The sequence below is a fragment of the Gilliamella sp. wkB108 genome, assembly GCF_001690195.1.
In the GTDB taxonomy this organism is placed as follows: Bacteria; Pseudomonadota; Gammaproteobacteria; order Enterobacterales; family Orbaceae; genus Gilliamella; species Gilliamella apicola_L.
Genome location: NZ_LZGM01000016.1, coordinates 57,672 through 115,342 on the forward strand (window position 1 = coordinate 57,672; position 57,671 = coordinate 115,342).

The 57,671-nt window shown below is 34.7% G+C and carries 58 protein-coding genes, 3 tRNA genes and 2 other RNA genes (2 of these 63 cut by a window edge); 28 read left to right on the forward strand and 35 right to left on the reverse strand.

Features of this window, described 5'->3' with window-relative positions; all coding sequences use genetic code 11:
- Together A9G11_RS02255 and A9G11_RS02260 are read right to left on the reverse strand one after the other, a co-directional pair.
- Positions 1–44 (reverse strand) — tRNA-Met (locus A9G11_RS02255); it reaches 33 nt to the left of the window's first position.
- A 118-nt stretch (positions 45–162) separates the two neighbouring features.
- On the reverse strand, positions 163–483 hold the full coding sequence (locus A9G11_RS02260) for a helix-turn-helix transcriptional regulator (protein WP_065617915.1): 321 nt from the start codon (positions 481–483) through the stop codon (positions 163–165).
- Between the two features lie 54 nt (positions 484–537).
- Between A9G11_RS02260 and A9G11_RS02265 the strand changes: the two genes are divergently transcribed.
- The 3 genes from A9G11_RS02265 to A9G11_RS02275 all read left to right on the forward strand — a co-directional run bounded on the left by A9G11_RS02265 (position 538) and on the right by A9G11_RS02275 (position 2,377).
- Positions 538–921: a hypothetical protein gene (locus A9G11_RS02265; protein WP_065617916.1), complete on the forward strand. Its 384-nt coding sequence runs from the start codon at positions 538–540 to the stop codon at positions 919–921.
- Between the two features lie 79 nt (positions 922–1,000).
- A complete protein-coding gene (locus A9G11_RS02270; protein ID WP_065617917.1) occupies positions 1,001–1,429 on the forward strand; it encodes a GFA family protein in 429 nt (142 codons plus the stop codon).
- A 255-nt stretch (positions 1,430–1,684) separates the two neighbouring features.
- Positions 1,685–2,377 carry a hypothetical protein gene (locus A9G11_RS02275; protein ID WP_065617918.1) on the forward strand — a complete coding sequence of 231 codons (693 nt, stop codon included), beginning with the start codon at positions 1,685–1,687 and terminating at the stop codon, positions 2,375–2,377.
- A gap of 64 nt (positions 2,378–2,441) precedes the next feature.
- Here A9G11_RS02275 and A9G11_RS02280 read toward each other — a convergent pair whose 3' ends face one another.
- On the reverse strand, positions 2,442–3,290 hold the full coding sequence (locus A9G11_RS02280; RefSeq protein ID WP_065617919.1) for a fumarylacetoacetate hydrolase family protein: 849 nt from the start codon (positions 3,288–3,290) through the stop codon (positions 2,442–2,444).
- 376 nt (positions 3,291–3,666) lie between these two features.
- Between A9G11_RS02280 and A9G11_RS02285 the strand changes: the two genes are divergently transcribed.
- The 8 genes from A9G11_RS02285 to A9G11_RS02320 all read left to right on the forward strand — a co-directional run bounded on the left by A9G11_RS02285 (position 3,667) and on the right by A9G11_RS02320 (position 9,529).
- Positions 3,667–4,467, forward strand: a complete 801-nt coding sequence (locus A9G11_RS02285; RefSeq protein WP_065617920.1) for an IclR family transcriptional regulator — start codon at positions 3,667–3,669, stop codon at positions 4,465–4,467.
- A gap of 103 nt (positions 4,468–4,570) precedes the next feature.
- The gene (locus A9G11_RS02290) at positions 4,571–5,311 is read left to right on the forward strand and encodes a PTS mannose/fructose/sorbose/N-acetylgalactosamine transporter subunit IIC (RefSeq protein WP_065617921.1); all 741 of its coding nucleotides are present in this window, start codon (positions 4,571–4,573) and stop codon (positions 5,309–5,311) included.
- A gap of 33 nt (positions 5,312–5,344) precedes the next feature.
- Positions 5,345–6,166 carry a PTS system mannose/fructose/sorbose family transporter subunit IID gene (locus A9G11_RS02295; RefSeq protein WP_065617922.1) on the forward strand — a complete coding sequence of 274 codons (822 nt, stop codon included), beginning with the start codon at positions 5,345–5,347 and terminating at the stop codon, positions 6,164–6,166.
- 36 nt (positions 6,167–6,202) lie between these two features.
- Positions 6,203–6,631, forward strand: a complete 429-nt coding sequence (locus A9G11_RS02300) for a PTS sugar transporter subunit IIA (protein ID WP_065617923.1) — start codon at positions 6,203–6,205, stop codon at positions 6,629–6,631.
- Positions 6,632–6,644: 13 nt separating this feature from the next.
- Positions 6,645–7,289, forward strand: coding sequence for a ketohydroxyglutarate aldolase (locus A9G11_RS02305; protein WP_065617977.1), 645 nt, complete (start codon positions 6,645–6,647; stop codon positions 7,287–7,289).
- Positions 7,290–7,343: 54 nt separating this feature from the next.
- Entirely contained in the window at positions 7,344–7,826 is a 483-nt protein-coding gene (locus A9G11_RS02310) for a PTS system mannose/fructose/N-acetylgalactosamine-transporter subunit IIB (protein ID WP_065617924.1), read from the forward strand.
- 23 nt (positions 7,827–7,849) lie between these two features.
- Complete coding sequence (locus A9G11_RS02315; RefSeq protein ID WP_065617925.1) at positions 7,850–8,806, forward strand: phosphoglycerate dehydrogenase; 957 nt, start codon at positions 7,850–7,852, stop codon at positions 8,804–8,806.
- Positions 8,807–8,860: 54 nt separating this feature from the next.
- Entirely contained in the window at positions 8,861–9,529 is a 669-nt protein-coding gene (locus tag A9G11_RS02320; protein ID WP_065617926.1) for a histidine phosphatase family protein, read from the forward strand.
- Positions 9,530–9,667: 138 nt separating this feature from the next.
- Here the strand turns inward: A9G11_RS02320 and carB are convergent, their stop codons facing one another.
- Positions 9,668–12,883: a carbamoyl-phosphate synthase large subunit gene (gene carB / locus A9G11_RS02325; RefSeq protein WP_065617927.1), complete on the reverse strand. Its 3,216-nt coding sequence runs from the start codon at positions 12,881–12,883 to the stop codon at positions 9,668–9,670.
- 2 nt (positions 12,884–12,885) lie between these two features.
- Positions 12,886–14,046: a glutamine-hydrolyzing carbamoyl-phosphate synthase small subunit gene (gene carA / locus A9G11_RS02330; RefSeq protein WP_065617928.1), complete on the reverse strand. Its 1,161-nt coding sequence runs from the start codon at positions 14,044–14,046 to the stop codon at positions 12,886–12,888.
- 270 nt (positions 14,047–14,316) lie between these two features.
- Here carA and argF point away from each other — a divergent pair, with 270 nt between their 5' ends.
- The gene (gene argF, locus A9G11_RS02335; RefSeq protein WP_065617929.1) at positions 14,317–15,327 is read left to right on the forward strand and encodes an ornithine carbamoyltransferase; all 1,011 of its coding nucleotides are present in this window, start codon (positions 14,317–14,319) and stop codon (positions 15,325–15,327) included.
- 106 nt (positions 15,328–15,433) lie between these two features.
- On the forward strand, positions 15,434–15,937 hold the full coding sequence (locus A9G11_RS02340) for a phosphatidylglycerophosphatase A family protein (RefSeq protein WP_065617930.1): 504 nt from the start codon (positions 15,434–15,436) through the stop codon (positions 15,935–15,937).
- Between the two features lie 118 nt (positions 15,938–16,055).
- On the opposite strand, the gene nadK is transcribed toward A9G11_RS02340, so the two are convergent.
- Entirely contained in the window at positions 16,056–16,934 is an 879-nt protein-coding gene (gene nadK / locus A9G11_RS02345) for an NAD(+) kinase (RefSeq protein ID WP_065617931.1), read from the reverse strand.
- A gap of 152 nt (positions 16,935–17,086) precedes the next feature.
- Here nadK and grpE point away from each other — a divergent pair, with 152 nt between their 5' ends.
- A complete protein-coding gene (grpE, locus tag A9G11_RS02350) occupies positions 17,087–17,671 on the forward strand; it encodes a nucleotide exchange factor GrpE (RefSeq protein ID WP_065617932.1) in 585 nt (194 codons plus the stop codon).
- Between the two features lie 43 nt (positions 17,672–17,714).
- Here grpE and def read toward each other — a convergent pair whose 3' ends face one another.
- Positions 17,715–18,227, reverse strand: a complete 513-nt coding sequence (gene def / locus A9G11_RS02355) for a peptide deformylase (RefSeq protein WP_065617933.1) — start codon at positions 18,225–18,227, stop codon at positions 17,715–17,717.
- A 155-nt stretch (positions 18,228–18,382) separates the two neighbouring features.
- On the opposite strand from def, the gene dprA reads away from it, so the two are divergent.
- Positions 18,383–19,486, forward strand: a complete 1,104-nt coding sequence (gene dprA / locus A9G11_RS02360; RefSeq protein WP_081298384.1) for a DNA-processing protein DprA — start codon at positions 18,383–18,385, stop codon at positions 19,484–19,486.
- Between the two features lie 95 nt (positions 19,487–19,581).
- Here the strand turns inward: dprA and rraA are convergent, their stop codons facing one another.
- The 4 genes from rraA to A9G11_RS02380 all read right to left on the reverse strand — a co-directional run bounded on the left by rraA (position 19,582) and on the right by A9G11_RS02380 (position 24,189).
- Positions 19,582–20,073: a ribonuclease E activity regulator RraA gene (gene rraA, locus A9G11_RS02365; RefSeq protein WP_065617935.1), complete on the reverse strand. Its 492-nt coding sequence runs from the start codon at positions 20,071–20,073 to the stop codon at positions 19,582–19,584.
- 89 nt (positions 20,074–20,162) lie between these two features.
- Positions 20,163–21,041 (reverse strand): 1,4-dihydroxy-2-naphthoate polyprenyltransferase, encoded by an 879-nt coding sequence (locus A9G11_RS02370; RefSeq protein WP_218056016.1) that lies wholly within the window; start codon positions 21,039–21,041, stop codon positions 20,163–20,165.
- A gap of 194 nt (positions 21,042–21,235) precedes the next feature.
- Complete coding sequence (locus A9G11_RS02375; RefSeq protein ID WP_065617937.1) at positions 21,236–22,558, reverse strand: 6-phospho-alpha-glucosidase; 1,323 nt, start codon at positions 22,556–22,558, stop codon at positions 21,236–21,238.
- 38 nt (positions 22,559–22,596) lie between these two features.
- The gene (locus tag A9G11_RS02380; protein ID WP_065617938.1) at positions 22,597–24,189 is read right to left on the reverse strand and encodes an alpha-glucoside-specific PTS transporter subunit IIBC; all 1,593 of its coding nucleotides are present in this window, start codon (positions 24,187–24,189) and stop codon (positions 22,597–22,599) included.
- Positions 24,190–24,424: 235 nt separating this feature from the next.
- On the opposite strand from A9G11_RS02380, the gene A9G11_RS02385 reads away from it, so the two are divergent.
- Positions 24,425–25,168 (forward strand): GntR family transcriptional regulator, encoded by a 744-nt coding sequence (locus A9G11_RS02385; protein WP_065617939.1) that lies wholly within the window; start codon positions 24,425–24,427, stop codon positions 25,166–25,168.
- Between the two features lie 82 nt (positions 25,169–25,250).
- On the opposite strand, the gene A9G11_RS02390 is transcribed toward A9G11_RS02385, so the two are convergent.
- From A9G11_RS02390 to A9G11_RS02400, 3 genes are read right to left on the reverse strand one after another with little or no spacing between them, the layout of a single operon-like run.
- The gene (locus tag A9G11_RS02390; RefSeq protein ID WP_065617940.1) at positions 25,251–26,417 is read right to left on the reverse strand and encodes an ABC transporter permease; all 1,167 of its coding nucleotides are present in this window, start codon (positions 26,415–26,417) and stop codon (positions 25,251–25,253) included.
- A 15-nt stretch (positions 26,418–26,432) separates the two neighbouring features.
- Positions 26,433–27,572, reverse strand: a complete 1,140-nt coding sequence (locus tag A9G11_RS02395; protein WP_065617941.1) for an ABC transporter permease — start codon at positions 27,570–27,572, stop codon at positions 26,433–26,435.
- A complete protein-coding gene (locus tag A9G11_RS02400) occupies positions 27,554–28,525 on the reverse strand; it encodes an HlyD family secretion protein (protein ID WP_065617942.1) in 972 nt (323 codons plus the stop codon). The genes A9G11_RS02395 and A9G11_RS02400 overlap by 19 nt, the downstream gene beginning before the upstream one ends.
- Positions 28,526–28,872: 347 nt before the next feature.
- Between A9G11_RS02400 and A9G11_RS02405 the strand changes: the two genes are divergently transcribed.
- Both A9G11_RS02405 and A9G11_RS02410 read left to right on the forward strand, forming a co-directional pair.
- The gene (locus A9G11_RS02405) at positions 28,873–30,162 is read left to right on the forward strand and encodes an NAD(P)/FAD-dependent oxidoreductase (RefSeq protein ID WP_065617943.1); all 1,290 of its coding nucleotides are present in this window, start codon (positions 28,873–28,875) and stop codon (positions 30,160–30,162) included.
- Between the two features lie 109 nt (positions 30,163–30,271).
- Positions 30,272–30,871, forward strand: coding sequence for a YiiX family permuted papain-like enzyme (locus tag A9G11_RS02410; RefSeq protein WP_065617944.1), 600 nt, complete (start codon positions 30,272–30,274; stop codon positions 30,869–30,871).
- A gap of 2 nt (positions 30,872–30,873) precedes the next feature.
- On the opposite strand, the gene rnhB is transcribed toward A9G11_RS02410, so the two are convergent.
- The 4 genes from rnhB to fabZ are packed head-to-tail and all read right to left on the reverse strand — an operon-like array spanning position 30,874 to position 33,884.
- On the reverse strand, positions 30,874–31,473 hold the full coding sequence (gene rnhB / locus A9G11_RS02415) for a ribonuclease HII (protein ID WP_081298385.1): 600 nt from the start codon (positions 31,471–31,473) through the stop codon (positions 30,874–30,876).
- Complete coding sequence (gene lpxB, locus A9G11_RS02420) at positions 31,458–32,615, reverse strand: lipid-A-disaccharide synthase (protein WP_065617946.1); 1,158 nt, start codon at positions 32,613–32,615, stop codon at positions 31,458–31,460. Before lpxB ends, rnhB begins: the two co-directional genes overlap by 16 nt.
- Positions 32,615–33,394 carry an acyl-ACP--UDP-N-acetylglucosamine O-acyltransferase gene (lpxA, locus tag A9G11_RS02425; RefSeq protein ID WP_065617947.1) on the reverse strand — a complete coding sequence of 260 codons (780 nt, stop codon included), beginning with the start codon at positions 33,392–33,394 and terminating at the stop codon, positions 32,615–32,617. The genes lpxB and lpxA overlap by 1 nt, the downstream gene beginning before the upstream one ends.
- A 43-nt stretch (positions 33,395–33,437) precedes the next feature.
- Positions 33,438–33,884 carry a 3-hydroxyacyl-ACP dehydratase FabZ gene (gene fabZ / locus A9G11_RS02430; RefSeq protein WP_065617948.1) on the reverse strand — a complete coding sequence of 149 codons (447 nt, stop codon included), beginning with the start codon at positions 33,882–33,884 and terminating at the stop codon, positions 33,438–33,440.
- Positions 33,885–34,114: 230 nt separating this feature from the next.
- On the opposite strand from fabZ, the gene fkpA reads away from it, so the two are divergent.
- The 3 genes from fkpA to tusC are packed head-to-tail and all read left to right on the forward strand — an operon-like array spanning position 34,115 to position 35,738.
- Positions 34,115–34,993, forward strand: a complete 879-nt coding sequence (gene fkpA, locus A9G11_RS02435) for an FKBP-type peptidyl-prolyl cis-trans isomerase (RefSeq protein ID WP_065617949.1) — start codon at positions 34,115–34,117, stop codon at positions 34,991–34,993.
- A 1-nt stretch (position 34,994) separates the two neighbouring features.
- Positions 34,995–35,369, forward strand: coding sequence for a sulfurtransferase complex subunit TusD (gene tusD / locus A9G11_RS02440; RefSeq protein WP_218056017.1), 375 nt, complete (start codon positions 34,995–34,997; stop codon positions 35,367–35,369).
- Positions 35,370–35,384: 15 nt separating this feature from the next.
- Positions 35,385–35,738, forward strand: a complete 354-nt coding sequence (gene tusC, locus A9G11_RS02445) for a sulfurtransferase complex subunit TusC (protein WP_065617950.1) — start codon at positions 35,385–35,387, stop codon at positions 35,736–35,738.
- A gap of 233 nt (positions 35,739–35,971) precedes the next feature.
- Here the strand turns inward: tusC and nagE are convergent, their stop codons facing one another.
- Positions 35,972–37,465, reverse strand: coding sequence for an N-acetylglucosamine-specific PTS transporter subunit IIBC (nagE, locus tag A9G11_RS02450; RefSeq protein ID WP_065617951.1), 1,494 nt, complete (start codon positions 37,463–37,465; stop codon positions 35,972–35,974).
- 249 nt (positions 37,466–37,714) lie between these two features.
- Here nagE and nagB point away from each other — a divergent pair, with 249 nt between their 5' ends.
- The 3 genes from nagB to A9G11_RS02465 are packed head-to-tail and all read left to right on the forward strand — an operon-like array spanning position 37,715 to position 40,940.
- On the forward strand, positions 37,715–38,521 hold the full coding sequence (gene nagB, locus A9G11_RS02455; RefSeq protein ID WP_065617952.1) for a glucosamine-6-phosphate deaminase: 807 nt from the start codon (positions 37,715–37,717) through the stop codon (positions 38,519–38,521).
- A gap of 11 nt (positions 38,522–38,532) precedes the next feature.
- The gene (gene nagA / locus A9G11_RS02460; RefSeq protein WP_065617953.1) at positions 38,533–39,675 is read left to right on the forward strand and encodes an N-acetylglucosamine-6-phosphate deacetylase; all 1,143 of its coding nucleotides are present in this window, start codon (positions 38,533–38,535) and stop codon (positions 39,673–39,675) included.
- A 35-nt stretch (positions 39,676–39,710) separates the two neighbouring features.
- Positions 39,711–40,940, forward strand: a complete 1,230-nt coding sequence (locus A9G11_RS02465; RefSeq protein ID WP_065617954.1) for an ROK family protein — start codon at positions 39,711–39,713, stop codon at positions 40,938–40,940.
- A 50-nt stretch (positions 40,941–40,990) separates the two neighbouring features.
- Here the strand turns inward: A9G11_RS02465 and asd are convergent, their stop codons facing one another.
- The 14 genes from asd to A9G11_RS02535 form a co-directional block, all read right to left on the reverse strand.
- Positions 40,991–42,094 (reverse strand): aspartate-semialdehyde dehydrogenase, encoded by a 1,104-nt coding sequence (asd, locus tag A9G11_RS02470; RefSeq protein ID WP_065617955.1) that lies wholly within the window; start codon positions 42,092–42,094, stop codon positions 40,991–40,993.
- 544 nt (positions 42,095–42,638) lie between these two features.
- Positions 42,639–43,070 carry a PTS sugar transporter subunit IIA gene (locus tag A9G11_RS02475; protein WP_065617956.1) on the reverse strand — a complete coding sequence of 144 codons (432 nt, stop codon included), beginning with the start codon at positions 43,068–43,070 and terminating at the stop codon, positions 42,639–42,641.
- Between the two features lie 17 nt (positions 43,071–43,087).
- The gene (locus tag A9G11_RS02480) at positions 43,088–44,086 is read right to left on the reverse strand and encodes an SIS domain-containing protein (protein ID WP_065617957.1); all 999 of its coding nucleotides are present in this window, start codon (positions 44,084–44,086) and stop codon (positions 43,088–43,090) included.
- An 11-nt stretch (positions 44,087–44,097) separates the two neighbouring features.
- Positions 44,098–45,168, reverse strand: a complete 1,071-nt coding sequence (locus A9G11_RS02485) for an SIS domain-containing protein (protein ID WP_065617958.1) — start codon at positions 45,166–45,168, stop codon at positions 44,098–44,100.
- A 14-nt stretch (positions 45,169–45,182) separates the two neighbouring features.
- The gene (locus A9G11_RS02490) at positions 45,183–46,004 is read right to left on the reverse strand and encodes a PTS system mannose/fructose/sorbose family transporter subunit IID (RefSeq protein ID WP_065617959.1); all 822 of its coding nucleotides are present in this window, start codon (positions 46,002–46,004) and stop codon (positions 45,183–45,185) included.
- Positions 45,985–46,821: a PTS mannose/fructose/sorbose/N-acetylgalactosamine transporter subunit IIC gene (locus A9G11_RS02495; protein ID WP_065617960.1), complete on the reverse strand. Its 837-nt coding sequence runs from the start codon at positions 46,819–46,821 to the stop codon at positions 45,985–45,987. The genes A9G11_RS02490 and A9G11_RS02495 overlap by 20 nt, the downstream gene beginning before the upstream one ends.
- A 17-nt stretch (positions 46,822–46,838) precedes the next feature.
- Positions 46,839–47,306: a PTS sugar transporter subunit IIB gene (locus tag A9G11_RS02500; RefSeq protein ID WP_065617961.1), complete on the reverse strand. Its 468-nt coding sequence runs from the start codon at positions 47,304–47,306 to the stop codon at positions 46,839–46,841.
- 12 nt (positions 47,307–47,318) lie between these two features.
- Complete coding sequence (locus A9G11_RS02505; RefSeq protein WP_065617962.1) at positions 47,319–48,002, reverse strand: GntR family transcriptional regulator; 684 nt, start codon at positions 48,000–48,002, stop codon at positions 47,319–47,321.
- Positions 47,999–48,721: a GntR family transcriptional regulator gene (locus tag A9G11_RS02510; RefSeq protein ID WP_065617963.1), complete on the reverse strand. Its 723-nt coding sequence runs from the start codon at positions 48,719–48,721 to the stop codon at positions 47,999–48,001. The genes A9G11_RS02505 and A9G11_RS02510 overlap by 4 nt, the downstream gene beginning before the upstream one ends.
- A gap of 1,117 nt (positions 48,722–49,838) precedes the next feature.
- Positions 49,839–49,964, reverse strand: a non-coding RNA gene (locus tag A9G11_RS02515) — RtT sRNA.
- 43 nt (positions 49,965–50,007) lie between these two features.
- Positions 50,008–50,133: non-coding RNA, RtT sRNA (locus tag A9G11_RS02520), on the reverse strand.
- A 40-nt stretch (positions 50,134–50,173) separates the two neighbouring features.
- Positions 50,174–50,250: transfer RNA gene (locus A9G11_RS02525), tRNA-Pro, on the reverse strand.
- Between the two features lie 29 nt (positions 50,251–50,279).
- A tRNA-His gene (locus A9G11_RS02530) sits at positions 50,280–50,355 on the reverse strand.
- 122 nt (positions 50,356–50,477) lie between these two features.
- On the reverse strand, positions 50,478–51,773 hold the full coding sequence (locus tag A9G11_RS02535; RefSeq protein ID WP_065617964.1) for an L-cysteine desulfidase family protein: 1,296 nt from the start codon (positions 51,771–51,773) through the stop codon (positions 50,478–50,480).
- Between the two features lie 436 nt (positions 51,774–52,209).
- Here A9G11_RS02535 and A9G11_RS02540 point away from each other — a divergent pair, with 436 nt between their 5' ends.
- Positions 52,210–52,890, forward strand: a complete 681-nt coding sequence (locus tag A9G11_RS02540; protein ID WP_065617979.1) for a response regulator transcription factor — start codon at positions 52,210–52,212, stop codon at positions 52,888–52,890.
- Positions 52,891–52,907: 17 nt separating this feature from the next.
- Positions 52,908–54,203, forward strand: coding sequence for an ATP-binding protein (locus A9G11_RS02545; RefSeq protein WP_065617965.1), 1,296 nt, complete (start codon positions 52,908–52,910; stop codon positions 54,201–54,203).
- On the opposite strand, the gene A9G11_RS02550 is transcribed toward A9G11_RS02545, so the two are convergent.
- Positions 54,200–54,949, reverse strand: a complete 750-nt coding sequence (locus tag A9G11_RS02550; RefSeq protein ID WP_065617966.1) for a M15 family metallopeptidase — start codon at positions 54,947–54,949, stop codon at positions 54,200–54,202. The two genes, A9G11_RS02545 and A9G11_RS02550, sit on opposite strands and share 4 nt — an antisense overlap.
- 103 nt (positions 54,950–55,052) lie before the next feature.
- On the opposite strand from A9G11_RS02550, the gene A9G11_RS02555 reads away from it, so the two are divergent.
- Both A9G11_RS02555 and A9G11_RS02560 read left to right on the forward strand, forming a co-directional pair.
- Complete coding sequence (locus A9G11_RS02555) at positions 55,053–56,243, forward strand: bifunctional tRNA (adenosine(37)-C2)-methyltransferase TrmG/ribosomal RNA large subunit methyltransferase RlmN (RefSeq protein ID WP_065617967.1); 1,191 nt, start codon at positions 55,053–55,055, stop codon at positions 56,241–56,243.
- Between the two features lie 22 nt (positions 56,244–56,265).
- Positions 56,266–56,886, forward strand: a complete 621-nt coding sequence (locus tag A9G11_RS02560; RefSeq protein ID WP_065617968.1) for a tetratricopeptide repeat protein — start codon at positions 56,266–56,268, stop codon at positions 56,884–56,886.
- Positions 56,887–57,028: 142 nt separating this feature from the next.
- Here A9G11_RS02560 and A9G11_RS02565 read toward each other — a convergent pair whose 3' ends face one another.
- A protein-coding gene (locus tag A9G11_RS02565; RefSeq protein WP_065617969.1) for an AAA family ATPase crosses the window boundary here: on the reverse strand, positions 57,029–57,671 show its 3' portion. The gene runs 1,487 nt beyond the window's last position; the window shows 643 of its 2,130 coding nt (coding positions 1,488–2,130); the start codon falls outside the window, past its right edge; its stop codon occupies positions 57,029–57,031.

Sequence of the window (57,671 nt, forward strand, 5' to 3'; positions counted from 1 at the left end):
TCGGGTTATGAGCCCGACGAGCTACCAAGCTGCTCCACCCCGCGTCAGAGAGGTCGCTATAATATAGTAATTAAATAATAAAGCAATACCTGTTTTGAATAAAATTGAAATATTTTTTAAAATATATAAAAATTTACCTTATATCGATTACCGATATCACGTTTATTTAAATACTGAATTAGGTGGATAGCCAAAATAACGAGAAAAAGCTACACTAAAATTGTTAGCATAAGGATAACCTACTAACCATGCCGTTTTAGTAACTTGCATACCTGATTCTAATAATAGATGAGCCTTATGCATACGAATAGCTAATAACATCTGCGATGGTGAGATATTGTAAAGCTTGGTAAATCCATTTTTTAGTTTAGTCTTATTTAAACCTACTTTTAGGCATAAATAGTTTTCAGTTAGCGGTTGCTGATATTGAGTTAATAAAATCATACGTACTTGTTCAAGTCTATTGACCTCATGAGAAGCCAATTTATCATTTAATTTAGCCGTCTTAGGTAAAAGCCAATCAAGATGATCAGCTAAATGAATTATTTATCAATAAATAAAATATTACCACTTTGCATTGGCTGGGCAATGATAACATTAACTACATTGTGGCTTTCGATAATTTTTTCATTATCAATAACTTTTTTAATAATAAGTCTATTTTTAATTGCTTCGTCAATGGGTATAGCTTCAACACTATTTATTGGTTTAATGTTTAATTTTACTCGACAAACTAAGCGAGCTTCAGATTATGGTCTACAAGCAAGCTTATTTGTGATTGCACGGATATTAATACCAATTATTGCTGGAGTCATGCTTGATTTAGGTGGGTATCAGTTAATGTTAGGTTGCCTGTCATTAATTATGTTGGGTTTGTTCATTTTTTCAGTTTTAACTTGCCAGCAACAGATTTCAAAATAATATTTCAATCAATATGGATTCTTTATAAAATATAATCTCGCTGTTTTAATTATTTTATTACTAAAATAAGGAAAATATGATGTCTACTCAATATCATGGTTCATGCTTATGTGGCAAAGTTAAGTTCATTGTGCCATTTCAAAATACCAACCTAAGTGCTTGTCATTGCCATATTTGTCGCAAATGGAGTGCAGGCCCATTAATGACCTTGACGTATAGTGGTGAAATTGTTACTCAAGGACAAGAATATATCAGCCATTACAATTCTTCTGAGTGGGCTGAAAGAGCATTTTGTAAAGAGTGTGGTTCTCATCTTTATTATCATTTAAAAGGTACTAATAATTATTATTTTGCTACGTGGATCTTTGATGATATTAAAGATTTAGAATTTACGACGGAAGTATTTATTGATAACAAGCCAAGCTGTTATGATTTTGCTAATCATACCCATAAACTAACCGAAGCCGATATTCTGGCAATGGTTGCAAAAAATTCATCTGATAATTAAAAATGTATAGCGTTATGATTCATCTTTTACTTCAGCTTTTATCACTTTTTATAGGAATGTTGATCTAACGTAGCGATATAAAATCTTGTTGATTAATTACAAACTATTAAGCTCATTTTTAGTTATAAGCCGAAAAATGAGTTTAAAAAGTAATTTTCTTAATGAATATGATGTTTTTTTAAACTAAAATAGATCTTTCAATACTGCTAAAACCAATATCTAACTAATAACATCTTTTAAATAAGGATATTAATGATGCGTAAGTTCTATTGTTTAATTATATTATTACTCAGTTCATTTTATCTCTATGCCGACCATTTCACTTATCCTGTAATATCTCAACAGGCTCCCACACTACAAAAATTTATTCCTGGGGATTGGAAAATCTTAGATGTTGATATGGGCGATCTCAATAAAGATGGTTATCCGGATATCGCTTTTGTTATCACTAATGAAAACCAGTGTGATACACCAGAGCCTGAAAATCCAGATTTTAAAGTCTGTCCTCGGCTATTAGGTATTGCTTTTTGGGATAATGAGAAACAGACATTTGTATTAAAAGAACAAACCAATAACTTTATTAAATCTGCCGATAGTTCAACGATGGATGAGCCTTTTGAAGGGATAACGATCCGTAAAGGTTCATTACAAATAGATTTTCATTATTGGTATAGTATGGGTACTTGGTATACCAATAATGATAGGTATATTTTTCGATATCAAAACGATCATTTTGAGTTGATTGGCTTTGCCGAAGATACCACTCATCGAGCCACGCTTGAAACAACACAAATCAGCGTAAATTATTCAACTAAACAGATAATATTAACCACTGGTGAAGGTGAAACGGGTAAAAGTGAATCTAAAACCATTCCATTTAATATTGATAAACTCTATACATTTGCCAACGTTAACGATCAAGATATATCCCGTTATATTTCTAAATAAACAAAATAGTTACATCATGACTTAATGGAGGTCATGATGTTATTTTGTGGTAATTTCTTATTCATTAACATTCATTAACAACTAATTGTTCTTGAATACCTAATTTTTCTATGCCTAAACGAACCTTTTGTCCTGCTTTTAAAAATACTGGTTCGGGTTTAATGCCAAGACCAACACCCGGAGGTGTGCCGGTTGAAATAATATCGCCGGGTTGTAAGCTCATAAATTGACTAACATAACTAATGATCTGCTTAACATTAAAAATCATATTACTGGTATTACTATGTTGATAACGTTTACCGTCTACTTCTAACCATAATTCAAGTTGTTGTGGATCGCTAATTTCATCAGCCGTTACTAGCCAAGGACCAATAGGCCCAAAACTATCACAGCCTTTACCTTTATCCCAAGTTCCACCGCGATTTTTTTGATAATCTCGTTCAGATACATCATTTACCACACAATATCCAGCCACATAAGATAATGAATCTTGTTCTTGAATATATTTGCCTTCTTTCCCTATGATAATACCCAGTTCAACTTCCCAATCGGTATGTGTCGAACCTCTTGGTAACACAATGTTATCATTGGGTCCGCTTATCGCACTGGTCCATTTATTGAAAATGACAGGTTCTTTAGGTATTTGCGCACCGGTCTCTTTGGCATGATCGCGGTAATTTAAACCGATACAGATAAATTTGCCCACTTTACCGACACAAGGGGCTATACGCTCAGCATGATTAATTACTGGTAAGGTATCAATATCGACTTGGCTAATTTTAGTTAGTGCATTGTTAGCTAGGGTTTGGGCATCAATATCTGCAATTATCGCGCTGAGATCGCGAAGTTGATCTTTATCATCTAAAATAGCTGGTTTTTCTTGTCCTTTTAAACCATAACGCAGTAGTCGCATAGTTTTCTCCCTTAATGAATAGAGCGTTGATAGCAATAAAATATCCTATCGGTTATTTGATATATCATCCTAATTTGCAATAGATCTGATTTGATTAAATCTTGCCTTATTTTAACTAAAAAAATCAACGCTAGTTATATTATTTTGATTGATACTTTTAAATTGAGATAGTGACTAATAATTTTTGGTTATTTATCGCTATTTTATTCAGCACAATTCGCATATATGAATCACTATTTACATATGCGAACTATTTTTACGAGCTTCGTCATATTTTTAATATTTAATAATGAGTTACATTGATTATGCGAAATTAGCAGATAAAATCGTAAATATAAAAGGATGACGATTTTGTGATAACTAAAGGTTCGTATATATGAACAATCATCTAGGGTTCAAATTAAATAAGTCTGCTGCACGAACAATAGATTTATTACTTTTGTTAGCCAATAGTAAAGATTATTTAACACTCAATGATATTGTTGAAGCGTTGAATTTACCAAAGAGTAGTGCATTTGAACTCATACAGACACTCTCTTATAAAGGGATCATAGAACAAAAAGATCCTCATTATAAAAAGTATGGTTTAAGTTTACTGACTTTTGAAATTAGCAGTGCAATTATTCGTGATATGGGAATAGCAGATGTAGCTAGACCTTTTATCCAAGAGTTAAATCGGCAAACAGGTAGTACCGTTTTTCTTGGAATTGAAGATAAAGGAAAAATTGTTTATATCGATAAAGCTGAAAACCATTCAATAATGAAACCTACAGCAAAATTAGGTTCTCGTCGCTACTTACATACAACAGGTTTAGGAAAAGGACTTTTGTGTGCTTTTCAGGATGAAAAAATAGTAAAAATTTTAGGTGAAGAACCTTATCCAAGTAAAACACCTTTATCAAAAACCAATGCGCAAGAAGTACTTGCTGATGCTAATGCAACCAGAAATAGAGGTTATGCCATTGATGATAGGGAAGATAATTTAGAAATGTACTGTATAAGTTCAGTTATTCGCAACCACGATAATGAACCCATAGCCTCTTTGAGTGTTGCCAGTTTATATAGTGGTATGACAGAAGATAAAGAAAAATTAATAGCTGGATTTGTTAAAAATACCGCCTTACAAATTTCTAAAAAAATGGGGTTTACCAAGAATAATTTATACAAACTGTTTTGATGTAAAAATTATATTTTTCAATTAATTAAATAATAAAAGATATATTTGTTATTGGTGACAATATGTTGTGATGGAAATTAATAACAATTTTGAGGAGTTATTTATGATTCAAGCACTTTTAATGTCTATAGTCGCTGTCTTTAATGGTGTTCAATGGCCTGTAGGATGGTACTTTTTCCGTGAGCCTGCCATGGCAGGATTATGGGTCGGATTAATTTATGGAAACCCAGAACAAGGGGTTTTGATTGGTGCAACCATTAGTATTTCGTATTTGGGGTGGATTTCAACTGGTGGCGCAAATGCCTCTGATATGTATTGGGCTGGATTGTTAGGAACGTTTGTGACCATGCAAGCGGGAATGGATATCTCAACGGCGGTCGCTTTTGCAATTCCAATAGGTCTCTTGGGTAACTATGTTCATATAGCTTATATGACGTTAGCTTCTTTTTGGCCAGGCAAAATGGACAACCTTGCCAAACAAGGTAAATGGCGGCAAATAAGATGGATTCAATTATTTGGTGGACCATTGATTGTTATTTTTGTAAGAGCAATTCCTGTTTTTCTAATAAGTTATTTTGGTGCTGATTATATCAAATTACTCATCTCGTTTATTCCTGATTGGGCTATGGATGGCTTATCGGCAGCCGGCAAAATTTTACCTGCACTTGGTATGTCAATGTTAATGAAGTTTATGCTCAAAAAAGAGTTACTACCATTTTTAATTTTGGGCTTCGCTTTTGCTGCTTATACCGGAATGAATGACCTTTTATTCTATGCCTTAATTGGTAGTTGTATTGCTTATATTATGACCCGATTAGGTTATACATTAGCAACAAATAGATAAAAAGATATTAACTAAAGTAATAAGGAATTTTGTATGACAAATTCAATTTTAACCAAAGGTGATGTGAAAAAAGCAGCAGTTACTTGGTTTTTTACTTCCCATTTAACCTACAACTATCAACGATTACAAGCAGGTGCATTAGCAACATTAATGGGGCCTGTATTAAACAAATTGTATAAAGGAGACAATGCCAAAATTAGTGAAGGTCTGGAAAGACATATGCTGTTTTTTAATTCAGAGCCACGTATAGGTTCTATTATTCCCGGAATATCGGTTGCTTTAGAAGAAGGAATGGCTACCGAAGAAGGGGAAAATGTTGATCATACTTTAGTAACTAATATTAAAACCGCTTTAATGGGACCTCTAGCTGGTATTGGCGATACATTATGGTCGGGCTTATTAAAGCAAATTGTATTAAGTATATTTCTCGGCTGGGCTTTATTAGGAAATATCTGGGCGCCAATTGCCTGTGCCATATTGTTATTTAGTTTAGATTTTACCATTACCTATAAATTGTTTCTGCGAGGTTATGAATTTGGTATGGAATCAGTTGAGAAGTTTCTCGATTCTAATTTTGTCAAAAATATCACCTCTGCCTTAGGAATCGTCGGCTTAATATGCTTAGGTGCTATGATTGTTAAATATGTATCCATTAATACAGTATTAAAAATCGAATTAGAAACAGGAACATTAAATCTTAGAAGCTTACTCGATAAATTAATTCCTTACATTATTCCACTCAGTGCCACTATTTTAGGTTTCTGGTTACAAGTTAAAGGTAAAAGTATCAACATGGTTTTGCTCGTGCTTTTTGTGCTTGGCTTTATTGGTGGGGCAACCGGTATATTAGGTTAATTAGTGATATTTCGATCATTATATTAAGGAATAAAGATGATTAATATTTTTATATTTACTCATGGCTCATTAAGTGTAGCTCTAAAGGAAAATGCCAGAGTGTTTTTTGGTGATGAAGTAGAAAGTATCGTTACTTTTCCATTTAATCCACAAGATAACTTGGATGATTTAAAAAACAGTATCAAGCAAGAAATGTTAAGTTTATCTGATAACGGTAATTCAAAAAAAGAAGCGCTTGTTTTTGTAGATATAAAAAGTGGTACGCCCTTCAATATTACAGCTCAACTATTTATCGAATTACAAGAGCAAGTCGCTATTTCCTGTTTTACTGGTGTTAATTTGCCTCTGTTGATGGAAGCATTATTAAATAAAAACATTTTTAACTTACAGCAAATGAAATCACATCTTTTGGAGGTGTCAAAAGACACGATTTCCAATATGGAAGATTTTTTATTTAATCAATAGGAGATTAATTATGATGAATAAAGCAGTAAATACGTTAAAAATACATGAAACAGGAATTATGGCGATAATTAGAGTTGATACCGTTGCAAAGGGGTTAGATATTGCAAAATCTTGTTTAGATGGTGGTGTTAATATCATGGAAATTAGTTATACCAATAACAACGCCGGTGAAGTGATTGAAAGACTAAAAAGTGAATTTAAACATGATATGGTTATTGGTGCAGGTACTGTTTTAGATCAAACAACCGCTCGACTTGCTATTTTAAGTGGTAGTGAATTTATTATTTCGCCTTCTTATGATCATAATGTACAAATGATATCAAACTTATATCAGATCCCTTATGCACCCGGTTGCACTTCTTATACTGAAGCGGTCAAAGCGCTTGAAGGTGGTGCATCATTTATTAAAGCATTTCCAATATCTTCTTATTATGGTCCTGATTTGATTTCAACCTTTAAAGTCCCGTTTCCTAAAATGCCAATACTCTCATCGGGAGGCGCAAATTTAGAAAATCTACATCGTTGGGTTGAAGTAGGAACCGATTGTATCGGTATTGGGGGATTGCTATCTAAGGGTTCTTGTCAGGAAATAACAAATAATGCTAAACAATTAAGAAAAATTTTAGTTGAAACTCGAGAAAAATTAAAAAATAACTAATTGTTAAATAGCAGGATATATAAATTAAAGTGTTTCAAAAAAGTAGAGGTTTTTATGGATATTAATAATTTAAAACTTGTCAGAATTGATTTTAGACTTATTCATGGGCAAGTAATGACGAGATGGGTGGTTAAACATAATATTAAAAATATTATTGTTATTGACAATAATTCTGCTAGTAATCCTTTACTTAAAAAAATTTTAGTCAAGTCCGCACCTTCAGGTATTGATGTACATGTTTATACCATTGAAGAGGCAAGCCAACGATGGGATGAAAAAAGTATGCCTAATGAAAATATCTTGATTTTATTTAAAAATACTAGTGACGCATTGGAAGCTTGGCGTAAAGGTATCCATTATCCTGCCATTCAAATCGGTAGTATAGAAGGTGGTGGAAATAAAAAAAATATCTATAAAAATATTGTCATGACACCTAGTGAAATTGATGAAATGAAATATTTACACGAACAAGGTGTACAAGTTTATTTGCAACCAATACCTGAAGATAGAGCATTAAACTTATTAGATGCTATTTAGATCAACGTTAAAAAGGACAGAATATGTATAAGATTCTTTTAACACCAAGAGCTTTTCATACTTACGGTATGAAGATTTTAAGCTCAGAAAAGTTCAAAAATTTTAATTTTGTTATTAATGATACAGGTAAACAATATGATGCAAAAACCTTTGCGAAATTAGCATCCGATGTTGACGGTATCATTGTAAGTGTTGATCGCATTGATAAAAACCTGCTAGAAAATTGCCATAAATTAAAGGCAATTGTTAAATTTGGTACTGGGTTAGATAATGTGGATTTGGTAAGTGCAAAAGAAAAAAATATCTCGGTCAGTAATACCAAAGGTTCTAATGCTCAATCGGTAGCAGAGTTAACGTTAGGACTTATTTTAGCTAGTTCTAGACATATTGTATCAAGTAGCCTACAGGTTAAAAAAGGGTTATGGAATAAACCAACAGGAATAGAAGTTAAAGATAAAACCGTTGGTATTATTGGCTTTGGAACAATCGGTCAAAAAGTGGCAAAACTGTTATCGCCTTTCAATGTTAAGGTACTTGTCTACGATGTTTATGATGTTCCCAAAGAGGTACTTAATCAATATTCTTCTACACAGGTCGATTTCAATACCGTTTTACAATGTAGTGATATCATTACAATTCATGTACCGTTAACACCACAAACTGAAAATTTAATCGGTTATCAACAAATTTGTATGATGAAATCTTCATCAATACTTGTAAATATGTCTCGAGGTGGTATTGTAAATGAAAACCATTTATTAATGGCATTAAAAGATAAAAAAATATATTCAGCGGCTTCTGATGTCTTTAGTCATGAACCACCACTTGCTATTGACGTAGAGCAGGAATTACTTACACGTGATGACTTTATCTTAACGCCACATATTGGTTCAAGAACCGTAGAATCTGAGATTAATACCATACATCAATCATTAGAAGAAATAGAGGCATTACTCACGCACCACTGTTCGCCAACATAATCATTAAATGGGTAGATTAAAAACAGCTTGTGTTATTAAAGATAGGGTTTTTTAATGAAAGATATCAATTTGTATTTTGTAAGGCATGGACAAACCGAATGGAATTTAGCGAGTCGATTACAAGGTTCGCATAACTCACCCTTAACCAGTAAAGGCGTGTCTGAAGCTAAATTAACCGGTCGTTATCTGCGAGATATTGTTTTCGCCAAAGCTTATTCAAGTCAACAGCCAAGAGCAATTGAAACACGTGATTATATTTTAAATGAACAAAATAGCCCTATTGACGCTTCGGCACGATATATAGTACCTGAACTTACTGAAATGGATTATGGTAAATGGGAAGGACAATTGATACCTGAATTGAAAAACACCGCTGAATTCAATCTTTTTTTAAATGAACCAGCATTTTTTGATGGCAATATAAATGGCGGTGAAAATTACATAAATGTACTGGTGAGAATGCAAAAAGCGATTAATGATATCATTAATCAATCCCCTGAACGTGGAAATATACTAATTGTTTCCCACGGCAATGCATTACGATTAATATTGTGTTTTTTATCTGGTAAAGACTGGAAAAAACATAGAGATCAAGACTATTTCCCTAAAATCAATAACTCAAGTGTGAGTATTTTAAATTATCAACAAGAGGATAATGATTCAACGGGACGATTTATTGTCAAAGCAATAAATAATATTAAGCATCTCAATCTTAGTGATTAGACGAAAATTAATGACTGGTTAAAATCAGATTGTTAAGTAATAACTATAAGAAAAACGTTGTTTTACTGGCTTTAATTATTAGTTATTCATCATTAAAGCCAGCAATATTTATCTTATCAATATTACGTTAAAGTAAAATTATTGATAAATCTCCTGTAAAGAGATAACAATTTGTGCAGGATCACAATCTAATGCTGATGTAGTTGCATAAGCGGCATTCATCGTCGTATCGTAGTGAACTTTGTATTGAATGGCACTTCGGCGTAAAATTTTAGACGCTTCAATAGCTGCCCGACCCGATGTAGTATTAAGAATATAACTGTATTCACCATTTTTAATATGATCATGAATATTAGGTCGTCCTTCGTTCTCTTTTTTCACAACTTGACAGCTTATTCCCGCCTGTTGTAAAAATTTGGCTGTGCCAGAAGTGGCATCAAGAGTAAAATTATGGGCAACTAATCGCTTAGCCACTTCGATTAAACGAGTTTTGTCTTGATCACGAACAGATAATAACGCTTTACCTGTTTTTTTCATGTTGGATAAACTACCTAATTGTGCTTTAGCAAAAGCCTCGGCAAAAGTCTTGCCAATCCCCATAACTTCACCGGTTGAGCGCATTTCAGGTCCTAAAATAGGATCGACACCACTAAATTTATTAAATGGCAATACGACTTCTTTTACTGAAAAATACGGTGGGATGATCTCTTTAGTTACCTGCTGTTTTGCTAATGACTGCCCTGTCATAACCCGCGCAGCAATCTTGGCCAATGGTAAACCAGTGGCTTTGGAAACAAAAGGTACAGTTCGAGCAGCGCGAGGATTGATTTCAATCAGATAAATATCATTACCTTTCACGGCAAATTGTCCATTCATTAACCCTTTTACATTCAGTTCAAGTGCCAGTTGCTTAGCTTGCTCACGCAGCCTGGCTAAGATCTCAGGACTTAATGTGTGTGTTGGCAATGAACAAGCCGAATCTCCGGAATGGATCCCTGCTTGTTCAATATGCTCCATAATTCCCCCAATGACCATTTGTTCACCGTCAGCGATTACGTCAATGTCGATTTCGATAGCATCATCTAAAAAGTGATCGAGTAATACAGGGGCGTTATTTGATTCACTCACTGCCGTTTTAAAATATCGTTGTAAATCTTGTTTGTTATAAACAATTTCCATTGCTCGACCCCCAAGAACATAAGAAGGACGAACGACTAATGGATAACCTATTTTTTCGGCTTTAATAATGGCTTCATCAATATCGGTGACGGTGGCATTGACGGGCTGTTTTAATCTCAGTTTATCGACAATAGCTTGAAAACGTTTACGATCTTCTGCTTTATCAATCGCATCTGGTGAGGTTCCTATAATTGGTAAACCAGCTCTTTCTAATGCTCGGGCTAATTTAAGTGGAGTTTGTCCGCCATACTGTACAATTACACCATCAGGTTTTTCTATATGGGCAATCTCCAGTACATCTTCAAGCGTAACCGGTTCAAAATAGAGCCGGTCAGAGGTATCATAATCAGTGGAAACAGTCTCAGGATTACAATTAACCATAATGGTTTCAAAACCATCTTCACGTAAGGCTAATGCGGCATGTACACAACAATAGTCAAATTCAATGCCTTGTCCTATTCGGTTCGGACCACCACCTAGAATCATGATTTTTGGTCGTTTAAACTGTGGATTAGCTTCACACTCCTCTTCGTAGGTTGAATAGAGGTAAGCTGTGTCAGTTGCAAACTCTGCGGCACAAGTATCAACACGTTTATAAACTGGATGAATATTATATTGGTGGCGTAAATTACGTACCGATTGTTCATCGGTATTAAGTAATTTGGCAATACGTTGATCAGAAAAACCTTTACGCTTGATCTGCCATAGCGTTTCTTTATTTAAACTAGTTATTGATTGTTGTTTGAGTTTATTTTCGATATTAACTAACTCTTCAATCTGAACGAGAAACCATTTATCAATATTGGTTAACAGGAATATCTCATCTAAAGTTAGACCGGCTCTAAAAGCATCGGCAATATACCAAATACGTTCTGCTCCAGCATCTTGTAGTTCATAACGAATCTTGGTGATATTTTTTTCATCAGTATAATCATCAATTTTCGGATCCAATCCACAAGCACCCACTTCAAGTCCGCGCAGAGCTTTTTGCATTGACTCTTGAAAAGTACGACCTATTGCCATAACTTCGCCAACGGATTTCATTTGTGTGGTTAAACGGTCGTTGCAACCAGCAAATTTTTCAAAATTAAAGCGTGGAATTTTTGTGACTACATAATCAATGGATGGTTCAAATGAAGCTGGCGTTTTACCACCAGTAATATCATTACTAAGTTCATCAAGTGTATAACCTACCGCTAATTTTGCTGCTATTTTGGCAATAGGAAATCCGGTTGCTTTAGAGGCCAAAGCAGATGAACGCGATACCCGAGGATTCATTTCAATAACAATTAATCGGCCGGTTTTTGGATCAACCGAGAATTGCACATTTGATCCACCTGTTTCCACACCGATTTCACGTAATACCGCAATAGAGGCATTACGCATAATTTGGTACTCTTTATCAGTCAGAGTTTGGGCTGGAGCAACAGTAATTGAGTCACCAGTATGAATTCCCATTGGATCGAAGTTTTCAATTGAGCAAACGATAATACAGTTATCATTTTTATCTCTTACCACTTCCATTTCGTATTCTTTCCAACCAATCAACGATTCATCAATTAACAGTTCATTGGTTGGTGAAAGATCGAGACCACGAGTACAAATTTCATCAAACTCTTCGGTATTGTAAGCAATACCACCACCGGTTCCTCCCATTGTGAATGACGGACGAATAATACAAGGGAAGCCGACTAATTCGAGTACTGAATAGGCTTCTTTTAGTGAATGAGCAATACCAGAACGAGCCGTTTCAAGTCCAATTTTTTTCATTGCCTGATCAAAACGTTTGCGATCTTCTGCTTTATCAATTGCATCGGCTGTCGCGCCTATCATCTCAACATTAAACTCTTTTAAAATCCCTTTCTTTTCTAATTCTAAAGCACAGTTTAATGCGGTTTGCCCACCCATAGTCGGTAAAATTGCATCAGGACGCTCTTTTTCGATAATTTTGCGAACTGTTGTCCAGTGAATGGGTTCAATGTACGTTGCATCAGCCATTTCCGGATCAGTCATTATAGTGGCTGGATTTGAGTTAACTAAAATTACGCGATAGCCTTCTTCACGTAATGCTTTACATGCCTGTGCGCCTGAATAATCAAATTCACATGCTTGACCAATAACAATTGGGCCGGCACCAATAATTAAAATGCTGTTGATATCTGTTCGCTTAGCCATGTTTATTGCTCCTGCTTATAAATTTTAATTAATTCAATAAAGTGGTCGAAAAGTGGGGCAGCATCATGTGGACCGGGACTGGCCTCTGGGTGACCTTGAAAGCTAAAGGCTGGCTTTTCATTATGATGAATACCTTGCAAAGAACCGTCAAACAGTGATTTATGAGTGGCTCGTAAATAGGTCGGTAAGCTACTTTCATCTACCGCAAAACCATGATTTTGGGCAGTTATCATCACTCGATTATTTTCGAGATCTTTAACAGGATGATTACCACCATGATGACCAAATTTCATTTTTACCGTTTTAGCTCCACTGGCTAATGCTAATAACTGATGCCCTAAACAGATACCAAATACCGGAATATTTGTGGTTAAAAACTGTTTAATAGCATCAATAGCATAAGTACAAGGAGCAGGATCGCCAGGACCATTAGATAAAAAGATGCCATCTGGAGCTAATGCAAGCACTTCGTTCGCACTGGTTTTAGCTGGTACTACGGTTAATTTACAGCCTCGTTCAACTAGCATGCGTAAAATGTTGCGTTTTACGCCAAAATCATAAGCAACTACATGATAAGGTAATTCGCGCTCTGCTTTAGGTGTTGGGAGTTCATTCTGCCTTGTCCATAAACCTTGTGTCCATGTGTAACGTTGTTTACAAGTTACTTCTTTGGCTAAATCAAGTCCTGTTAATCCTTTAAAATTGATCGCTTGTTGCTTAGCACTTTGAACTTGTGCTAGTAATGCTTCTTTATCGTTAGCGGTAATGATCACACCATGCTGCGCTCCTTTTTCACGCAAAATTCGCGTTAAGCGTCGGGTATCAATATCGGCAATGGCTACGACCTTATGTTGTTTTAGATAACTTGATAGATCCAGTTCATTGCGGTAATTACTGGCTAATTGTGGTAAGTCACGGATAATAAGTCCTTTAGCATAAACTTGACTAGATTCTGCATCAGCATCATTAGTACCAACATTACCAATGTGTGGATAAGTTAATGTAACCATTTGTTCTGCGTAAGAAGGATCAGTTAAAATTTCTTGATAGCCAGTCATGGAAGTATTAAATACAACTTCCCCAACAGTTTGACCGTCGGCGCCAATTGATTTTCCGATAAATTGCGAACCATCTTGTAACATAAGGAGGGCATAAGTTTGCATGATTAAAAAGACCTTTTGAATAAAGAACCATTAAATATGAATAAAAATTCAATTTGGTTTATTGATAAAGATACAATAATTAGTCATTTTATTACACTTCTTTAAACAAAAAAAGCGATATTATCAAAATTAATATAATAATTAAGTCTAAATTTTGAGATTTTTTCAAAGGAGAAAACTAAATGTTGTCTATTTTATGATGTTTAACTTGAATTTGCATAATTATTCAAATAGAATCATTAGAATATTTATGGTTTCTAGGAGCAAACTATGTACGGTTTTTATCAGCGTCACTTTTTACGATTACTTGATTTTACCCCAGCTGAAATTAGTCAATTAATTAAACTGGCTATCAAATTAAAACAAGCCAAACAGCAAGGTTCAGAACAAAAATATCTTACTGGCAAAAATATTGCGTTAATTTTTGAGAAAGACTCTACTCGCACTCGATGTGCTTTTGAAGTTGGTGCTTTTGATCAAGGTGCCAATGTCACCTATTTAGGATCTAGTGGTAGTCAAATAGGCCATAAAGAGTCAATTGCCGATACGGCAAGAGTACTTGGACGAATGTATGACGGTATTGAGTATCGTGGTTATGGACAAAACATCGTTGAAACATTGGCAAAATATGCAGGTGTACCTGTTTGGAATGGCTTAACAACTGAGGCTCATCCTACGCAAATCTTGGCTGATTTTATGACTATGCAAGAGCATATCGGCGAGCGTGAACTCAAAAGTGTTAAGTTTGCCTATTTAGGCGATGCGCGTAACAACATGGGTAATTCGTTAATGGAAGGCGCTGCTCTCATGGGTATGGAGATTCGTTTAGTTGCACCTAAAGAGTGCCAACCTGAAACTGCTCTTATTAACAAATGTCAAGATATAGCTAAAACCACAGGGGCAAAAATTATCCTAACTGAAGATGTTGCACAAGGTGTAAAGGATGTAGATTTTTTATATACCGATGTTTGGGTCTCCATGGGTGAGCCTAAAGAAGTATGGGATGAACGTGTGAAGTTATTAACACCTTATCAAGTTAACCAAGATGTTATAAAACTGACAAATAATCCGAATGTTAAATTTATGCACTGTTTACCAGCATTTCATGATATGAATACCACGGTCGGTAAACAAATGGCGACACAATATGGTTTAGCTAATGGGCTTGAAGTGACCGACGATGTTTTCGAATCCAAACACAGTATTGTTTTTGATGAAGCAGAAAACCGCCTCCATACTATTAAAGCAGTAATGGTTGCAACCTTAAGTAAAGACGAATAATATACTTGCCAATTAAAAATACTTAGCTAATAAGCTATTTCTTCACCATTTATGCCGACTTGATGTCGGCATAGTAATATCAATTCAGTGGCAAAACGATAAAACCATGACAAAACAAGAGCGAAATAAAGATTTTAAGAAAAATCTTAAATTGACTAATCCAATTCATTTATTAGCGGTTGGGTTAGGTTCTGGCATGTCTCCAATCATACCAGGCACGATGGGATCGCTAATGGCTATTCCAATTTGGTTACTGTTTAATGGTTTGCAACCAGTTTTATATTGGGTACTGATTATTGTTGCTTTTGTATTTGGTTGCTTTTTGTGTCAAAAAACTTCGGATGATACCCATACTCATGATTCAGGGCATATTGTTTGGGACGAGTTCGTTGGTATGTGGATAACGTTATTTTTTATTCCTCATATTTCAGTTTACTGGATTGCTATTGCCTTTATTGCTTTTAGAATTTTTGATATGGCAAAACCATGGCCGATTCGCTGGTTTGATAAAAAAGTCCCGGGAGGATTTGGTATTATGATCGACGATGTGATTGCAGCCATTTTTTCATCCGTGGTAGTATGGGGGTTATCAAAAGTCATTACTCTGTAGTTGTAAATTCCACTCTCTATATCTAATTATTCGTACTCTATTTAGTTATTGAGTACAAGTATAACTATTTAATATTATTAACTATATTGATATCATTTAAAGATGTTTTTAATTGTGTTTAAAACATTTTTTGTGACCACCCCAACTTGCTTGAGAGATTATTAAAATAGTCATAATTCTTAGAATGAATTAAGTTAAATTCATAAACTGAACGGCGAATAATCACATCTTGACTTGGCTTAACCGGTAAAATAATTTGGCTGTCACAAGCAATATTAAGATCAAGAGCTGTAGTTGGGAATTTAAGATGAATCGGATTATCACTTTTAATCACCAGTGGTCTAATTGCTAATGAATGAGGAAACATTGGTGTAATAATTAAGGCATCTAAATGTGGTGCAAGAATAGGACCACCGGCAGATAGTGAATAAGCCGTTGAGCCAGTTGGTGTCGCAATGATTAAACCGTCAGCACGCTGTGAAAAAGCGTTACGTTCATTAATATACACATCATAATCAATCATATGTGCAACCGTATTAGGCGTTACCACAATTTCATTGACGGCAAAACCAGAGTTAATTAATGTGCCATGATCATAAATGGATACTTCCAGTAAAAAACGCGGATCATCATCATATTGACCTGCAATTACCGGGCTTAATTGTTCGATGACTTGTTCATGTAAAATATCAGTCAAAAAACCTAAATTACCGCGATTAACTCCTATTACCTTTATTTTATAATGTGATAAATAGCGCGCAGAACGTAACATATTACCGTCACCACCCACGACAATGGCAAGATCTGCTAATTCACCAATCATCTCTAATGAGGCGTATTGACTAACCGGAAATTTGATATATTGGGCTAATCTATCTTCAACTAAAACTTGAATACCTTGTTTAACAAGCCAATCATATAAGACTTGATGTGTTTCAATCGCTTCTAATTTACGTGGCAGTCCAATTAGACCTATACATTTAAATGGTGTATCCATAAAATATCCTTGTAATTTTCACATAAACATAAATGTGTTTTAACAAAAAACGAAAAAAACACATATCAAAATAATGATAAGCTTGTAATAATAAAAATTGTCCCCATAATAACCCTAATTCATTAAGTTTTCGACTACATTTGGAGTACCTTATGACAGAGCAAGATAAAAATATGTCAGAAAATGAAAATAACATTGAAACAGCAACACAAGAGCCTACCGAAACAGAGGCGACATCAACCCCCAATGTTGATGAACAATTAAAAGCAAAAGATGCGCGTATTGCTGAGCTTGAACAAGCATTACAATTGGCTAAAAAAAATGAAAGTGAAGCAATGATCCGAGCGCGAGCAGAGATTGATAATGTTCGCAAGCGCGTTGAACAAGATGTTGAAAAAGCGCATAAATATGCATTAGAAAAATTTTCCAATGAATTATTACCGGTAATTGATAATTTAGAGCGTGCATTAGAATCGACTGATAAAGCTAATCCAGAACACCAAGCCACCGTTGAAGGTTTAGAGCTTACATTAAAATCATTTTTAGATACGGTGAAAAAGTTTGGTATTGAAGTCGTTAATACCGATGATTCACAATTAAATCCAGATTTACATCAAGCTATTAGTATGGTTGAGTCGCCAGATCATCAATCAGGACAAATTATCAATACTATTCAAAAAGGCTATACTCTAAATGGTCGTTTGATTCGCCCAGCAATGGTAATAGTTGCCAAATAACGAGTTCTACAGGTAAACCGCCACAATCAGTGGCGGTTAATTTTTATTTATTTTTCTGCTCTTCGCGAGTGAGTTTTTTCATTTTTTGTTCAATACGTTGACGTTTCAGTGGTGATAGATAATCAACAAATAGCTTACCTATCAAATGATCCATTTCGTGTTGAATACAAATAGCCAGTAAATCATCAGCTTCTATTTCATAAGGCTCACCATTACGGTCGAGTGCTTTGATCTTAATCTTTTCTGATCTTGGTACAAATCCACGGCAATCTGGTATCGATAAACAACCTTCTTCAATTCCCGTTTCACCTTCTTGACTAATGACTTCCGGATTAATAATTACATAAAGTTGGCTTTTGTCTGGTGATACATCGATCACAATAATTCGTTCATGTACATCGACTTGCGTTGCTGCCAGACCAATACCATTTTCGGCGTACATAGTTTCAATCATGTTATCAATGATTGTTTGAAGTTCAGGTGTGAATTGAGTAACAGGCTTTGCAATTTTGCGAAGTCGTTCATCAGGAAAACGTAATATCGGTAAAATAGCCATAAATTCTTCGATCTTCTCCTCAAAAATAAGTGTGATTCCATTTTTCAAACATTGTAAACATTTATCATGTTAATGAATAGCCCTTATTGACTATTGGTAAAATATGTCTTGTCAATTCAAGACTAACATTAAGTTTATAATGAATTTGAAAGTATATGATGAGTAAATATGAGTTCTTTCTGCGAATTTCAATGTTTGGGAAAGGGAAACTTGCAATTTTTAGGAAAATTAGTCATCTTTTTGCAAATGGACTACCTAAGAATTTACAAAATGTCCCTTTTTTATTAAAGAAAATTGGATTATCTGAAATTGAACAAGCCACTTTTTTTAAAATATCTTATCTCCATTTTGAACCAATCCTTGATTGGTTAGATGACACTCAACAACTTAATAGTTTAATTGCCTATTGTGATATAGATTATCCTCCGTTACTTAAACAAATTAGTTCTCCGCCTATTTTACTATTTGTGTCAGGTAACCGGCAGTTATTACATTCCCCACAAATTGCTATGGTTGGTAGTCGTGAGTTTAGTGAATATGGGGCGCAGTGGGGACGCTATTTTGCCGGTGAATTGGCCATTAATGGTTTAACGATAACCAGTGGTTTAGCACTTGGTCTGGATGCGATTTGTCATAGGGGAGCGCTTGAAGTATCGGGTCATACGATTGCTGTATTGGGCAGTGGTATTGCCAATATTACCCCTAAGTCTAATCTGAAGTTGGCAAGTGATATTTTGGCTCAAAATGGTGCAATTGTTTCAGAGTTTGTTCCTTTTGAAATGGCCAGACCTGAATATTTCCCTCGTCGTAATCGGATTATTAGTGGATTGAGTTTAGGTACATTTGTGGTCGAAGCATCGGAAAAAAGTGGATCATTAATTACCGCGCGTTATGCACTAGAGCAAAACCGTGATGTGTTTGCTCTACCTGGTGAAATAGATAATGAAAATTGTGGTGGATCGCATGCTTTAATTAAACAAGGCGCTTATCTAGTGACGAAGCCAATTGATATTTTAGAGCATTATTGTGGTTATTTATCATCGGTAAACAATCAGTCGAGCGAACAGACTAAACAACCTGAACATATTTTATACCCAGAGATTTTTGCAGCTATTCATCATCAACCTGTGTCGGTGGATATTATTGCTAAACAAGTAAGTATGTCGATACCTGAGATAACAACCAAATTATTAGATATGGAATTAGAGGGATTAATCAAAACAGTGACCGGTGGTTATGTTCGAAATCGTACGATTTAAATCACCACACAATGGTTGTTAAGATGTTTCAGGAAAGGCATATGTTTTAGTATAAAACTAATCCGCCGACAAGTATCGGCGGTAAGTATAATCTATTATTTCTCTTCGATTTCAAGCGCAATTTCTGAAAGAATGATGCCAGTATTATCTGCGTAAACAAAGTCTCCAGAAAAAAAGGTTACGCCACCGAAGTTAACACGAATATCAACTTCACCTATACCTTGATCGTCTGCACCTACAGGAATGGCAGCCAATGCTTGAATACCAATTTCAGCATCAGCGAGATAATCGACTTGGCGAACAGCACCATAAACAATGATCCCTTCCCATTGATTTTGAACTGCAATATCAATAAGTTCGGCATCAATCAGCGCTCGACGAACAGAACCCCCACCATCAATAACAAGAATTTTACCTGTACCGTTTGATTGTAAGACTTCGTATAGTAACCCATTATCTTCAAAGCATTTTACTGTTACAGCTTGGCCTGCAAATGATGCTACACCACCAAAATTACTAAATATCGGTTCTACTACGTTAACATCTTCCGGGTAATAATCGCAAAGAATTGAAGTATCAAACTCCATCGTCAAGTCTCCTTTAGCTATCATATTTAATTCTATTTAGTATAGCGCTAACAGCGCGTTACATGATATAAAATTTAAATAAACGTGAGCTAGCTCAAAATAATACCCAAACAATAAAGTAAATTAGTCAATAAAGCAAGTTTGATCATCTGTAATAACAGCGGAGTTGCCTCTTTTGTTGATTGAAATTGAAAAACAGCATGAATATGTTGAATAAAAAGTGGTAGGGTTAATATAAATAATCCGCCCCAGAGAGTTCGTAAGTAGTAGTATGCAAACAAGCTGAGAAGACATAATGCTAACAGTAATAATGATAGATGATAAATGCGTCCCATGTTTTTACCCATTATTACTACTAATGTTCGTTTATGATTACGACGATCGTTATCGATATCGCGAAGATTATTAATATTGAGTACGGCGACAGATAACAGCCCACAGCCTACAGCCGGTAAAAAAATCAGAATGGATAGTGATTTTGTCTGTAAATAGTAACTACCAATAACACCAACTAACCCAAAAAATACAAGTACGGATAAGTCGCCTAACCCAATATAACCATAGGGTTTGTTACCTATGGTATAAGTTATTGCTGCAATAATAGATAGCGCACCTAATAATAGAAAAATAGCTAGCTGATAGAGGGTGTTACATGCAAGTATGAGTAAACTAAACCCTGATAAGATACATAAGATAGTATTGATCCATAACGCTACTTTTAACTGCTTTAAGGTAATTAAACCTAGTTGTATACCCCGTGTATGGGCATCAAGATTGGTATTATCATTTCCTTTTATTGCATCGCCATAGTCATTGGCTAAATTAGATAGTATTTGTAACAATGAAGCCGTGATAAGTGAAAGTACCATGATCAGTAAATTAAATTGTTGTTGCCAGAAAGCAAGGGCATTACCAACGAAAATGGCAGATAAAGAAAGTGGCAGTGTTTTTAGACGAAAACTGATCATCCATGGGTAACATTTCATTTTGATTAAAAATAGAGAACAAATTATTCATTATTTATTAATCATAACAGGAATTACCTTCAGATTCACCTTTGTGCTTAAACACAATCTACGTTTCAAACTTTTTTACATTAATGTTTATATCAAGTTAAACGGAAATAATAAGTTGCACCTACGTAAGTAGGTGCAACTATTGATTAGCTTAATTTTGGCCAATAATCTTTATTTGCCTCAATAAGATCATCTAAAATTGCTTTTGCAACTGATGCACTTGGAACTGTTTTTGATAGAGTAATAGCTTGCCATAATTTTTGATAGGATTTTTCAATCCAAGCTTCAACGACTAATTTTTCTACGGCAACTTGTTGTTCCATTAGACCTTTTTGGAAACGAGGAATTTCACCCATCACTAATGGCTCAGGACCACTTGAACCGACGATACATGGTATTTCAACCATCGCCGTTGCATCAAAATTATTAATTGAACCATTATTAGGAACTATTAATAGCATGCGTTCTTGTGTGTTAAATGCAATTGCAGTAGCCAAATCAACGATATAAGATGCATGTTCATCAATTTCAAGATGTCCTGCTGACGATACGCCTTTTTCAATGATTGCTCTACATGCGCCAAAAACATTTTTTTCACGATTTTCCATTACTTCGTTTGCACGAGTATGGTTTGGATTTGAATGTTTAACAACATAGTCTGGGAATAAATAATATTTTAAGTAGGTATTTGGTAATGTATCTTTATCAAGTGCATAAACATCTTTCGCTTTTGCAAAGGTATCATTCCAACTCACTTCAGTATGATCATCTTTTAATTCAGTGATATAGCCATGTTGTTCTACATGTTTACGGATTTTAGGCATAAGATCATTGCCTTGTAAATCTTCGATTCTATTCCACCATCCAAAATGGTTAAGGCCATAATATCTTACTCTCATTTCTTTACGTGATTTCAAGCCTGCAATTGTAGCCATTCTTGTTTCGATACCGATTGGCATATCACAAATATTCAAAATTTTAGCGTTTGGTTTTAACCGATTAGTCGCTTCAGCCACAATTGCAGCAGGGTTAGAATAGTTTAGCATCCAAGCGTTTGGCGAGTATTTTTCCATATAGGATAGAATTTCTAGCACACCACCTATAGAGCGCATACCATATGCAATGCCACCAGGTCCACATGTTTCCTGACCTAATACACCATGTTTTAATGGTATTTTTTCATCTTTTTCGCGCATTTTATATTTACCGACACGAATATGAGCCATTACGAAATCAACGTCAGTAAAAACGGTTTCAGGATCAGTTGAGTATGAAAATTCGATATCAGGTGCTTTCTCTTTTAAAATTATGGCACAAGCTTTAGCGATAGTTTCTTGCCGTTCTTTATCGTTATCATAGAATTTAATTGCACGTAATGGAAAACGTTGTAGATTTTCTAATAACATTAAAACAATACCTGGTGTGAATGTACTACCTCCACCTGCAATTACAACTGAAAATTTTTTCATGTTTACTTCTCCAATTTAAAGTTAATCAATTTAGTTTTTTAACTAATCAGTGCTTCAATTTTGTTTCTTACTAGAGGAACCTGTAGTCCAATAATAATCTGTAAAGAATTACCTTTGCGAACTACGCCATGCGCCCCTAAATTTTTAAAAAATTGGTCATTTTGAACTTGATCCATACTATGCACTTCAATGCGTAAGCGAGTAGCACAGTTATTTAATGATTTAATATTTTCTTTACCTCCAAGGCCTTCTAATATTGAAGTTTCAAGACTGTTTTCTTCGTTTTCATTTTCTAATGGTGATAATTCATCGATGGTTACATTTTTATTTTTTAAATCGTCTTTGGTGTAGAGTTTGATAGTTTCTTCATCATCCTCTCTTCCAGGTGTTTTGATGTTGAATCGAATAATAATGAACCGGAAAACGATAAACCAAATAAATGTGAATATTAGTCCAATGATAATGTGTGTAATGACCATCATATGATGATTATGAAACATCGGCGCCCAGTTTAGCGGAATCATCATATCAATGAGTCCACCACCCATATTGCCAACTACACCAAACTCATAAAGTGTTGTTGCTAATGTAGCGGCAAGAATTGAGTGAATCAAAAATAGTATTGGTGCAATAAATAAGAAGGTAAATTCTAAAGGTTCAGTAATACCAACTAGGGCGGCAGTTAATGCAGAAGGAATGAGTAATCCTGCTAATTTTGCTCTATTTTGGGGTTTTGCAGTAAAATAAAGGGCAAAGGCAATACCAATAGACCCAAAGATTTTGCTATTACCGTGTAAAGCAAATCCGCCAGCAGGAAACAGATCTTTTAACGATTCAGTTGTTTGGCTAAAAGCTTGCATATTTTGAGCCCAATCAACTTGAATACCATGTTCAGTTATTGCCGGTCCAAAAATGAATGGTCCATAAATAAAGTGATGTAAGCCAGTTGGAATAAGTATGCGTTCTAAAAAGGTGTAAATCCAAACACCAAATCCACCACTACTAATCATCATTTGTTGTAATGACAATATGCCGATTTGAATTTTTGGCCAAATCCAGATTGTCAACCATGCTAATATAATCATGACAAAGAAGCTGATAATGACAACAAAAGAGGTTCCTTGAAAAATACCTAAGAACGAAGGGAGTTGTTTTTCAAAATAGACATTATGAATTTTAGTAACGATCCCTGCGATAACAATAGCACCAATAATATTAGTATCTAAGGTTTTAATACCGGATATCATCGCTAAACCACTGTCACCACCGACCTCTTGTGATAAATCAATGCCGTAATAACTTCCCCATACCGTCCCCATAGCTGAGACAAAATAGTTCCAAGTAAGGAAACTAACTAAAACAGCAAGACAGGCTCTAGCTGGTGCGGTTTTAGCAAGTCCAATAGGAAGACCTACACAAAAAATAATTGGCATATTTCGGAAAATCGTCCATGCACCTTCCTGAAGAATAAAAACTAGTTGATAAAAGAAACTATCAGGTTGAGATAAATTCTCACCAACGAAAATAGGATTTTGTAATAGAATTGTTAGGCCAACCATAATCCCTGCAAAAGGGAAAAGTAATACTGGCGTAAACATTGCTCCACCAAACCTTTGTATTTTACTTAGCATACAACCATCCTTTTGTTGTTAATTAATGTGATGATTGTGATTCTAGCGATAATAAGTCAAAATTTTTTGCCAATAAGTTAATTTATGTGATCTACTTCATAACTTTATTTACGCAAACAGATCTACAATTAAGAATAAAAGTTAGACCTGTTAAATAAAAAATTATCAATATCAGAAAAAACAAATGATTCTAGCTATTTTTAGTTTAAAGAATAGACAATAAAAAGGTATTAAAATGATCTACAAAAATATTGCTGATTTGCTTAGAAATGAGATTAATTCTCATAAATTTGCTATTGGAGATGCTATTCCTAGTGAAAAAAAACTTGCAGAATCATTTTCTGTATCTCGAATGACGATTCGACGAGCGATAGATGAGTTGATTCATCTTAGATTGGTTTCGCGCGAACAAGGTAGAGGGACTTTTATCATTGCAAAAGATTTTCATTTTGGTGTGACAAAGTTAACCAGTTTTAAAGAGATAGTTAGTGATGCCAATATTGAAGGTCGAACAGTCGTTATTGATTTTAAAATTATTAATGCTCCACTATCTATTTCATCTAAACTTGAGTTAAATAATGATGAAAAGGTTTTTTATTCAAGACGAATTCGCTATATAAATAATAAAGCTGTCATGGTTGAAGATAGTTATATGCCTTTTAAATTATTCAAAAATCTCTCAGTTGAACATTTGGAGGAGTCAAAATTTCATTATATTGAAAATATTTGTAATATCAGCATTGAGGGTAGTTATGAGGCTTGCTATGCAATTATGCCCGATCAAGGTATATCGAAGTTATTATCAATTGAACCCAATCAGCCTATTTTATTGTTAACAACATTATCATATAGCTCAAACAATCAGTTTATTAATTATGCCATTATATATCGTAATACTAATGAATATAATTTTGAATATCATCTAAAACGACATGAAAATACGCTTATTTCTAAAAAAATCCAAGAAAATGAAGTATGAGATAAAGTATGTTAAATTAACCAATATTAAGCAAAACAGCATAAAAATCTTCAAGGTAGACTCTTTTTAAGAATAATTAAGATCACCTATGTTTATTTTTCAAATGTCGGACGTGTTTAAACTGTTTAAAAAATTTACGAACTCGTCCTTCTCTTAAGGCACAGATAAAAATACCTAAACAGCTATATATCAGTCCAAGTAAAAGGATCATAAAAATGTTTAATAGATTATCCATTAAACTTAATCCCATTTGATTAACCCCTGCAATCATATTGGTTGCCCAAGTGGAAGGTAGTAAATGTGAAACAAATTGTACCCAAAGAGGCATCGCATCAAGCGGCCAAATGGTACCGGAGAGATAAAAAACAGGTGTGGTCAAAAATGCCAGAGTAAGATAAATCATTTCTGTTCGACGAAGACATTCTGTAACTAACTTGCTTAATCCCATAACACCAATTAATAGTGGAAATGTCATGATTATGATTTCAGGGATACTGGCTAGTTGCCGATAACCAAGCACCCATGGCCATAAACCAAATAATACAATTGATAGAAATAACCAGATTGGAATTAAGCCACATAAGCTGCCAAATACTACTATTTTAGGTGGTTTACCTTGTGGTAAAGAGTTTAAAGTAATATTGGTGCGAGTAGCTGCAATTAAAAATGAGTGTTGCAATAACATGACTAATAAACCCGGAAAGGTAATCGCTGCAAAACTTATTCCTGCATTGTAAAGAGGTTCTGTCTGGCTTTTAATGGGTGATAAAATAATATCAATTTGTTTGTCAGAAAAGCCACTATTACGCATTATTTTGGTGTTGATATCGGTTAAAATCTGCTGGTAAATTCCTCTTAAATCAAGCTGTATCAGACCATTGGCTAATCGACTCGATGCATCGCCATAAGCTGGAATAGTAACCTCTTCACCGTTTAATAAGTGTTTTTCAAAATTTCTAGGTATAGTAATAACCGCGAAAAGTTTACGGGTATTAATATCATCATAAGCTTGCAAAGAGCTTTCGTATATGATCGTTTCAATTTTGGTACTGGTATTTAATGATCGAATTAAACTATGACTAGCAGGTGTATGATCGAGGTCAACAATAGCGACAGGAAGATAAGTTATGGTTCCATTGCTATAAACCAGACTCATTAATGAAACCGATAAGAGTAGTAATAACCACATTGGCCGTCCCAATAAAAGAAAGAATATTCTTAACAATGAAGACCAAAATATTTTAATCATCCGAATATTTTCCTCTTATTGTGAATGTAAACGCCTAACAAGACGTTTTCTGACTAACACGGTAATAATTATTGGATAGATCATTAAAATACCACAGGTTTTTAATACTGATAACCAGCTAGAGTGCCGTAAAAATAGATCGAATAATTTATTGAGTGCATAAGTTAATGGTTCAAGCGAGGAGATTAATCTTGCGATCCAAGGCATAGAGAGTTCAGGCACAACTATCCCCGAATAAGTTAATGCCAGTCCAACCAATACCCCAATATAAGTATAGGCATCAATTGTTGTTTTGGTAAAAGTATAGAGCAAAATACCAATACTTTGCGCAGCAATAACATAGAAAAATACCACAATTATCATCGCAAATGGTGAGCCAGAAACTCTAGCATTGGAAAAGAAAACCAACATGGCTATTTCGAATATCAGTAACATTGTGTACCAAATGGTGTATGGCGCTAATTTACCTAGTACAAAAGGATAGTTTGGGCGCGTACGTTTAGGTAGTTGCGCTAAAATATGAATGGTTGTGGTCACCACAAATAGCTGTAGTAAATGTACCACCGCGGAAAATTGCTGGAAGTACATTGAGTTACCACTTGCATTAAATAATCCATCATAATTGAAATTAACTTTAGTTAGTGGCGGTACGGCAAGTCCAATACTTGTTGCCATTGTCGTTCGATATTGGGTATTTAATGTTGCAATTAGCCCTGAATAATCCATGATAGAATATAAACCAGCACTGTAATACAAGGCATTGTAATAAAGCATTGGTGTTGGTTGGCGTCCAGCTAATACATCAGCTTCAAAATTAGGTGGTATATAAAGGATTGCGTAAATTTTAGCTTTTTCCAGATCGCGTTTAGCTTTGAAAAGCTGGTTATCATAATTGATAAGATTTGCATGAGCCGCCGCATTTAGATCACGGACTATTTCACGAGACAAAACACTTTTATCCTGATCGACATAACCCACAGGCAAATCAAATAATACACCACGATAAAAAATACTGCTGATTAATATGAAAATAATGAGTGGTAAAATCCACATTAACCAATGAAAAGTGAACCGTTTAAATATTATCGGTATTTCATCATTAAATGCATCTCTAAAACGGCGGTAGAAATCTAACATTAGTTGTCTAACTTCCATAATGTACTCATACCTGCGCGTAAACCCTCAACAGGATCCATTGGATATAACCTGACTTCAAAAGTTTTTAAATCAAAATCACCTGTGGCACGAGTTGCACGTTTGGTTGCATAATCTCCCATAGGAGCAATGTAACGGATTTCTGCTTCAACCTCTTTATGACCAAGTGCCGGGACTTCAAGTATAACTCGATCACCTTTACGGATATTTGGCATAATATCTTCACGAAGATTAAAGACAAAATAAGCTTGTGGCAGTCGAATTATGGTTAATAACGGGCTGTTAGCATTAAATAATTCACCCACTTCAGCCGGAATTGCGCCTACTTCACCTTCCACTTGTGCTTTTACTTGCAAATCATCATATTGAATTTGTAATTGTTTAAGTTGTTCTTCTGCCTCTTTTAATTTAGCTGCATAAATCTCACGCTGTTCAACGCGATCACCATTTTTTGCTTGATCTAAATTTGCTTGTGCTGATTGTACTTGTTGAAAAGCTGCATCCCGTGTTTTTAAAGCGTTATCTAAAATTGATTGCGATACAAAACCTTTAGCTGAAATGGCTTTATTACGGTTATATTCTTTTGATGCGTTATCATATGACACTTTTGCTTGTTCAAGTAACGCTTCGTAATAGCGAATACTTTCTTCTCGTGTACCATTATCAGAAAGTGCAACTTGAGCTTGAGCCTGATCGCGAGCGGCCTCAGCTGCTTTGACTTGAGCTAATAGCTCAGGACTATCGAGCGTAATTAAAATGTCATTGGGTTTGACATCATCACCACGATTTACATGTATAAGTTGCACACGTCCTTTGGCTTTCGATGCAACACTAACATTCGGCGCGTCGACTTCACCTTGCAATATTAGTTGGCTGTTGTGTGAGCGGATTAATATCGTCATAGAGATTAAAATAACGATTAACGCAATAATGATAAAAGTTTTTTTATTCATAAATATAAATTTTTTTAGAGTGATTTTTAAAATAGATAAGACAAAGAGAGTTACGATAATTTTATACTTAATAGAGGTATGAGCAACAAATTATCATTAACCGTATTAAAATTAAACGAAAATACTATATTTACAGGTTAAGTCAATTTTAATTTAAAATCAAAGAGATTTACATTTGTTTAAAATAACAACTATACATAAATCTATGGGTATACATTAAGTGATTTTCAATGATTGTAAACTATATTTTTAATAGATTTTATTTATGAATGATATTGTTGAAGAAAATAGATAAAAACCTACTTATTTAGTATGATATTTGCAATTAATTTGAAAAGGTAGGGATTATGAAGAAAATAATTATTATTGGTGGTGGAGCTGGTGGTTTAGAACTAGCAACAGATCTAGGTGATAAACTAGGTAAAAATAGCCAGGCCGAAATCACACTTGTTGATAAAAATAGTTATCACCTTTGGAAACCGCTATTACATGAAGTGGCAACAGGTGTACTTGATGAACAAGTTGATAATATTTATTATGCTTCTCAGGGACAACAGCACTATTTTGAATTTACCCAAGGCACTTTTACCAATATTGATCGACAAAATAAGCTAGTAATTATTACTGATCATAAAGATGAAACGGTAACAATTGCGTATGATATTTTAGTTGTGGCAATTGGCAGTACTTCAAACGATTTTGGTACGCCAGGGGTTAAAGAACACTGTATTTTCTTAGATGACCAAAATGCAGCTATTGGTTTACGCGAAACACTCATTTCAAAATTTACAGGTTTTTGTTCTATTATTGATGAACATGAAACTAGTGAAGAAGATAAAATTCGTATCGCTATTGTTGGAGGTGGTGCAACTGGGGTTGAACTTGCATCAGAATTACCTCATATGGTTGAAGCTTTTGGCGCTTGTGGTCGCAATAAAATGTGTTCTGATCTCTTAGATGTTTCAGTGATTGAAGCAACGGATCGTATTTTGCCAGCATTACCTGAAAAAACAGCATCTAGTATTGCTGAAACATTACAAAAACGCGGTATTCATGTCATGACTAAAACCATGATCACAAAAGCTGAAAGTGACGGATTTTATCCAAAAGAAGGAGACGTGATTAAGGCCGATATTATGATCTGGACTGCTGGTGTTAAAGCGCCTGATTATTTAAAAGAGATTGCGGGTTTAGAATCAAGTCGATCCAATCAGTTAGTTGTGAAACCAACATTACAAACCACACGAGATGACAGTATTTTTGTAATAGGTGATTGTGCTTATGCAATGCAAGACAATGGTCGAGCTTCACCAGCTACAGCACAAGCAGCCCAGCAGATGGCAAAAGTTTGTTATGAAAATATTGTTAGATTTTTAAATAATCAATCACTGAAAGTATTTAAATATATTGATAAAGGAACAATTATTACTCTGCATGATACCGCGCAAGGTGTCGTAAAATTAATTGGTAAGAATGAAATGAGTGTCAAGGGTCGTTTTGCTTTAATGATCCATCGTTTATTATATCGTTTCCATCAAGCAAGTTTGCTAGGTATTTTTAAAGCAATTCGCTTTGCTAGTGCAAGTAAAGTTATGTATAAAGCCAAATCATCGTCTATTTTTACCAATAGAGATTAACGCGTTTATATCAATAAATATAAATCGCTACTTATAATTATTAATTTTATAAGTGGCGATTTTTATATATAATTTAGCGTAAATAAATTCTGTTTGTAGGTAATCATTTATGCGTTTCATTTTGTCAATGCTTGTGTTATTTGTCAGTTTTGTCAGTGCTGCTAGCTATAAACCACAAGATGGGGATATTATTTTTCAATCTTCGCAATCGAGACAGAGTCAAGCTGTTGAGCAAGCAACTAATTCTCCATTTAGTCATGTGGGCATTATTTTTATTAAAAATGGCCAACCTTATGTTTTTGAAGCTAGCAGTAAAGTTGTTTATACACCATTGAATAACTGGATCGCTCATGGTAAGCAAAAGAATTATGTCATTAAACGTTTAAAAGATCATAATTTATCTAATATTGAGATTATTAAATTAAAACAAGTTGCGAGTACCTTTGAAGGCAAACCTTATGATATCTGGTTTGGTTGGGATGATAATTATATTTATTGTTCAGAATTAGTCTGGAAGATTTATGATAGGGCGCTGAAATTAAAAATTGGTCAATTACAAATTATTAAAGAATTTAATCTTACCTCACCTTTAGTGAAAAAAATATTGAAAGAACGTTATGGTAATAAAATTCCTTATCAAGAAACCGTGATTTCACCTGTTGCTATGTTTAATTCGCCTTTACTTATCACGGTTGATAAGCAATGGTAACATTAAAATAACGTTAAATTTTTTATCGGTGCAAAGCTTTTGCGATATAGATGATTAATACCATGTTTTTCAATGGCAGCTAAATGCGCTTTAGTTGGGTAACCTTTATGCTGAGCAAGGCCATATTGTGGATATAACTTGTCTAACTCAACCATTTCACGGTCACGGGTAACTTTAGCTAAAATTGAAGCGGCACTAATTTCTGCAACCAATAAATCACCTTTTATTACAGCTTGTGTCTGAATACCAAAATTAGGACATCGATTACCGTCAACTAATACAAAATTAGGTTTAATCGGTAAACCGGCTACAGCTCGCTGCATCGCTAACATAGTTGCGTGTAAAATATTGAGTTGATCGATTTCTTCAACCGATGCGCGAGCTATAAACCAAGCTAAAGCCTCTTGCTTGATAATATCAAATAGTTGTTCACGTTTTTTTTCAGTGAGCTTTTTTGAATCGGTTAAACCTGTAATGGGTTTATTCGGATCTAAAATGACAGCAGCTGTTACCACATCACCACAAAGCGGTCCGCGACCTACTTCATCTACACCAGCAATTAAGGTCGCATTTGGATAAGTAAACTCTAATAACAACGTGATTCTCCTAAAACATCAAGAACAGCTTGTGCAGCTTGCTCATCCGCATCACAACGAATTTGTTTATGCAAAGATAAAAATGTCTCTTTTAACTTAGTATTATCACTTTCTAAATAAGGAATAATATGATTGGCTAGGTTTTCAGGTGTACAATCTTGTTGTAATAACTCAGGTACTATTTCTTTACCCGCTAAGATATTAGGTAAAGAAACATAAGGCGTTTTTATCAATCTCTTTGCTAGCCAAAAGGTAAAAGGTCTCATTTTATAGCCAACCACCATTGGACATTTCGCTAACATACACTCTAATGCGACTGTTCCTGACGCTAAAATTGAGGCATTACTGGCAATCATCGCCTGTCGAGCTTGTCCATTTAAAAGTTGTACATCAAGTTCAGGTGCAATTTCAGCTTTGATCTGTTCGAATTCTTCGCGCCTTTTAGCATTAGCTAATGGTACAACAATATGTAAATCAGGATAACGTTGCTTTAATAATTGGGCTGCTTGTAAAAAAGGTGCTGATAACAAAGTTACTTCAGCATGACGACTACCGGGTAGTAATGCCAAACAATGACAGTTAACAGGAATAGCTAATAGTTGTCGCATTGCTATTTGATCTGGATCAAGCGGAATATCATCAGCCATTTTATGCCCAATAAAGCGGCATGGCACATTAAACTTATCATAAAACGCTTTTTCAAAAGGTAAAAAGGCTAATATAAGATTGGTGTTACGTTTAATTTTAAAAACTCGTTTTTGTTTCCAAGCCCAAACTGAAGGACTGACATAATGAATAGTTCTAATACCAGCTTGTTTTAGTTTGCCTTCTAACGAAAGGTTAAAATCCGGCGCATCAATACCAATAAAAATATCAGGTTTGAGTTCGATTAGGCGTTTGGTGATATCTCGTCGAATTGCTAAAATCCGTCGTAATCGTCCTAATACTTCAACGACCCCCATTACAGATAATTCATCCATTTCATACCATGCTTGACAACCTTGAGCTTGCATCAGTGGTCCGGCAATACCAATGAATTGAATATTTGGATAATGATTTTTTAGCGCACGTATTAAACCAGCGCCAAGAATATCGCCAGAAGTTTCTCCAGCGACTAATGCAATTGTTAATGACCTTTTATCTATCATTAACGAATGATGCCTCGTGTAGAGCGAGCAAAAAAGTCAATAAACAATTGTACTTCAGGGTACTGTTGTGCAATGGTCTGAATTTCGGTTTTTGCATCATCTAAAGGCAATCCACTTCTATAAAGGATTTTATAGGTATTTCGAATAGCTTGTAGCGCATCTTTACTAAATCCACGACGTTTTAAACCTTCGTAATTAACGCCATGAGGTGTGGCATGATTTCCTTGGGCAATCACATAAGGAGGAACATCTTGCGCAACACCTGAACAACCGCCAACCATAACATGCGATCCAATTACACAAAATTGATGAACGGCCGTCATACCGCCAATAATAACATAATCATCTAATTGAACATGTCCGCCAAGTGTTGCATTATTGGCCAAAATACAACGGTTGCCTATTTGACAATCATGTGCAACATGTGCATTAATCATGAGTAGGTTATCACTACCAATACGTGTTAACTCACCACCCTGAACCGTACCACGATGAATCGTCACACTTTCACGAATCATATTGCGATCACCAATTTCGGTACGTGTTGGTTCACCTCGATATTTTAGATCTTGATTGACTTCACCAATTGAGGCAAATTGGTAAATCTGATTATCTTTACCAATTTTGGTATGTCCGTTTATGACTACGTGTGATTTTAAACAGGTACCATCACCAATTTCAACATTATCACCAATAAAGCAAAAAGGACCAATTTTAACGTTATCGCCAATTTTTGCGCCTTTTTCAATCACGGAGCTTGGATGTATATCCGTTGCCATAGTATTTCCTTAATACTGTCTTTGCTATTTTCAAAAACAAATGTTATTTACGAGCGCACATCATTTCAGCTTCGCAAACTAATTTGCCATCAACAGTTGCAACACCATGAAATAACGCAATGCCTCGACGCTCTTTTATATATTCAACATCTAACACAATTTGATCACCAGGTACAACCGGGCGTTTAAAACGTGCTTTATCGATAGATGCAAAATAGTAAAGTTGACCGGGAGAAAGCTCTTCAATACTTTTAAACGCTAAAATCCCTGTTGCTTGCGCCATTGCTTCTAAAATTAAAACACCAGGGAAAATGGGTTTATTGGGGAAATGGCCTTGGAAGAAAGGTTCATTAACAGTGACATTTTTAATTGCTTTTAATGTCTTACCTTTTTCATAACTAATCACACGATCAACCATTAAAAATGGGAAACGATGAGGTAGTAGACTGATGATCTCTTCAATATCGAGAGAGTTAAGTTCGGTAGTCAAAATAGCTATCCTTCTATATTAATTATTATAAATTCTTGACATTATAACTGAGGAAACCACCTTCACTCAAGGATGAATTAATCAGCAATAATATGCTTATGTTAAGTTCGTTAGTAATTTGTTAAAGTCATTTTATAAAATAAATGATATGTAAATACTATCTTATCCTATATCAAATCATATATAATGAGGAGAAAATGACTTAAAAGTTTTTAACTTGGAGAAGTGGTATGAAATCATTGATTAAAATGACATTAATAAGTAGTGCAATTGTATTGGCATTAGCCGGTTGTGATGAGAAAAAAGCAACGGAAAATAGTAGTACTGCTACAACAACTAATTCAGCAACAACAAGCAATACAAAAACTGAAAATAGTAATACACCAAAAGATAATAGTAATACACCAACAGACAATAAAGTGACACTTTCAACTGATGCACAAAAAGAGGCTTATGCGTTAGGCTCATCTTTTGCGACTTATATGAAATCTAATCTAGAGCAAAATCAAATTAGCCCGGATACTGAATATGTGATGAAAGGCTTTAATGATACATACCAAGGCAAGTCACAGATGAAAGAAGATGAAGTAAAAAGTATTTTAGAAGCATTTGGCAAACGAATTCAGGAAGAAAATAGAGTTCGTTTTGAAAAAGAGAAAGCCGAAAATACAGAAGCAGGTGACAAATTCCGTACTGAATTTGCTAAACAAGATGGTGTAAAACAAACTAAGTCTGGATTACTTTATCAAATTCTTAAAGAAGGTAACGGTCCGCATCCAACAGATGAAGATATCGTGATTGTTCATTATGTTGGTACGCTAACTGATGGCCGTATATTCGATAGTTCTTACGATCGTGGTGAAACAGCTAAATTCCCACTTGGTAGTGTAATTGGTGGCTGGAAAGAAGGTATCCAATTAATTGGTGTAGGTGGTAAAATTAAGTTAGTTGTTCCACCTAATTTAGGTTATGGTAATCAGAATATTCCTGGTCAAGATGGTAAAGCTGATATCCAACCTGCATCTACATTAGTTTTTGAAGTTGAATTACTAGGTATTGATAATAAAGATCAACAAAAAAGCCAACCAGAAGAAAAAGCTGGACAATAATTTGGTCGATCCCTCAAATCTAACTTACACATTAGTTATTATGGGTCCTGCTTATGGGACCCAATCTGCTTATTGTGCTTTGCAATTTGCACAAACATTACTTATCGATTCCCAACATACAATTAAAAATATCTTTTTTTATGCCGATGGTGTTTATAATGGTAATCGGTTCACCGATCCTGCAAATGATGAGTTTGATTTAGTTTCAGCATGGCAAAAACTGGCTGAGCAGCATTCATTAAAGTTAACCGTTTGCGTTGCAGCAGCTCAGCGACGCGGAGTTAACCATAATAATCTTGCAAATTATTTTGAATTAACCGGACTTGGTGAATTAAGTGAATCAATTGCAACGACCGATCGTGTTATCCAGTTTTAACATTAAGGTAGTGAAATGAAAAAAGTTGCGGTCATTATCAACAAGCCTCCTCATGGCAATGCCAAAGGGCGAGAGGCATTAGATATTATTCTGGCAATGTCTGATATTAATCATATTTCAGTTTTTTTTATTGGAGATGGTGTTTTTCATCTGTTACCTCATCAACATCCTGAACAAATATTGATGCGCGATTATATTGCTACATTTAATATGCTTGAACTGTATGATATTGAGGATGTTTATGTGTGCCAATCCTCACTGAATGAGCGAAGTCTTAACAATATTACCTTAAATATTGCTAATAAGGTGATCCCTCCCCAAGCATTAAATCAATTATTTTCTACTCAAGATGTAATCTTACGTTTCTGATTTATACTTAAACGTATAGCTAACCTGAAATTTTTTTACAGATTTAACTTATTCAATAAGATTAATACGGTTATACTCGTTATGATGATAAGTATTATAGGATGATTCAATTTAATATTAATAAATTTGAATGAGAGAAATAGTTAATCCACTCTACTTTTCAGTAAAACTGAATAATAGGGTGGATTAGAATATTAATTAAATTTCAGCTGAATAACTTTTGTACAAATCAATTAAACTAATTTTTTCATTTGATCGGCAATTTTTTCAGCTTGTTGACCAACTACAATTTGCACACCAGTTTTACCCAGTTTAATTACCGCCATGGCTCCAAGCGCTTTAGTAGCTTGTTCATCAATAAGATCGGAATCATTAACATTTAGGCGTAAACGAGTGATACAAGAATCGATATTAGTTAAATTTTGTTTACCACCAACAACCGCTAAATATTGCTCAGCAAGTTTAGATACATCAACTTCTGCCTGTTTTTGTTGAGATTTTTTAGCTACTAACGTTGAACTATCATCATCTTCACGACCAGGTGTTTTAAGATTAAATTTAACGATCACAAAACGGAATACAAAATAGTAAACCACAAAGAACACCAAACCTTGCAGGATTAACATATACCAATGTACCGCTAATGGATTGCGTGATTGTAGTAACATATCAATCAATCCAGCGCTAAATGCAAAACCTGATATCCATTGTAAAGTAGCGGCAATAAATAGCGAAATTCCGGTTAAAACAGCATGGATAACGTAAAGTATTGGTGCGACAAACATAAAGGCAAATTCTAATGGCTCAGTTATACCAGTAAAGAAAGCGGCAAAAGAAGCTGCTAACATAATTGAGGCGGTTTTATCTTTATTGCCTTTTTTAGCTGTATGATATATAGCTAATGCGGCACCCGGTAAACCAAACATCATAATTGGGAAGAATCCTGCTTGATAACGACCAGTAATACCAATAATTGCTTCACCTGAATCTATAGCTTTTTGCCCAGCTAAGAAGTTTGGAATATCGTTAATACCAGCGACATCAAACCAAAATACGGAATTAAGGGCATGGTGTAAACCAACAGGGATTAATAAACGGTTGAAGAATCCATAAATACCCGCACCCACTGAACCTAAGTTTTTAATCCATTCACCAAATGATACTAATGAGCTAAACACAACAGGCCAGATAAAATAAAAAGCTACCGAAATAAATAGCATTACAATGGAAACAATAATTGGTACTAAACGTTTACCACTGAAGAAAGCCAATGCTTTATGTAATTCAACAGAGCTAAAACGATTGTACAATTCAGCCGCGATGATACCCACTAAAATTCCAATAAATTGATTGTTGATTTTTTTATACGCTAGCGGTATTTGATTTTCCCAACCAGTAACCTTGGTATCTATGCCTTGAAACAGTGCAACGGTAGTTGGTGATAACAGTGTGGTAATAACTAAAAAACCAACTAAACCGGCAAGTGCTGCTGCTCCGTCTTTATCTTTCGACATACCATAAGCAACACCAATTGCAAAAAGTACCGGCATGTTCTCAATAATTGCACTGCCTGATTTTATTAAAAATGCAGCTGCAACATTATTAGCACCCCAGCCATTGGGGTCAATCCAATAGCCGATACCAAGTAATATTGCTGCGGCTGGTAATACTGCAACAGGCACCATTAATGATCGCCCGATACGTTGTAAATAAGCCAAAATTCCCATAGGTTTTACCTCATATAATTATTTGTTATAAACTTAATAACATACTGTAATTAAACATCTTTAAATAAACGTAAGCGGATTTGTATATTTCATATTATATTATTTTACTTCGCAAATTAATTATTCGTTTTTTGTGATTTTAATCACGATTTTTTTTGAATTATTACTTTAATATAGTAAAATACAGTCAACATATTTTACTTAGAAAAAAAAGAAGTTATTTAATTATATCAGAAGAGGTGATATCTCATGAGACTTATTCCTTTAGAAAATGCTCAAGAAGTGGGCGCTTGGGTAGCTAAACGAATTGTTAATAAAATTAACGAATTTAAACCGACAGCGGATCGTCCGTTTTTATTAGGTTTACCTACAGGAAGTTCCCCGTTAGTTATGTATCAACAATTGATTAAACAGTACCAAGCTGGTAATGTCAGTTTTAAGCATGTTGTTACTTTCAATATGGATGAATATGTAGGACTGCCAGAAGATCATCCACAAAGCTATCATACTTTTATGTATGAAAATTTCTTTAACCATGTTGATATTGATAAAAAGAACATCCATATACTTAATGGTAATGCAACTGATATTGATGAAGAGTGTCGTCAATATGAAGAAAAAATTAAAGCTTATGGAAAAATCAATATTTTCGTTGGTGGTGTTGGTCAAGACGGTCATATTGCTTTTAATGAGCCAGGTTCATCACTCTGCTCTAGAACTCGTATCAAAACATTAACGGAAGATACTCGCATTGCTAATTCGCGCTTTTTTGACAATGATATACATCAAGTGCCAAAACATGCGCTTACTATTGGTGTTGCCACTTTAATGGATGCTGAAGAGGTCATCTTATTAGTTTGTGGGCATAATAAGAGCTTGGCGTTGCAAGCGGGGGTTGAAGGTTCAGTTAATCACTTATGGACTGTTACAGCTTTGCAAATGCATCCAACATCTATTATTGTTTGTGATGAGCCAAGTACTGATGATCTTAAAGTAAAAACACTAAAATATTTCAAACAAATGGAAGCTGATAATCTCAAAGTAACCGTTTTATAAAGGATAAATCAATGTACGCATTAACAAATTGTCGTTTTTATACAGGCTATGAAATTCTTGAAAATCACGCAGCTATTATTGACGGTGATAGAATTACAAAAATCTGTAAACAAGACGAACTACCAGCAGATATCACCATTGAAAATTTACAAGGAGCCATTGTTGCTCCTGGTTTTATTGATATTCAAGTAAATGGCTGTGGTGGTGTACAATTTAATGAAACGCTTGATGCGTTAAGCATCGATACTTTAGAATCAATGCAAGCGACAAACCTCGTTACGGGTTGCACTAGTTATTTGCCGACGTTAATTACATCCAGTGATGAATTTATGATAAAAGCTGTGACTGTAATGCGCGAATATTTAGCTACTCATGCAAACCAAGCGCTTGGTTTGCATCTAGAGGGGCCTTATATCAATCCTGAGAAAAAAGGGATTCATGATGAGAATTTTATTCGTCAACCTTCGCAAAAAATGATTGATTTTCTCTGTGAGAATGCTGATGTAATCAAAATTATTACGTTAGCACCAGAAAAGGTAGAGAGTCATTTTATTAAACAACTTGTTAATGCTGGAATTCATGTTTCGGTTGGACATTCTAATGGTCATTATGATGATTGTCGCCGTGGATTTAATGATGGGATCCGTTTAGGTACACATTTATTTAATGCAATGCCTTACATTTCAGGACGTGAACCTGGCGTAGTTGGCGCAATTTATGATGCGCCAGAAGTTTATGTCGGTATTATCGCGGATGGTCAGCATGTGAATTGGGCGAATATTCGTAACAGCCATAAAATCAAACAAGATCATTTGATCCTAATTACGGATGCGATGTTACTTGCAGGATCTAATTTATCCTCAGGGGTATTTGCAGGTAAGACCATTTATTATAAAGATGGTCGTTGTATTGATGAGAAAGGTACACTTGGTGGATCGGCATTAACCATGATAGAAGCTGTCAAAAATGCTGTAGAGTATGTTGGTATTGCATTAGATGAGGCTTTACGCATGGCAACGCTTTATCCAGCACGAGCTATCGGTGTTGATAAAGAGCTTGGTAGTATATGCGAAGGTAATATAGCTAACTTAGTTATTTTTGATCGTAACTATACTATATCTAAAACTATTGTTAATGGAGTGATGAGTCGTTAAAATGTCATTTAGTTAGTACAAATATTGAGTTACTTATGACATTTAATTATCTAAATCTAGTTGGCAATGCTGAGCTAATCAAACAACTTAATTATGCAATGATTTATCGTTTGATTGTTCAGCAAGCGCCTATTTCACGTATTCAATTGGCTGAAATAAGCCATTTAGCTCCTGCTAGCATTACTAAAATCACCCGACAACTTCTCAAAAATAAATTAATTAAAGAAGTCGATGCCCAACAATCAACCGGTGGGCGTCCTGCTGTTTCTATTGTAGCAAAATTTACACATTATCAGACTATTGCCGTGCAGTTAAGTCGTTCACATGTCATTGTGGAACTTTATGATCTTGGTGCTAATTGTTTAGTATCAAAAACATATCCACTAACTGATTTTACAGAAAAATTAGCACAGAAATATTTAATTACATTAATTGAACAATTCATTCAAGAATATAGTAAAAAAATAAAAGAGTTAATTGCAATATCTGTTGTCATGCCAGGATTAGTTGATTCTGTACATGGAATCGTTCGCTACACACCACATATTCAAGTTAAAGAATGGCATTTAGCCGAGGCATTACAAAAACAGTTTAAAACTTCTATTTTTATTGGCAATGATATTCAAAGTTTAGCTCTTGCTGAAAGTTATTTTGGAACAACGCAAGATGTTGATGATTCTATTTTAATTCGTGTGCATCAAGGCGTGGGATCGGGGGTTATTGTTAATCAACAGTTATTAACTAATCATAATCAAAGTGCTTGTGAAGTTGGACATATTCAAGTTGATGCTTTGGGGGATCGTTGTCATTGTGGTAATTTTGGTTGTTTAGAAAATCGAGTAGTAAATCGTGCGATTGAAAACCGAGCTAAACAGATGATTGAACAGGGTTATCCGACTAAATTGACGATTGAATCATGTAATATTGCTAATATTTGTCAATGTGCAAATCAAGGTGATGATCTTGCTGTAAAATTAATAAAAGATTCGGGTGAAAATATCGGTAGAGCAGTAGCGATTATGGTTAATATTTTTAATCCACAGCGTATTGTATTGGCTGGAGAGTTGATTAAATCACAAGAGATTCTGCTAAGAGCGGTAAATAACGCATTAAATACTCAGAGTTTAGAAGGTTTAAGGAAGAATTTAACAATTACTTGCTCAACGCTTAATGATCGTTCAGCGATTGGCGCATTTGCATTAGTGCAACAAGCATTATTTAATGGTTCACTGCTAATGACGATGTTTGAAGATAATGCAATATAATTTCTTTTATTATTCTAACAAAAAAGCCCGATAATATCGGGCTTTTTTGTTTAAGCTAAAATGCGAAGCATTCTTCGTAGTGGTTCAGCAGCTCCCCACAATAACTGATCACCTACAGTGAAAGCTGATAAAAACTCTTTCCCCATATTGAGCTTACGTAATCTACCTACTGGTGTTGTTAGTGTGCCAGTCACTGCTGCTGGTGTAAGTTCTCGCATTGAGATCTCACGATCATTTGGTACAACTTTTACCCAATCATTATGTGCAGCAAGTAGTTTTTCTATTTCAGGTACGCTTATGTCTTTTTTCAATTTAATAGTGAAAGATTGACTATGACAACGCAGCGCACCAATACGGACACAAAGACCGTCAACAGGAATAATTTGACTGGTTCCTAAAATCTTATTGGTTTCAGCTTGCCCTTTCCACTCTTCCTTACTTTGACCATTATCAAGTGCTTTATCGATCCAAGGAATTAAACTTCCCGCTAATGGCACACCAAAATTATCGGTAGGTAAGCTACCATCTCGCATTTTTTGGGTAACTTTACGTTCAATATCTAAAATGGATGAATGTGGATTTTGTAGCTCTTTAGCCACATCAGCATGTAACATACCCATTTGAGTTAATAATTCACGCATATGACGAGCGCCACCGCCTGAAGCTGCTTGATAGGTTGAAACCGAAATCCAATCGACAAGGTTTTCAGCGAACAAACCACCTAATGACATTAACATCAAACTAACAGTACAATTACCGCCAACAAATGTTTTAATCCCTTTGTCTAATGCTGTATGAATGTTAGCTTTGTTTACTGGATCTAATACGATGATGGCATCTTTTTCCATACGTAACGTTGATGCCGCATCGATCCAATAACCTTGCCAACCAGTGGCTCGTAATTTTGAATATATTTCAGAGGTATAATCGCCACCTTGGCAAGTTACAATGATATCTAATGCCTTTAAAGCATCAATATTATCTGCACTTTGTAATGTTCCTGTTTTACCACCAAATACAGGTGCAGCTTGTCCAGCTTGAGAAGTAGAAAAGAAAACAGGATTGATATAATCGAAATCATGTTCTTCAACCATACGTTGCATAAGAACAGATCCAACCATTCCACGCCAACCGACAAAACCAACATTTTTCATAGTTTATTTCCAATAAGTAGATGTTATATAGAGACAGATTATCTACTATTAAAACAAAATATTGTCATAAAACAAGTAAGATAAGAATTATTTTTGTAGATAGGTTAAAAATAACGTGGTGTTATACATGCCCTTTGTTAGACATCAGTTAATGAATACTCTATTTTATATAACAATATAAAATATAACATCTTATCAACTGATTTATATCTTCTAATTGTTTAATAAAGTGATTTGTTGTTTATTTGATGGTCATTTTTGTGATTGATGAAACAGGCCTTTGCTAAATCTGGTATCAAAAGAAGAAAACAGAAATGAAGAACAATCGGGTAGCGATTAATTGCCGTTGATTATATTTAGATTTTATTATATTGCTTTATTTGATTATTTTTCGGAAATCAAAAAAGATATTGGGTAGTAAAATTGGTTTACGAGGCTTGATTATTAATAATGAGAAAAGGCAAGCCTATCTTTTATGCGTTGTAAAAAATAGATTTGCCTTGTGTTAATACAGATTAAAACTGTTTATTATCAACTATGATACTTAAAAATCCTCTTCATTCTGTTGTCCGTTTGTCATAGAACTCATATTATATCGTTCAATTCCTTGATTAGCGGCTTGAACAATATCGGGTAATATTACGTCTAAATTGGCATCAGGTCTTTGAATAAAAGTCTCCAATAACATTGGAATATTTACACCTGTAACTATTTCCATATTTGGATAATCAGCGATCAAATTGATTAATGTATTAAATGGAGTACCTCCTTTTAAATCTACCAGGCATAAAACTTCGGGCGAAGTACTGATTAGTACATCTAGTTTTTCTTTAATCTGTTGTTTAAATAAATCTAACGATTGACCCATCATAAATGGCACTGCTTCACATTGAGTCTGCTTGCCACAAATCATTTCTGCGGTTTCAATTAAACCCTTAGCTGCCATGCCATGAGTACTAACTAATACTGAAATCATGTATGTTGATCTCTCTGTTAATAATCTAAACGACGATAATAACGGCGAATTGTCATTGGATGACGATTAAGATGTTCAACATAGGCATCAATTCGATTGTTTATCGCACGGAAAACAAATGGTGAAACGTTACCGCGATATTTTTCTGATATGCCCGGTAATTCATAATCTTTGGTATCAATAATGGTGTAATTACCACAAATTTGCGGTAAAAATTTGGCAACTCTTTCGCTTAATGGTCGCTGTGTGTCTTCCCCAACATAAACGGTTACTGCCGTATCGCGATCGATAACTTCTAATGTACCATGAAAGAATTCAGCAGCCTCAATTGATTTTGAACGTAACCAATGTTGTTCTTCCCAATAACACATTGCATGAGAATATGTGGCTCCCCATTGATTACCAGCCCCAACAAAATAGTGCATGGCATCATTATGATGCTTTTCTGCTACTTCTTGACCAAATTGGTCAGCTTTTTTGGCAACCGCGACAATATTTTTGGCAAAATGTTGATCCATTTCTTTATAAAAATCATCATAATCAGGGAACTCATTCGCTAAATACATCAGACGGTCAGCAACCATGAAAAATTTTAGTTGTTCATTCATTGGATAAACAATGACATGATCGACAATTTCTTCTAATGGTGTGTTGGCTATATCCAAAAAGGCTAATATGGTAGCACCCACTTCGTTTTTAATTTTTTTCAAAGAATCAACCAGTTCTTGTGTTGATCCCGTAACTGAAGATATGATAATAAGTGTATCTTTGGTAATTCTTTTATTACCGGTTACCAGATATTCAGCCGCATTTTGTACAAAAGTTTCAATGGCTGATTTTTCTTTCATGTGAACAACAGCTTGCATTGATGAGGCATAAGTACCGCCAATACCTAACCAACAAACGTTGCTATAACCACGTTCACTTATCTGATCAATAAAATTATTGATCAGTGGACGTAATTTTAAAGCGCCATTCATGCTGTTTAATTCTTTTTGTTCGTCAAATTTTCTCATATTTTAACCCTTTATATTTTAGATTTAGTGATTACATCAAATTCTGGATAAGTTGATTTCTCCAGATCACGCCCTTTCAATTGTGAAACTTGATAACTGAGTAAGTGAATTGGAATTGTCATGAATAATGAAGATAATAGTTCGTCACAATTTATATTCAGAGATAAATCACTTCCCTGACTAGTGGCAGTTTTACCGGCATAAATAGTTGTGACGTTTTTGACATATTTGTTTAAAAATTTTTTCAAAGCGTTGGCTCTTTGTTCTAATAAACCTTGAGGTTCAATAAAAATAATACTGTCATCTGAATGCAAACCTATATAAGGTCCGTGCATATACTCTTCTAATTCCTTAGCCAAAGCAGTGTTTTGCACGGTTTCAGTGAATTTAGTTTCTCCTTCTCTCGCAACGCCATATGTTGCGCCATATCCAATAAAAATAACTCTTTTGGCATGGAAAAATTGACTTAAGTTGTTACTTATCCAACTTTGTGATTGCTTGATTACTTGAGGTAGTAATTTGGCAATTTTTTGAATTTGGTTTAAATAACAGTTGAATTGGTCGTTAGTTAAACGACCAACTTTTAGACCAATCATCATGGCAATTAATATTAAATCTAGGATAATGACACTATAACCTGCGCTAACATAAGGCATTTCTTCAATAGGCATACCCATTGATAAAACATGGTCACTTATCTTATATAACGGGCTATTAGGATCACTGGTAAGAGAGTAGATGATTTGATTATTTTTTTGGAATTGTTCAACTAAGTGAATAGTTGAATAACTCTGCCCACCTTGTGATATTGCAAAATATAGCGTGTTTGAATCGTTGTAATTAAGGTAATTAGCTGCCATGGAGGGATCTTCAATATATACAGGCACCTTTAATAATTTACTCATTAAAGGCCTAGCTCCATAAGCAGCATTTGCACTGGAACCAGTAGCAAATAATACGATTGAATTTAGTTGTTTAACCTTATTTAAATCAATGATATTAGCAAATAACACTTGGTAATTATCTAAAATATTTTGATAAAAATCAGGCTCTAGAGCTACATAATCTGCAATATTTTTCATTACTTTTACCTCAACTATCCTAATAAACCACTCCAAGCCCCAAAAATGCCAATAGCTGCGATTAATAACAGGATCCAATGAGCCTTTAGCCCCTTCTTGACTAATACAAAGATAAATATCGTGAAGAGTAAAGGTAAGATTTGCGGCACAATATCATCAAAGATAGCTTGCAATGACGAGGCATTATCGCCAGATCCTATCTGGAGAGGCATGTTTAATGTCACCATTGTGGCAACCATGGAACCAACTACGCAAAGTCCTAATACCGATGCACCATAAGATAATTTGTCCATTAATCCCGTTTTTTGTACTTTTTCAATAAACGATGAACCAATGTTATATCCTATAAGTAAACCAAAATAACGCGCTAAAATAGCTGGTATATTGAAAATTAATAAAAATAGAAGTGGACCTAAAATATTGCCTTGCATCGCCAAAGATGTACCAATACCAGTGGCAATAACGCGTAAAGTACCCCAGAAGAATGAGTCACCTAATCCACTCAATGGTCCCATGAGCGCTATTTTGACATCATTAATTGTACTTTTATCAAAATTTTCATCCGTGGCATTTTGTTCTTCCATAGCAATACAAATGCCTAAAGGAAAAGTGATTAACCATGGTGTGACATTATAAAATTCAAGGTGACGTTGATAAGCATCTGTCAGATCTACTTTGTTATTTCCATAGATTTTATCTAAAGCGGGACGCATGGCATAAGAATAACCTAAGTTCATTTGTCTTTCATAATTCCATGACCATTCGGCGGTGAATGAGCGCCAGAAAGTTCTTGTCAATTCTTTATTGGTTATTAATTTAGAATTCTTCGTTTTCATAATCGATCTCCTGTGTGGCTAATACATTGCCTGTCTGGTTTTTTAACTCTTGACTGCTATCTTCTATTGTTCCTTTTTTGCCATTATATGCAGAGTAACCGGTTAAGACTAAAGCGGCACAGGCACCAAAAATAGCAACACCAGTAACAGGTACTTTCATGTATACAGCTAAAGCAAAGCCAAGAATAAAAAAGGTGGTATTGGTTTTTTTAATCATGATTTTCATTAACATGGCAAAACCAAATGCTGGTAATAAGCCTGTTGCAATACTTAAACCGTCAATAATGAATTTAGGGATCATTTCAAGTAGATTATTAACTGCTGAACTACCAAACAGATAGGAAAGCCCCACAACTAGGCCAATTGGAATATTAATTGAAATAAACCCGCCTAATAGATTCATTCTATCCATGCCTTTACCATTGCCCTCACTAGCGTATTGATCTGCTTTGTGAACAAAATAAGGAAGGATGAAAAGGAAACATAAGTTTTTAACTAATAAAACCAACGATGCAATTGGGATACATAATGGTAATGCAATCTCTGCACTTTTACCTGCACCAATGGCAAAGGCGGTTCCTAAAACACTACCTGAAATAAGTTCAGGCGGAATAGATGCGCCGATAGAAAACGATCCGACTAATGCTAATTCTAACGATGCGCCGATCATAATGCCTTGTGTTATGTCCCCCATGACTAAACCGGTTAAAGTACAAGTCACTAAAGGTCTTGATAGCATTGATGAACCTAGAAAATATTCACCGTTTGCTAACATCGCAATCAAAGCTAAAACAACTGCTGTTAATTCGATACTCATTTTTCGTACCCTCTAAACTATTTTTCAAATTTTTGCCTTGATTCATTCGGTATTTGTTGAATGTAGATATCAATGCCGTCTTGTTGTAATGCTGTTAATAAATCCGCTTCTTGCTCGGTTAGATTGATGGTTTTAGAGTAATTTTTAGTGCCTTCTCGAGGTTTAGTTCCACCTAAATTGAGGCTTGTGATTTTATTTTTTATACCTCGAATTAACTTGTTCGCATCTTCGACAGATTCAACTACGATAAGTAATTGATATTTGTCTGTTACCCCTGAATTTATTGCTTCAATACTGTCATCAATTGATTTCATGACTAGTTTTGCATGTTCAGGTTTAGCTAAACGAATCGCTGATTTTCGAAGTTCATCATTAGCTACCGCATCATTAGCGACTAATATGGTGTTAGCGCTTACATTTTCGAACCATGAAACAACAACTTGACCATGCAATAAGCGATGATCTACCCGTAACAATTTAATCATTGGTTTTCCTCCCTATGTGAAATCGACCACATATTTAGTATTACTAGCGAATTTGTATTCAATGGCAATAGGTTCGCTATTAATATCAAAATAGTGATTAGAAATTTTAAATAATGGGTCATTAATATTAATTCGTAGCTGTTTAGCTAATTCCGCATTAGCTACAATCAGTTGTAGATCTTGTTCTAATTTGTCGACTTTTTTCTTGCCTGAATTAGTAATTTCAAGTGCTGATAGCACTTTTATTATTGAAATTTGGAAATCCGGAAAATGGCTAAGAGGTAGGAGAAAAATTTCTTTTACAACGCTGTTTTTTGCTACTTCTAAAAAACTAATATAATAAATTAATTCAGACGGTTTTAACTTTAATAACTGGCTATAATAAGTGCCAGCTTGTCTTAAGTAACTATCTTTGATCACCTTTTTATGATGTTGGTATGTATGAGGTTTAATAATACCTGTCATTTCTAAGATATTTTGAGTTGAAAGCGTTGGAGCAACAAACAGACCTACTCCTTTTTTCCTCACCACCATATTTTGTTCTACTAAGCGATCAATGGCTTTTCTAATTGTTGTCCTACTGACATCATAATCTTTTTGTAGCTGAACTTCGGGCGGTAATTCTGCACCTACCCCGTAGCGTCCAGTTGTTATCTGCTCCATTAAATGAGCTGTTACTTTTTCAAATAAACTCATTTATTTTTTTCCCGGTAATCGAAAATGTTTTTAGCAGATAAATGATATCTAAATCTATTACCAACTAAATATTGATCGGTATGTTCAAACGGTTGGAAATTGGCATCAAAACTGTAACTAGATACTTTATAAATCGGCGTTCCTTCGCTTACTTGTAGATATTTTGCTTTATCTTCTGTTGCCGCTTCATAGGTGATCTCTTCACGACCGTGACTTGGCATCAAATGATAGTGATCTTTCAAAAATTGATAGAGAGAAATATTGTTTAAATCAACTTGATCTAAATTTTTGAAGTTTTCTGATAATAAGTAGGTGATCTCATAAGATAAAGGATTTTCACCTAATAAACGTTGTCTGATAATTCTAATTAATTGTTTATTTGAACAAAAGAAGGTTCTCAATTCGGCTGGCATTTTGATGATTTGGTTAGAGAGGACTTTTATTTTAATTTGAACATCATTTTCTTTTTTTACCTCTTCACTAAATGAAGACATTTTTAGCATATTAATTTCAAAAACTTTTTGACGTTCCAAATTTTTATCGTTTTGGAATAAATAGCCTTCCAATGCTAGATCATTTAATGCTTTTCTCACTGTCGTTCGACTCACACCAAAATATTCGGCTAGACTACGTTCTGTCGATTTTTCCTTAATAACAGCTGGATTTGCTCTAATTTGCTCTTCAACATACGTTTTTGAAGCAATATCACGATATTCCAAAGAACACACTCCCTTTATGGGTTTTTTTATTCAATAGATATATCTTAATCTACATAATATTGCTTATAAAAGAAATGAAAAAATACATGTTAGCTATTTTTAGTACCAAAATTGTTACAGCGATCACAATTTTCACTTTTTATGAAATTAAAAAAAGAAGATCAAAATAGGGATGATAATCAGAAGTCGTAAAGCTAAGTACCAATTACAAAATAAGTTGTTATAGAGATAAGTGATCGTTGATATAATCAAAAAATGGGTTTTACTTTTTATAATATTGCAACTTGATTAAAAGATCGGTTTGGGTATTTTTATAGTGGATAATCATCATCAGTTACTTATTCATCAACTCTTTATATTGCAACATAAACAGATATTAGTGGGTAATATTAAAGGTAACAATATTAAAAAAGGAACAGGTAAAATATATAGAAACAGGACTTTTATTTAAAAGATATTAGTTATGGGTGAATAGATGATTAAAAAAACAATGAATAACGATTCTCGTGTACTGGAAGTTAAAGGAATATTGTTATTTTTTAATGATGATTTATGCAAAGATACTTGGACTTTTATCATTTGATCTTTTGATACAAATAAGAGTTCTGCTTAGAAGAAATGATATAAAATGTAGGTTATTTGAAATATCAAGTAAATAAAATGACAGATTTTGTCTATGTAACAAAACAACGAGTTCGCCATATTTGAGGATACGAAGTTTATTCAGCTGGAAGATCATATACTGGTTATGAAGATGCAGATGCTAAATATAAAATATACACTAAATTTGGCTGGGATATTCCTTATAAATAAGGTGCTATCTATTTATATATTAACTCAATTTGTGATGAATATTTAAATCAGGCTATTTTAAGTGATAAAGATAGAGATAGTTTAATCAGTAAAGTGATAAATGCTGAAAAATTTTATGGCTGAATTTCGAATAGTATTTAGAGGTTGAATTCAGCGCTATCTTTATACTAAAACATATAGCTAACCTGAAACATCTTTACGGTTCATTAAACTCTATATGTATCATTTTAAATCAGACTTAAATCAAACTGAAACTGATTCAATAAAAAAGCCCACTCAAAGAGCAGGCTTTTCTATTTGAAATTGGTCGGCGAGAGAGGATGACTCGCATTAACATGCTCGCCCTACGGGTCGTTGCTAAAGCAACGTTGTCTCGCTACGCTCGGCTCGAACCTCCGGTCGGTTCGAATCTAACTAAAATTGATTCAATAATAAAAAAGCCTACTCAAAGAGCAGGCTTTTTTATTTGAAATTGGTCGGCGAGAGAGGATGACTCGCATTAACATGCTCGCCCTACGGGTCGTTGCTAAAGCAACGTTGTCTCGCTACGCTCGGCTCGAACCTCCGGTCGGTTCGAATCTAACTAAAACTGATTCAATAAAAAAGCCCACTCAAAGAGCAGGCTTTTTTATTTGAAATTGGTCGGCGAGAGAGGATTCGAACCTCCGACCCACTGGTCCCAAACCAGTTGCGCTACCAAGCTGCGCTACTCGCCGTTAACTTTTATTTTATGTTCTACATAAAATGGGGTGGCTAATGGGATTCGAACCCACGACAACTGGAATCACAATCCAGGGCTCTACCAACTGAGCTATAGCCACCATAGAAGTAGGACGAAATATTACGCATAAAAAAGAGCGTTGTCCAGTATAATTTTTAAAATATTTATCAATTGATTATATAAGAAGCGCTAAAAGTTTAAACTTTAACATTATTCAATAAATTAAGCTTTATGTGACATAATATCAATAATTTGTGTATCGGTTACTTTCATACTTTTGCTAACAATTGCGCCTAAGTTATTGATTGATGTTTCAACACTATCGCTAACAATTCCTTCATTACCGGTTACTCTAATGTGACTTAATGCCATAAGTACCGCTTTAAATCCAGAAGAAACCGAGGTTGATACTTTCATTGCGCAACTATTGGAAGCTCCGTCACAAATAATGCCCGATAAATCGCCTATCATACTACAAATTGCCATGTCGATAGGTTCATATTGACCTTTGCCAAGTAACCATGCCATTCCAGCAGCCGATCCCATGGCGGCAGTTGATGCTGCACACAGTGCCGATAGTGGTGGAAATTTACTGTGAATATATATGGCAATGGTATGAGATAGAATCAATGCTCTTGCTAATTGTTCTTGAGTTGCATCTATATAGTCAGCCACTACGACGACCGGCATGGTTGCCGTAATTCCTTGATTTCCCGATCCAGAGTTACTCATGGCTGGCATTGTAGCTCCGCCCATGCGCGCATCAGAAGCTGCAGTGGTTCGAATAATGACTTTTGATAAGAGATCATCTGCCAGTAAGCCGGTTTTGATTTGTTCGTGTAGTGTACTTGCTATACTTAAGCCATATGCTCGCCTAAGTCCTTCTTGAGATAAAGCATCATTTAGTTCTGCTGAGTGTAGAATAAATTTGATATCTTCAAAATCAGCGTGGGAGGCAAAATCATAGATCGATTTTACTGAAGCCTGATTGATTATGGAGTGATTATTTGATGTACAATTACTGCTTTGATTATTTTGATAGATCACTTCTCCATTTTTAGCGATCAAGATGACGTTAGTATGCGAATTTTCGATACAGACTTTGACATGATCGGTATCAGTATAAATATTGGCTTCTGAATAAATTGCTTTATTGTTTTGAGCAATTTGGACACTCACTTTATGATCAGTTAACATTTTTTTGGCTAAACTGAGTTGCTCTGCGGTAATACTTTTTAGCACTTCAAGTCCTGCATTTGCGTCACCAGCCAGCGCGCCAATAGCCGCTGCAATTGGTAGTCCAACCATACCCGTTCCTGGTACAGTGACTCCCATGCCGTTTTTCATTAAATTAGGTGAAACATATGCATCTATTTTTTTTATACTATTTTTATCAAGATATTTTGTTGCAATGGCGGCGGCTAATGCAAGAGAGATTGGCTCAGTACAACCAAGCGCAGGTAAAACTTGTTGTTTTACCATGCTGATTAATTCTTGCCACATTACTGCTTGTTTCATGTTAGTCTCCGTTTCCAAAAGGTATGTTACCTGTTGAAATAAATAACAAATTTTGAGGTAACATATTATTATAAAATTAAATATAAATTAAATATAAATTGAATTATTTGATCATTAGGTGAATTCGTTATAATATTCTTATCCGAAAATGACTTTCTCAAACATGAAATTTATTTTATAAGTATGATTGAACTTATATAAATATCTTGATCCAAAATTAAAATCTTGTACAAATTTAATAGTATTTAGTCGTTAAATGTAGATTTATTATTACTTAAACGTATGCTTAACCTGAAACTTCTTTACAAAATTATTGATATAAAAATAATCAAAAATAACATAAAATTTATGTAATATTTTAGTAAAACTAACTGACTTTTTTGTTATTTTTGCCAATAATGTAACTCTCTATAATTAAACGATAATAACCATTATGATAAATATTTTATTAATTGATGATGATATTGAATTATCACAGATGCTTAGTGAATATTTGACTAACGAAGGGTTTAATATTAAAAGCGTCTATTTAGGACAAGATGGTATTAATGAAGCATTATCTGGAAAATATCGCGCTACAATTTTAGATGTGATGTTACCAGATATCAATGGTATTGATGTTCTTAAAAGTATTCGTCAGCATAGCAATATGCCAGTGATTATGTTAACAGCCAAAGGCGATAATATCGATCGTGTTTTAGGTTTGGAACTGGGTGCTGATGATTATATTCCTAAGCCATGTTATCCACGAGAATTACTTGCCAGATTACGTGCTGTATTACGTCGTTTCGATGAACGTCCAGTTGAAATGGTAGACGACAAAAAATTCCAATTTAATGGTTTAACATTGGATCTACCGCAAAGACTTTGTACTTGGAATGGTAAAGTTATTGATTTGACCTCAACCGAGTTCAATTTATTGGTTTTATTGGTTAAATACAGTGATCGAGTTGTTACTAAAGAAGAGTTATCTGAAATCGGACTTGGTCGTGCGCGCGAACTCTACGATCGTAGTGTTGATGTGCATATCAGTAATATTCGCCAAAAATTGCATCAAATAGCACAAAATGTTGTAACAATCGAGACGATTAGGGCTGTCGGTTACCGTATTAGGTAAGCGATAAAAGGGTTAGCATGAATCGTCGACTATTTTGGAAAATACTCATCATATTTTGGGTGGTTTTTTATTTGACATTCCAATTAACTTGGATTGCTTTTTCTTTTTATTTGGAAAATAAAAATCAACGATTTCTCAATCATATGCCGACAAAAGTCGATATGATAGCGCAGTTATTACATGTTGCGGGTGAAGAGGAAACGCTTAACTTTGTGGAACATTTACCCGAGCGCGAACGTGTGTTACTGTCAATTAAATTGATCTCACCACAAAATGATCAGATTAATCTCATTACTGATGAGTTAGAAACTTCAAAATATGTTTATCAACGAACTACCGTTGCTCCAGATGGTACGCTTTACTCTGTTACATTCAAAGAAGATAAAGATACTAAAAAGAAACAAACGCTTTTCAGTTTGCCAATGCCAATTGTTTTAATGGGGATTTGTGTTGGTTTAGTATTTAGTCTGTTTTTGGCTTGGAACTTAACCAGACCAATGAAATTATTAAGGAAAGGGTTTTACCAAGTATCACAAGGTGATCTCTCAGTTCGATTATTTAATAAACTAAAACGTCGGCGTGACGAGCTTAGCGAATTGGGTAAAGATTTTGATATGATGGTTGAACAACTCAATATCTTAATTTCAGATCGTCAAGTTTTACTGCACGATGTTTCTCACGAATTACGTACACCTTTGGCTCGTTTGCAATTAGCCATAGGACTTGCACAGCAAAATAAGCAAAACATTGATACGGCTTTATCAAGAATAGAACTGGAATCAGAACGATTAGATCAGTTAATTGGTGAGATTTTGAATTATTCTCGTGCTGAAATGAGTAATCGCACCGATGAATATTTTGATTTGCAAGATTTAATTAGTGTGGTAATTAGTGATGCTAATTATGAAGCTAATCATCAATCAATAGATGTACATTTTACCTTATCACCGGTCACGCACTCCATTGTTAAAGGCAATTCAGAGCAAATTCGGCGTGCTATTGAAAATATTATTCGCAATGCGATACGTTTTTCGAAAGCAGGACAAGTTGTCGAAGTATCATTGAAAGAGACAGGTAAGTATCTACAGATTGAAGTTAAAGATAATGGTCCAGGTGTTGATTCAAGTAAGTTATCCAGTATTTTTGAACCATTTGTCCGAATTCAATCACCACAACTAGGAAAAGGTTATGGACTGGGTCTTGCTATTGCAAGAAAGACCGTTATTATGCATAACGGTACGATTCAGGCGGCTAACCGAGATTCTGGAGGGCTTGTTGTTACTATTCAATTACCGTATTGGCGTAAACTTTAATAACAATCAGCATTCACCATTAGTACATACTGTTTTACCAGATCTTCTAAATTAATTTGGTCATGACCGGTAAAATTAAGTGCTTGGATAATTGATTGGGGATCTTTTTCTAACTGAGCTTGATATTGTGCAATATACTGGCTAGCGATAGGTTTATATGACCAGTGCCACTCTTCAGGGAGATATCCACCATTGCGCCCTTCGTTAAATGGTTGGCAAAAACCATATTTAGGCAAATTATCTTGTAACCACTGATAAAGGATTATACCTTTTTTATCATTTCTAAAATAATCAGAGGACACGCTGGTTATATCGATATCTGTTCCCCAATGATGGCGTGATGTACCAGGCATTGATGAAAATTTTAAAATCTCTTCAGCGATTTGTTGTGGTTTATTAATTTTTGACAACAAGCTATCCCATTTACGTTGCCAAATACCATTTTGATAAGTGTAATTTCGTGTTGCACTTACCACAACAAAAGGGATATTGGGATGTACTTTTTTAAAGTCATTATAGGCTTTAATTAACTGTTGAGTCGGTTCTTTTTGTAGATACATTCCCTTTTTATTAACAGGTAATTGTGTTGAGTCTAACGCAATAAAATCACTATCTTTTTTTTCGTCAAATTGTCCGGTTAGCTTATTTAATGGGATTGTTTGTGCCATAGTAAATGTAGAGAATAAAAGTAAAGTTAATGTTTGGGTAAAATTGAAAAATTTTTTAAATCTTGCTGTTTTTTTCATGTTTTTGTGGAGTCCTAATATTCTATTAGCCAGATTCAGTGAAAAACAGTATAATCCTTTCCCTAAAAATTGAAATAGCCATAATGTGTAAAAACGAGGCCATATGTTAACATCAGCTACAGCAAACACGTCTGTTAATTGTATAGACGCATCTAAAACTACTGAACCCAATACAACTAATCCAAGTAATGAAAAAATAAATTTACTCAATTTTACTCGCCAACAGTTAAGAGATTTTTTTATTTCCTTAGGAGAAAAACCATTCAGAGCCGATCAAGTGATGAAATGGATCTACCATTTTGGTATAGATGATTTTGATCAGATGACCGATATTAATAAAAAACTACGCGAACAGTTAAAGACTTTAGCAGAAATTAAAGCACCACTTATCGCGGTAGAACAGCGTTCATCGGATGGCACCATTAAATGGGCATTGGATGTCGGTAATAATCAAATGATTGAATCTGTCTATATTCCAGAGCGAGATCGCGCAACATTATGTGTTTCATCACAAGTTGGATGTGCATTGGAGTGTAAATTCTGCTCGACAGCACAACAAGGATTTAATCGTAATTTAACCGTTTCTGAAATTATCGGACAAGTATGGCGAGCCTCAAATGCGATTGGTGTCACAGGTAAATTAGCCGATAGACCGATTACTAATGTGGTAATGATGGGTATGGGTGAACCTTTACTTAATTTATCGAACGTTGCTCCAGCCATGGAAATTATGTTAGATGATTTTGGTTATGGTTTATCAAAAAGACGAGTGACACTTTCTACTTCAGGTGTTGTTCCAGCTCTGGATAAACTTGCAGGTATGATTGATGTGGCATTAGCTATTTCATTGCATGCGCCAAATGATACTATTCGTAGTGAAATTATGCCGATTAACCGTAAATACAATATGGCTACCTTGCGCGACTCTATTTTGCGTTATCTTTCCTATTCAAATGCCAATCATGGCAAAGTAACCATTGAATATGTGTTACTCAATCAAGTTAATGATGGTGTAGAGCATGCCCATGAACTTGCACAGTTTTTAAAAAATGTGCCTAGTAAAATTAATCTAATTCCATGGAATCCTTTCCCGGGTGCGCCATATTCTCGTTGCTCTAATAGCCGTATTGATCGTTTTATGAAAACCTTAATGGGATATGGATTTACCGTGATTGTACGTAAAACTCGTGGTGATGATATTGACGCTGCTTGTGGTCAACTGGCAGGGGAAGTTATCGATCGAACTAAAAGAACACTGTATAAAAAACAAAATCTTATTCAACAACCGGCATAAAAATAGTTATAAGGGAAGAATAATGAAAGGAATTAAAGGATCGTTAATAATACTAAGTTGTTTTATTATGTTGTTCGTTTCGGGCTGTCAAATGAATGAAAATAATGATTTTGATCCTGAACAAGCGGCATTAGCTAGAATGCGCTTAGGACTGGCTTATCTGGCTAAAGCAGATGAGTCGGAAGACAATCTAAAAGCTGCACATTACAATCTTAAATTAGCTGCGCAGTATTCGCCTAATAATCCACAAATTATGTTAGCTTTAGCGATGTTTGATCAACATGTTGGTGAGTATAAAGAAGCGGAGATGATTTATCAACGCATTACCTTAATGGAGCCGGGTAATGGACTTTATCGGGTTCATTATGGCTCTTTCTTATGTGGTCGGGATCGTTACTCTGAAGCCAAAGAACAGTTTCAACAAGGTCTTGATTTAGATCGTCACCGTTGGAAAGGCGATGTGTTAGAACAATATGGTTATTGTGCTATCCAAAATAATGATAGAAAAACAGCCGATCTGATGTTTGAGCAACTTTTTCAATATGATGCAAATCGGCGAGAAAGTGTTGCAAAAACAGCTGAAATTTATCAAAAAAAGGGTGATACAAAGGTTGCAGATTATCTATTTTCAATCATCAAATAATCACATTATTTTTATCGCCCAATTATAAAAAATAACCTACTTATTATAAGTAGGTTAGATCTCATTTCTGCTTATTTGCATTAAACGGTTACCTTATTAAAATAACCGTTATCTAAAATGCAATTGCTATTTTTTGTCTTATTTAATTTTTACAAAAATTCATATCAAAACTATGTGTCGTTTGATTATAGACCGCTTTAAACGTACCTTGGTCATGTGGATTATGTAAAATGTGATTTACAATAAACGGTCTTATATTGGTTTTAATATAGCCCGGTAATCCTCTTGCCCCACGTATTATATCGTAATGATCATGACAAAATGCACTTATACAAGAATCTTGAACTTCCACAGTATAACCGCGTGGTTGATATGCTTGATTTAACTTGTCAATTTCACGACGTATAATCTGCTCAATCACTTCCATAGACAGGCGTTTAAAATGGAGAATGTTTTCTCGGCCATTAAAACGATTAAGTAGTTCTGAACGATAAGTATTATTAAGTTCATTTGTCGCCAATTCACAAGCTACTTCATCAGAAAGATCGGGATCTAAATAGTAAGATTGCCCAATATTTGACGTCATGATGATCATAATCTCAGAAAAATCGACTGTTCGACCTACATTATCGGTTAATCGTCCGTCCGATAAAATCTGCAAAAAGATATTAAATACATCTGGATGTGCTTTTTCGATTTCGTCAAAAAGATAGATCCCAACCGGTTTTGCCCTAACTGAATTAGTTAATATACCTCCGGCTTCAAATCCTTCATATCCCGGTGGC

Excerpts from the sequence above, each read along its gene's own strand:
- A9G11_RS02270 (WP_065617917.1), top strand. The coding sequence starts at position 1,001 with ATGTCTACTCAATATCATGGTTCATGCTTATGTGGCAAAGTTAAGTTC.
- A9G11_RS02285 (WP_065617920.1), top strand. The coding sequence starts at position 3,667 with ATGAACAATCATCTAGGGTTCAAATTAAATAAGTCTGCTGCACGAACA.
- lpxA (WP_065617947.1), bottom strand. The coding sequence starts at position 33,394 with ATGGCAACGGATATACATCCAAGCTCCGTGATTGAAAAAGGCGCAAAA.
- carA (WP_065617928.1), bottom strand. The coding sequence starts at position 14,046 with ATGCAAACTTATGCCCTCCTTATGTTACAAGATGGTTCGCAATTTATC.
- A9G11_RS02395 (WP_065617941.1), bottom strand. The coding sequence starts at position 27,572 with ATGGAAGTTAGACAACTAATGTTAGATTTCTACCGCCGTTTTAGAGAT.
- tusC (WP_065617950.1), top strand. The coding sequence starts at position 35,385 with ATGAAAAAAGTTGCGGTCATTATCAACAAGCCTCCTCATGGCAATGCC.
- A9G11_RS02280 (WP_065617919.1), bottom strand. The coding sequence starts at position 3,290 with ATGCGACTACTGCGTTATGGTTTAAAAGGACAAGAAAAACCAGCTATT.
- A9G11_RS02400 (WP_065617942.1), bottom strand. The coding sequence starts at position 28,525 with ATGAATAAAAAAACTTTTATCATTATTGCGTTAATCGTTATTTTAATC.
- A9G11_RS02535 (WP_065617964.1), bottom strand. The coding sequence starts at position 51,773 with ATGAAACAAGCAGTAATGTGGCAAGAATTAATCAGCATGGTAAAACAA.
- carB (WP_065617927.1), bottom strand. The coding sequence starts at position 12,883 with ATGGCTAAGCGAACAGATATCAACAGCATTTTAATTATTGGTGCCGGC.
- asd (WP_065617955.1), bottom strand. The coding sequence starts at position 42,094 with ATGAAAAATGTTGGTTTTGTCGGTTGGCGTGGAATGGTTGGATCTGTT.
- A9G11_RS02290 (WP_065617921.1), top strand. The coding sequence starts at position 4,571 with ATGATTCAAGCACTTTTAATGTCTATAGTCGCTGTCTTTAATGGTGTT.
- nagA (WP_065617953.1), top strand. The coding sequence starts at position 38,533 with ATGTACGCATTAACAAATTGTCGTTTTTATACAGGCTATGAAATTCTT.
- A9G11_RS02555 (WP_065617967.1), top strand. The coding sequence starts at position 55,053 with ATGTTAACATCAGCTACAGCAAACACGTCTGTTAATTGTATAGACGCA.
- A9G11_RS02275 (WP_065617918.1), top strand. The coding sequence starts at position 1,685 with ATGCGTAAGTTCTATTGTTTAATTATATTATTACTCAGTTCATTTTAT.
- fkpA (WP_065617949.1), top strand. The coding sequence starts at position 34,115 with ATGAAATCATTGATTAAAATGACATTAATAAGTAGTGCAATTGTATTG.
- A9G11_RS02550 (WP_065617966.1), bottom strand. The coding sequence starts at position 54,949 with ATGAAAAAAACAGCAAGATTTAAAAAATTTTTCAATTTTACCCAAACA.
- A9G11_RS02340 (WP_065617930.1), top strand. The coding sequence starts at position 15,434 with ATGACAAAACAAGAGCGAAATAAAGATTTTAAGAAAAATCTTAAATTG.
- A9G11_RS02380 (WP_065617938.1), bottom strand. The coding sequence starts at position 24,189 with ATGCTAAGTAAAATACAAAGGTTTGGTGGAGCAATGTTTACGCCAGTA.
- A9G11_RS02505 (WP_065617962.1), bottom strand. The coding sequence starts at position 48,002 with ATGAGTTTATTTGAAAAAGTAACAGCTCATTTAATGGAGCAGATAACA.
- A9G11_RS02300 (WP_065617923.1), top strand. The coding sequence starts at position 6,203 with ATGATTAATATTTTTATATTTACTCATGGCTCATTAAGTGTAGCTCTA.
- A9G11_RS02305 (WP_065617977.1), top strand. The coding sequence starts at position 6,645 with ATGAATAAAGCAGTAAATACGTTAAAAATACATGAAACAGGAATTATG.
- A9G11_RS02560 (WP_065617968.1), top strand. The coding sequence starts at position 56,266 with ATGAAAGGAATTAAAGGATCGTTAATAATACTAAGTTGTTTTATTATG.
- A9G11_RS02390 (WP_065617940.1), bottom strand. The coding sequence starts at position 26,417 with ATGATTAAAATATTTTGGTCTTCATTGTTAAGAATATTCTTTCTTTTA.
- A9G11_RS02405 (WP_065617943.1), top strand. The coding sequence starts at position 28,873 with ATGAAGAAAATAATTATTATTGGTGGTGGAGCTGGTGGTTTAGAACTA.
- A9G11_RS02375 (WP_065617937.1), bottom strand. The coding sequence starts at position 22,558 with ATGAAAAAATTTTCAGTTGTAATTGCAGGTGGAGGTAGTACATTCACA.
- lpxB (WP_065617946.1), bottom strand. The coding sequence starts at position 32,615 with ATGATAGATAAAAGGTCATTAACAATTGCATTAGTCGCTGGAGAAACT.
- A9G11_RS02545 (WP_065617965.1), top strand. The coding sequence starts at position 52,908 with ATGAATCGTCGACTATTTTGGAAAATACTCATCATATTTTGGGTGGTT.
- A9G11_RS02315 (WP_065617925.1), top strand. The coding sequence starts at position 7,850 with ATGTATAAGATTCTTTTAACACCAAGAGCTTTTCATACTTACGGTATG.
- A9G11_RS02475 (WP_065617956.1), bottom strand. The coding sequence starts at position 43,070 with ATGATTTCAGTATTAGTTAGTACTCATGGCATGGCAGCTAAGGGTTTA.
- nagB (WP_065617952.1), top strand. The coding sequence starts at position 37,715 with ATGAGACTTATTCCTTTAGAAAATGCTCAAGAAGTGGGCGCTTGGGTA.
- nagE (WP_065617951.1), bottom strand. The coding sequence starts at position 37,465 with ATGGGAATTTTGGCTTATTTACAACGTATCGGGCGATCATTAATGGTG.
- A9G11_RS02490 (WP_065617959.1), bottom strand. The coding sequence starts at position 46,004 with ATGAAAACGAAGAATTCTAAATTAATAACCAATAAAGAATTGACAAGA.
- A9G11_RS02480 (WP_065617957.1), bottom strand. The coding sequence starts at position 44,086 with ATGAGAAAATTTGACGAACAAAAAGAATTAAACAGCATGAATGGCGCT.
- A9G11_RS02370 (WP_218056016.1), bottom strand. The coding sequence starts at position 21,041 with ATGATCAGTTTTCGTCTAAAAACACTGCCACTTTCTTTATCTGCCATT.
- grpE (WP_065617932.1), top strand. The coding sequence starts at position 17,087 with ATGACAGAGCAAGATAAAAATATGTCAGAAAATGAAAATAACATTGAA.
- rraA (WP_065617935.1), bottom strand. The coding sequence starts at position 20,073 with ATGGAGTTTGATACTTCAATTCTTTGCGATTATTACCCGGAAGATGTT.
- A9G11_RS02320 (WP_065617926.1), top strand. The coding sequence starts at position 8,861 with ATGAAAGATATCAATTTGTATTTTGTAAGGCATGGACAAACCGAATGG.
- A9G11_RS02295 (WP_065617922.1), top strand. The coding sequence starts at position 5,345 with ATGACAAATTCAATTTTAACCAAAGGTGATGTGAAAAAAGCAGCAGTT.
- A9G11_RS02410 (WP_065617944.1), top strand. The coding sequence starts at position 30,272 with ATGCGTTTCATTTTGTCAATGCTTGTGTTATTTGTCAGTTTTGTCAGT.
- nadK (WP_065617931.1), bottom strand. The coding sequence starts at position 16,934 with ATGGATACACCATTTAAATGTATAGGTCTAATTGGACTGCCACGTAAA.
- def (WP_065617933.1), bottom strand. The coding sequence starts at position 18,227 with ATGGCTATTTTACCGATATTACGTTTTCCTGATGAACGACTTCGCAAA.
- A9G11_RS02485 (WP_065617958.1), bottom strand. The coding sequence starts at position 45,168 with ATGAAAAATATTGCAGATTATGTAGCTCTAGAGCCTGATTTTTATCAA.
- dprA (WP_081298384.1), top strand. The coding sequence starts at position 18,383 with ATGATGAGTAAATATGAGTTCTTTCTGCGAATTTCAATGTTTGGGAAA.
- A9G11_RS02265 (WP_065617916.1), top strand. The coding sequence starts at position 538 with ATGAATTATTTATCAATAAATAAAATATTACCACTTTGCATTGGCTGG.
- A9G11_RS02310 (WP_065617924.1), top strand. The coding sequence starts at position 7,344 with ATGGATATTAATAATTTAAAACTTGTCAGAATTGATTTTAGACTTATT.
- A9G11_RS02465 (WP_065617954.1), top strand. The coding sequence starts at position 39,711 with ATGACATTTAATTATCTAAATCTAGTTGGCAATGCTGAGCTAATCAAA.
- A9G11_RS02500 (WP_065617961.1), bottom strand. The coding sequence starts at position 47,306 with ATGATTAAATTGTTACGGGTAGATCATCGCTTATTGCATGGTCAAGTT.
- A9G11_RS02385 (WP_065617939.1), top strand. The coding sequence starts at position 24,425 with ATGATCTACAAAAATATTGCTGATTTGCTTAGAAATGAGATTAATTCT.
- argF (WP_065617929.1), top strand. The coding sequence starts at position 14,317 with ATGTACGGTTTTTATCAGCGTCACTTTTTACGATTACTTGATTTTACC.
- A9G11_RS02495 (WP_065617960.1), bottom strand. The coding sequence starts at position 46,821 with ATGAGTATCGAATTAACAGCAGTTGTTTTAGCTTTGATTGCGATGTTA.